This window comes from Mycolicibacterium sp. TUM20985, assembly GCF_030295745.1.
Lineage (GTDB): Bacteria > Actinomycetota > Actinomycetes > Mycobacteriales > Mycobacteriaceae > Mycobacterium.
Map to the genome: position 1 here is coordinate 3,694,671 of NZ_AP027291.1, position 56,013 is coordinate 3,750,683.

Annotated in this window: 58 protein-coding genes (2 of these 58 running past the window's edge); 17 read left to right on the forward strand and 41 right to left on the reverse strand. The window is 67.2% G+C overall.

What is annotated here, in order from left to right; genetic code table 11:
- The 5 genes from QUE68_RS18135 to QUE68_RS18155 all read right to left on the reverse strand — a co-directional run.
- A protein-coding gene (locus tag QUE68_RS18135; protein ID WP_284227512.1) for a DEAD/DEAH box helicase crosses the window boundary here: on the reverse strand, positions 1-1,151 show its beginning. 2,194 nt of this gene lie to the left of the window's left edge; the window shows 1,151 of its 3,345 coding nt (coding positions 1-1,151); it begins with the start codon at positions 1,149-1,151; its stop codon lies beyond the left edge, outside the window.
- A gap of 54 nt (positions 1,152-1,205) precedes the next feature.
- Positions 1,206-1,769: an alpha/beta fold hydrolase gene (locus QUE68_RS18140; RefSeq protein WP_284227513.1), complete on the reverse strand. Its 564-nt coding sequence runs from the start codon at positions 1,767-1,769 to the stop codon at positions 1,206-1,208.
- A gap of 145 nt (positions 1,770-1,914) precedes the next feature.
- Positions 1,915-3,366, reverse strand: a complete 1,452-nt coding sequence (locus QUE68_RS18145) for a cobyric acid synthase (protein ID WP_286275862.1) — start codon at positions 3,364-3,366, stop codon at positions 1,915-1,917.
- Between the two features lie 52 nt (positions 3,367-3,418).
- Positions 3,419-4,279 (reverse strand): type I methionyl aminopeptidase, encoded by an 861-nt coding sequence (gene map, locus QUE68_RS18150; RefSeq protein WP_284227516.1) that lies wholly within the window; start codon positions 4,277-4,279, stop codon positions 3,419-3,421.
- A gap of 28 nt (positions 4,280-4,307) precedes the next feature.
- The gene (locus tag QUE68_RS18155) at positions 4,308-4,892 is read right to left on the reverse strand and encodes an acyl-CoA-like ligand-binding transcription factor (protein WP_284227518.1); all 585 of its coding nucleotides are present in this window, start codon (positions 4,890-4,892) and stop codon (positions 4,308-4,310) included.
- A 42-nt stretch (positions 4,893-4,934) separates the two neighbouring features.
- On the opposite strand from QUE68_RS18155, the gene QUE68_RS18160 reads away from it, so the two are divergent.
- From QUE68_RS18160 to QUE68_RS18170, 3 genes are all read left to right on the forward strand, one after another.
- Positions 4,935-6,008 (forward strand): DUF1214 domain-containing protein, encoded by a 1,074-nt coding sequence (locus QUE68_RS18160; protein ID WP_286274223.1) that lies wholly within the window; start codon positions 4,935-4,937, stop codon positions 6,006-6,008.
- Positions 6,005-7,177 carry a sulfotransferase family protein gene (locus QUE68_RS18165; protein ID WP_284227521.1) on the forward strand — a complete coding sequence of 391 codons (1,173 nt, stop codon included), beginning with the start codon at positions 6,005-6,007 and terminating at the stop codon, positions 7,175-7,177. The genes QUE68_RS18160 and QUE68_RS18165 overlap by 4 nt, the downstream gene beginning before the upstream one ends.
- Positions 7,178-7,263: 86 nt before the next feature.
- The gene (locus QUE68_RS18170) at positions 7,264-7,611 is read left to right on the forward strand and encodes a PaaI family thioesterase (protein ID WP_286275863.1); all 348 of its coding nucleotides are present in this window, start codon (positions 7,264-7,266) and stop codon (positions 7,609-7,611) included.
- 89 nt (positions 7,612-7,700) lie between these two features.
- Here the strand turns inward: QUE68_RS18170 and QUE68_RS18175 are convergent, their stop codons facing one another.
- The 6 genes from QUE68_RS18175 to dxr form a co-directional block, all read right to left on the reverse strand.
- Positions 7,701-8,300, reverse strand: a complete 600-nt coding sequence (locus QUE68_RS18175) for a DUF1707 SHOCT-like domain-containing protein (protein WP_284227524.1) — start codon at positions 8,298-8,300, stop codon at positions 7,701-7,703.
- Positions 8,301-8,328: 28 nt separating this feature from the next.
- Positions 8,329-10,152 (reverse strand): penicillin-binding transpeptidase domain-containing protein, encoded by a 1,824-nt coding sequence (locus tag QUE68_RS18180; RefSeq protein WP_284227526.1) that lies wholly within the window; start codon positions 10,150-10,152, stop codon positions 8,329-8,331.
- 74 nt (positions 10,153-10,226) lie between these two features.
- On the reverse strand, positions 10,227-11,081 hold the full coding sequence (locus QUE68_RS18185; RefSeq protein WP_284231059.1) for a GNAT family N-acetyltransferase: 855 nt from the start codon (positions 11,079-11,081) through the stop codon (positions 10,227-10,229).
- A gap of 64 nt (positions 11,082-11,145) precedes the next feature.
- Positions 11,146-12,312: a flavodoxin-dependent (E)-4-hydroxy-3-methylbut-2-enyl-diphosphate synthase gene (gene ispG / locus QUE68_RS18190; RefSeq protein WP_284231060.1), complete on the reverse strand. Its 1,167-nt coding sequence runs from the start codon at positions 12,310-12,312 to the stop codon at positions 11,146-11,148.
- Between the two features lie 16 nt (positions 12,313-12,328).
- Positions 12,329-13,558: a M50 family metallopeptidase gene (locus tag QUE68_RS18195; RefSeq protein WP_284227528.1), complete on the reverse strand. Its 1,230-nt coding sequence runs from the start codon at positions 13,556-13,558 to the stop codon at positions 12,329-12,331.
- Entirely contained in the window at positions 13,555-14,754 is a 1,200-nt protein-coding gene (gene dxr / locus QUE68_RS18200; protein WP_284227529.1) for a 1-deoxy-D-xylulose-5-phosphate reductoisomerase, read from the reverse strand. The genes QUE68_RS18195 and dxr overlap by 4 nt, the downstream gene beginning before the upstream one ends.
- Positions 14,755-14,926: 172 nt before the next feature.
- Between dxr and QUE68_RS18205 the strand changes: the two genes are divergently transcribed.
- Together QUE68_RS18205 and QUE68_RS18210 are read left to right on the forward strand one after the other, a co-directional pair.
- A complete protein-coding gene (locus QUE68_RS18205) occupies positions 14,927-15,607 on the forward strand; it encodes a fasciclin domain-containing protein (protein ID WP_284227530.1) in 681 nt (226 codons plus the stop codon).
- A gap of 46 nt (positions 15,608-15,653) precedes the next feature.
- Complete coding sequence (locus tag QUE68_RS18210; protein ID WP_284227531.1) at positions 15,654-16,262, forward strand: fasciclin domain-containing protein; 609 nt, start codon at positions 15,654-15,656, stop codon at positions 16,260-16,262.
- Between the two features lie 63 nt (positions 16,263-16,325).
- Here QUE68_RS18210 and sigI read toward each other — a convergent pair whose 3' ends face one another.
- Entirely contained in the window at positions 16,326-17,174 is an 849-nt protein-coding gene (gene sigI, locus QUE68_RS18215; protein WP_284227533.1) for an RNA polymerase sigma factor SigI, read from the reverse strand.
- Positions 17,175-17,267: 93 nt separating this feature from the next.
- Here sigI and QUE68_RS18220 point away from each other — a divergent pair, with 93 nt between their 5' ends.
- Both QUE68_RS18220 and QUE68_RS18225 read left to right on the forward strand, forming a co-directional pair.
- Positions 17,268-18,113 carry an NAD(P)H-binding protein gene (locus QUE68_RS18220; RefSeq protein WP_286274224.1) on the forward strand — a complete coding sequence of 282 codons (846 nt, stop codon included), beginning with the start codon at positions 17,268-17,270 and terminating at the stop codon, positions 18,111-18,113.
- A 15-nt stretch (positions 18,114-18,128) separates the two neighbouring features.
- Entirely contained in the window at positions 18,129-18,569 is a 441-nt protein-coding gene (locus QUE68_RS18225; protein WP_284227537.1) for a nitroreductase family deazaflavin-dependent oxidoreductase, read from the forward strand.
- Between the two features lie 99 nt (positions 18,570-18,668).
- On the opposite strand, the gene QUE68_RS18230 is transcribed toward QUE68_RS18225, so the two are convergent.
- The 3 genes from QUE68_RS18230 to puuE form a co-directional block, all read right to left on the reverse strand.
- Positions 18,669-20,117: an HNH endonuclease signature motif containing protein gene (locus QUE68_RS18230; RefSeq protein WP_284227539.1), complete on the reverse strand. Its 1,449-nt coding sequence runs from the start codon at positions 20,115-20,117 to the stop codon at positions 18,669-18,671.
- A 94-nt stretch (positions 20,118-20,211) separates the two neighbouring features.
- The gene (locus QUE68_RS18235) at positions 20,212-20,934 is read right to left on the reverse strand and encodes an Rv3717 family N-acetylmuramoyl-L-alanine amidase (RefSeq protein ID WP_286274225.1); all 723 of its coding nucleotides are present in this window, start codon (positions 20,932-20,934) and stop codon (positions 20,212-20,214) included.
- A gap of 24 nt (positions 20,935-20,958) precedes the next feature.
- A complete protein-coding gene (gene puuE, locus QUE68_RS18240; RefSeq protein ID WP_284235687.1) occupies positions 20,959-21,879 on the reverse strand; it encodes an allantoinase PuuE in 921 nt (306 codons plus the stop codon).
- 90 nt (positions 21,880-21,969) lie between these two features.
- Between puuE and QUE68_RS18245 the strand changes: the two genes are divergently transcribed.
- Together QUE68_RS18245 and QUE68_RS18250 are read left to right on the forward strand one after the other, a co-directional pair.
- Positions 21,970-23,262 carry a cryptochrome/photolyase family protein gene (locus tag QUE68_RS18245; protein ID WP_284227541.1) on the forward strand — a complete coding sequence of 431 codons (1,293 nt, stop codon included), beginning with the start codon at positions 21,970-21,972 and terminating at the stop codon, positions 23,260-23,262.
- Between the two features lie 69 nt (positions 23,263-23,331).
- Complete coding sequence (locus QUE68_RS18250) at positions 23,332-23,586, forward strand: DUF2631 domain-containing protein (protein WP_284227542.1); 255 nt, start codon at positions 23,332-23,334, stop codon at positions 23,584-23,586.
- 7 nt (positions 23,587-23,593) lie between these two features.
- Here QUE68_RS18250 and QUE68_RS18255 read toward each other — a convergent pair whose 3' ends face one another.
- On the reverse strand, positions 23,594-25,027 hold the full coding sequence (locus QUE68_RS18255; protein WP_284227543.1) for a WS/DGAT/MGAT family O-acyltransferase: 1,434 nt from the start codon (positions 25,025-25,027) through the stop codon (positions 23,594-23,596).
- Positions 25,028-25,125: 98 nt separating this feature from the next.
- Here QUE68_RS18255 and QUE68_RS18260 point away from each other — a divergent pair, with 98 nt between their 5' ends.
- On the forward strand, positions 25,126-25,803 hold the full coding sequence (locus QUE68_RS18260; RefSeq protein ID WP_286274226.1) for a DUF427 domain-containing protein: 678 nt from the start codon (positions 25,126-25,128) through the stop codon (positions 25,801-25,803).
- A gap of 24 nt (positions 25,804-25,827) precedes the next feature.
- On the opposite strand, the gene QUE68_RS18265 is transcribed toward QUE68_RS18260, so the two are convergent.
- The 3 genes from QUE68_RS18265 to QUE68_RS18275 are packed head-to-tail and all read right to left on the reverse strand — an operon-like array spanning position 25,828 to position 28,461.
- A complete protein-coding gene (locus QUE68_RS18265; RefSeq protein WP_284227546.1) occupies positions 25,828-26,748 on the reverse strand; it encodes an LLM class F420-dependent oxidoreductase in 921 nt (306 codons plus the stop codon).
- 31 nt (positions 26,749-26,779) lie between these two features.
- Positions 26,780-27,295: a nuclear transport factor 2 family protein gene (locus tag QUE68_RS18270; RefSeq protein WP_454786275.1), complete on the reverse strand. Its 516-nt coding sequence runs from the start codon at positions 27,293-27,295 to the stop codon at positions 26,780-26,782.
- Positions 27,292-28,461 (reverse strand): phosphotransferase family protein, encoded by a 1,170-nt coding sequence (locus tag QUE68_RS18275; RefSeq protein WP_454786276.1) that lies wholly within the window; start codon positions 28,459-28,461, stop codon positions 27,292-27,294. The genes QUE68_RS18270 and QUE68_RS18275 overlap by 4 nt, the downstream gene beginning before the upstream one ends.
- Before the next feature lie 79 nt (positions 28,462-28,540).
- Here QUE68_RS18275 and QUE68_RS18280 point away from each other — a divergent pair, with 79 nt between their 5' ends.
- On the forward strand, positions 28,541-29,023 hold the full coding sequence (locus tag QUE68_RS18280) for an SRPBCC family protein (protein WP_284227548.1): 483 nt from the start codon (positions 28,541-28,543) through the stop codon (positions 29,021-29,023).
- Here the strand turns inward: QUE68_RS18280 and QUE68_RS18285 are convergent.
- The 6 genes from QUE68_RS18285 to QUE68_RS18310 are packed head-to-tail and all read right to left on the reverse strand — an operon-like array spanning position 29,020 to position 35,113.
- On the reverse strand, positions 29,020-29,946 hold the full coding sequence (locus QUE68_RS18285; protein ID WP_284227550.1) for an alpha/beta hydrolase: 927 nt from the start codon (positions 29,944-29,946) through the stop codon (positions 29,020-29,022). The genes QUE68_RS18280 and QUE68_RS18285 overlap by 4 nt on opposite strands.
- A complete protein-coding gene (locus QUE68_RS18290; RefSeq protein ID WP_284231068.1) occupies positions 29,943-31,475 on the reverse strand; it encodes a flavin-containing monooxygenase in 1,533 nt (510 codons plus the stop codon). Before QUE68_RS18290 ends, QUE68_RS18285 begins: the two co-directional genes overlap by 4 nt.
- The gene (locus QUE68_RS18295; RefSeq protein WP_284227551.1) at positions 31,457-32,164 is read right to left on the reverse strand and encodes an SDR family NAD(P)-dependent oxidoreductase; all 708 of its coding nucleotides are present in this window, start codon (positions 32,162-32,164) and stop codon (positions 31,457-31,459) included. The genes QUE68_RS18290 and QUE68_RS18295 overlap by 19 nt, the downstream gene beginning before the upstream one ends.
- Before the next feature lie 20 nt (positions 32,165-32,184).
- A complete protein-coding gene (locus QUE68_RS18300) occupies positions 32,185-32,964 on the reverse strand; it encodes an HpcH/HpaI aldolase family protein (RefSeq protein WP_284227553.1) in 780 nt (259 codons plus the stop codon).
- On the reverse strand, positions 32,961-33,929 hold the full coding sequence (locus QUE68_RS18305; RefSeq protein ID WP_286275865.1) for a zinc-binding dehydrogenase: 969 nt from the start codon (positions 33,927-33,929) through the stop codon (positions 32,961-32,963). The genes QUE68_RS18300 and QUE68_RS18305 overlap by 4 nt, the downstream gene beginning before the upstream one ends.
- A 2-nt stretch (positions 33,930-33,931) precedes the next feature.
- The gene (locus QUE68_RS18310) at positions 33,932-35,113 is read right to left on the reverse strand and encodes a cytochrome P450 (RefSeq protein ID WP_284231074.1); all 1,182 of its coding nucleotides are present in this window, start codon (positions 35,111-35,113) and stop codon (positions 33,932-33,934) included.
- Between the two features lie 126 nt (positions 35,114-35,239).
- On the opposite strand from QUE68_RS18310, the gene QUE68_RS18315 reads away from it, so the two are divergent.
- On the forward strand, positions 35,240-36,178 hold the full coding sequence (locus tag QUE68_RS18315) for an SMP-30/gluconolactonase/LRE family protein (RefSeq protein WP_286274227.1): 939 nt from the start codon (positions 35,240-35,242) through the stop codon (positions 36,176-36,178).
- A gap of 7 nt (positions 36,179-36,185) precedes the next feature.
- The gene (locus QUE68_RS18320; RefSeq protein ID WP_284227555.1) at positions 36,186-36,998 is read left to right on the forward strand and encodes a thioesterase family protein; all 813 of its coding nucleotides are present in this window, start codon (positions 36,186-36,188) and stop codon (positions 36,996-36,998) included.
- Between the two features lie 9 nt (positions 36,999-37,007).
- Here QUE68_RS18320 and QUE68_RS18325 read toward each other — a convergent pair whose 3' ends face one another.
- Both QUE68_RS18325 and QUE68_RS18330 read right to left on the reverse strand, forming a co-directional pair.
- A complete protein-coding gene (locus QUE68_RS18325) occupies positions 37,008-37,199 on the reverse strand; it encodes a ferredoxin (RefSeq protein ID WP_284227556.1) in 192 nt (63 codons plus the stop codon).
- Positions 37,196-38,452, reverse strand: a complete 1,257-nt coding sequence (locus QUE68_RS18330) for a cytochrome P450 (RefSeq protein WP_284227558.1) — start codon at positions 38,450-38,452, stop codon at positions 37,196-37,198. The genes QUE68_RS18325 and QUE68_RS18330 overlap by 4 nt, the downstream gene beginning before the upstream one ends.
- A 72-nt stretch (positions 38,453-38,524) precedes the next feature.
- Between QUE68_RS18330 and QUE68_RS18335 the strand changes: the two genes are divergently transcribed.
- Complete coding sequence (locus QUE68_RS18335) at positions 38,525-39,085, forward strand: TetR/AcrR family transcriptional regulator (RefSeq protein WP_284227560.1); 561 nt, start codon at positions 38,525-38,527, stop codon at positions 39,083-39,085.
- Here the strand turns inward: QUE68_RS18335 and QUE68_RS18340 are convergent.
- Positions 39,082-40,257, reverse strand: coding sequence for a CaiB/BaiF CoA transferase family protein (locus tag QUE68_RS18340; protein WP_284227562.1), 1,176 nt, complete (start codon positions 40,255-40,257; stop codon positions 39,082-39,084). The genes QUE68_RS18335 and QUE68_RS18340 overlap by 4 nt on opposite strands.
- A 124-nt stretch (positions 40,258-40,381) precedes the next feature.
- Here QUE68_RS18340 and QUE68_RS18345 point away from each other — a divergent pair, with 124 nt between their 5' ends.
- Both QUE68_RS18345 and QUE68_RS18350 read left to right on the forward strand, forming a co-directional pair.
- Positions 40,382-40,927, forward strand: a complete 546-nt coding sequence (locus QUE68_RS18345) for a TetR/AcrR family transcriptional regulator (protein ID WP_284227563.1) — start codon at positions 40,382-40,384, stop codon at positions 40,925-40,927.
- 63 nt (positions 40,928-40,990) lie between these two features.
- Positions 40,991-42,475, forward strand: coding sequence for an aldehyde dehydrogenase family protein (locus QUE68_RS18350; protein WP_284227564.1), 1,485 nt, complete (start codon positions 40,991-40,993; stop codon positions 42,473-42,475).
- 1 nt (position 42,476) lies between these two features.
- Here the strand turns inward: QUE68_RS18350 and rlmN are convergent, their stop codons facing one another.
- The 5 genes from rlmN to QUE68_RS18375 all read right to left on the reverse strand — a co-directional run bounded on the left by rlmN (position 42,477) and on the right by QUE68_RS18375 (position 46,644).
- Positions 42,477-43,568, reverse strand: a complete 1,092-nt coding sequence (gene rlmN / locus QUE68_RS18355) for a 23S rRNA (adenine(2503)-C(2))-methyltransferase RlmN (RefSeq protein WP_284227565.1) — start codon at positions 43,566-43,568, stop codon at positions 42,477-42,479.
- A 61-nt stretch (positions 43,569-43,629) separates the two neighbouring features.
- Positions 43,630-44,508, reverse strand: a complete 879-nt coding sequence (locus tag QUE68_RS18360; RefSeq protein WP_284227566.1) for a phosphatidate cytidylyltransferase — start codon at positions 44,506-44,508, stop codon at positions 43,630-43,632.
- A gap of 33 nt (positions 44,509-44,541) precedes the next feature.
- Positions 44,542-45,099 (reverse strand): ribosome recycling factor, encoded by a 558-nt coding sequence (gene frr, locus QUE68_RS18365; RefSeq protein WP_284227568.1) that lies wholly within the window; start codon positions 45,097-45,099, stop codon positions 44,542-44,544.
- 45 nt (positions 45,100-45,144) lie between these two features.
- Positions 45,145-45,876: a UMP kinase gene (gene pyrH, locus QUE68_RS18370; RefSeq protein ID WP_284227570.1), complete on the reverse strand. Its 732-nt coding sequence runs from the start codon at positions 45,874-45,876 to the stop codon at positions 45,145-45,147.
- Positions 45,877-45,960: 84 nt separating this feature from the next.
- Entirely contained in the window at positions 45,961-46,644 is a 684-nt protein-coding gene (locus QUE68_RS18375; RefSeq protein ID WP_284227571.1) for a class I SAM-dependent methyltransferase, read from the reverse strand.
- A 46-nt stretch (positions 46,645-46,690) separates the two neighbouring features.
- Between QUE68_RS18375 and QUE68_RS18380 the strand changes: the two genes are divergently transcribed.
- Positions 46,691-47,107, forward strand: a complete 417-nt coding sequence (locus QUE68_RS18380; protein ID WP_284227572.1) for a MarR family winged helix-turn-helix transcriptional regulator — start codon at positions 46,691-46,693, stop codon at positions 47,105-47,107.
- 15 nt (positions 47,108-47,122) lie between these two features.
- Here the strand turns inward: QUE68_RS18380 and QUE68_RS18385 are convergent, their stop codons facing one another.
- The 8 genes from QUE68_RS18385 to rpsB form a co-directional block, all read right to left on the reverse strand.
- On the reverse strand, positions 47,123-49,138 hold the full coding sequence (locus QUE68_RS18385; RefSeq protein WP_284227573.1) for a primary-amine oxidase: 2,016 nt from the start codon (positions 49,136-49,138) through the stop codon (positions 47,123-47,125).
- 31 nt (positions 49,139-49,169) lie between these two features.
- Positions 49,170-50,672 carry an APC family permease gene (locus QUE68_RS18390; protein WP_286274228.1) on the reverse strand — a complete coding sequence of 501 codons (1,503 nt, stop codon included), beginning with the start codon at positions 50,670-50,672 and terminating at the stop codon, positions 49,170-49,172.
- Positions 50,673-50,712: 40 nt separating this feature from the next.
- A complete protein-coding gene (locus QUE68_RS18395; protein ID WP_284231077.1) occupies positions 50,713-51,435 on the reverse strand; it encodes an ABC transporter ATP-binding protein in 723 nt (240 codons plus the stop codon).
- A gap of 33 nt (positions 51,436-51,468) precedes the next feature.
- Positions 51,469-52,035 (reverse strand): ABC transporter permease, encoded by a 567-nt coding sequence (locus tag QUE68_RS18400; protein ID WP_284227576.1) that lies wholly within the window; start codon positions 52,033-52,035, stop codon positions 51,469-51,471.
- Positions 52,035-53,198: an ABC transporter permease gene (locus QUE68_RS18405; RefSeq protein WP_286274229.1), complete on the reverse strand. Its 1,164-nt coding sequence runs from the start codon at positions 53,196-53,198 to the stop codon at positions 52,035-52,037. Before QUE68_RS18405 ends, QUE68_RS18400 begins: the two co-directional genes overlap by 1 nt.
- A 149-nt stretch (positions 53,199-53,347) precedes the next feature.
- Positions 53,348-54,802: an amidase gene (locus tag QUE68_RS18410; RefSeq protein WP_284227579.1), complete on the reverse strand. Its 1,455-nt coding sequence runs from the start codon at positions 54,800-54,802 to the stop codon at positions 53,348-53,350.
- A 112-nt stretch (positions 54,803-54,914) separates the two neighbouring features.
- The gene (tsf, locus tag QUE68_RS18415) at positions 54,915-55,730 is read right to left on the reverse strand and encodes a translation elongation factor Ts (protein ID WP_284227581.1); all 816 of its coding nucleotides are present in this window, start codon (positions 55,728-55,730) and stop codon (positions 54,915-54,917) included.
- A protein-coding gene (gene rpsB, locus QUE68_RS18420) for a 30S ribosomal protein S2 (protein ID WP_284227583.1) crosses the window boundary here: on the reverse strand, positions 55,731-56,013 show its end. Its footprint extends 554 nt past the window's final position; 283 of the gene's 837 nt are visible here — the last part of the coding sequence; the start codon falls outside the window, past its right edge; it ends in the stop codon at positions 55,731-55,733.

Genomic DNA, 56,013 nt, shown 5'->3' on the forward strand with positions numbered 1-56,013 from the left:
TTGACGTGGTAGCGCACGCTCCAGTGCGTGCGCACGCGGTCCGCACCGACCGTCACCGTCAGCACCGGAGTCGGCCCGGTGATGGTCGGCGGGGTGAACAGGCCTTCCTCGACGTCCACCGGGGTGGCCCCGACCAGGCGCGGCAGCACCGCGACCGAGAACTCCCCCACCGTCTCGACGGGAATGTGCAGGACCTCGTCGCGGGCGAGGAGGTCCAGCGTCGTACGCGGCGGCACGGGATCGAACCGACCCAGCCGCAGCACTCCATCGACGATCGCGTAGATCCCGTGGGGCGGTGATCCGATGAGTCCCACGCCCGTGCCGAGCCAACGCTCCCCGTCCACGATCAGGGCCGCCGCCATCGTCGCGCCGCCCGCATCGTCGGAGGCGAAGTCCAGCCGCACCTGCACGCTCTTGATGAAGTCGACCGCATTCAGCCCGCTACCGCCATCGGCGACGAGCGCGACGCCGGACTCGATCACCTCATCCAGTCGTGACCAAAAGGTCGGTGGGACATAGCCAATCGACATCACGTCGTTGACGGGCGCTATTCCCGACCGTTGGACGTCGGCGACGAGGGCCCGCAACGCCTCGTACTGTCCGCGATCGAACTCGGTGGCGGCGGCATGGTAGGCAAGCCGTTGCCAGTTCAGCCCGGTCCTGATCCACGTTCCGCGCTTGCCGACGGTGACGGGACGCAGCGCGATTTGGGGACCGGGACGGTAGCGGTTGGGTGGCGCGACGGTGAATTGCAGTCCGATCGGCGACGTACGTTCGGTGTCGAGGGGTGCTAGTTCGTCCAGCAGTTTGGCGAGCACGGTGCGCCAGCGGTCCGGGTCGGCCGGCCTGGCGCTCTTCGCCACTGTGCTCAGGATCAGCGCGACGGCGTGTTTGCAATATGCGCCCACCGGACACGAACAGCTGGCCCAGGACAGGCGGAGGCCGTCGCCGAAGCGCTGGAAGCCGACGTCGACCAGATACACCTGCTCGCCCGACCCCGAACACCGACCCATGAGCTCGAGGTCACCGCGCCAGGCGCTGTCGTGGACACGACCCAGGTTGGCGTATCGCGTGCCACGCGCGACGGTCGGCGCGTCGAACTCGGCGAGCACGTCATCGACGTCGAGTTCGGAGCCATCGGGCGACACCATGTGCGAAGGATAGGGAAGCACGGGGACAACCTCGCGCCGACGTCGGTGACCAGGTCACCAGGTGCTGGTGCGCAGGACGATCTCGGCGGCGAGTTGCGCGGTGGATTCGTGCGCGTTGCGCCGCCCGAGCAGCTCGACCAACCGGTAGTCGCCGTACACGTAGCGCTGGCTGGCCTTGGCGACGTTGCGTGCGGCCGGCGTGCTGACCAGTGCCGTCGTGTTCACCTCGACGGGCGGGCAGTGCGCGTCACGGATCACGCCCGCCTGATCCGGCACACGCGGGTGACCGCGGTCGACCACGACCAACCCGATGAACCGGTCCAGCCGGGTGGCGGCCAGCTCCCAGGCCAGCTCACCGCCGACGCGATCCCCCACCAGGAGCGCCCAGCGGACGCCCACCGAGTCGAGGATCCCGACGATGGACTTCGGCCGCAACCGCGAATCGGGCGCGATGACCACGGTGCGCAGGGAGGCGGTGTGCAGCCGCTCGCAGACCGCGTCGTACGCCGCCGGCCCTTGATGCGCGGCTCCGAGCAGTACGACGACCGAGCCCTTCTCGGGACCCGATACGTCGATGGTGGCAGGGAAACCGTCGACGGTGAGGACGGTCGAAGGCATTGCGCCACGCTACAGGGGCCATCCGTCTCCAGTGCCGTTTTTAATCGCCTTGCAATACAACGTTCAGCCGCCTGGCAGCGGTGGCGACCACCGTCTGAAACGTTTGCGGGACGGGCCCTTTGACCGAGGTCCTCGCCGTCCTCGGCTACCGCTGCGTGACGGTCGAGGCGATGACGGGCCGCGGCGGGGCGCCGTGCGAAAGCAGCTCCATCACCGCCGCGACGTCGAGATGCGCCGTCAAGAGGTCTGCCATGACGTCGAGTTGGGCGTCGCGGCGTGCGGTCACGTCGACGTCGTCGGCAACCACGAAACCCCGTCGTCCCGCCAACGTCGCCGCGTCGGTGAGCCAACCGCGCCGCACCTCGTCGTTGTCGAGGAGCCCGTGCCAGTGCGTCCCGTAGACCCCGCCGCGCCGGATGCCGACGTCCAGCCAATTGTCCTCCGAGGTCCGCGCCACCCGACCGTGGTGGATCTCGTATCCCCGAAGGGGGACGGGCCCGTCGCCGCCCCAGAGTTTCAACGTCTTGGCGGGCTCGAAGACGACGTCGGCGTCCAGCAGTCCCAGACCCTCGATTCCGCGTAGGCCCGATTCGACGGGATCGTCGATGGTTCGGCACAGCATTTGGAACCCGCCGCAGATACCGAGCACGGCCCGTCCGGATGCGGCGTGCGCGCGCACGCCATCGGCGAGCCCACGCTCGCGCAGCCAGGCCAGATCCGACACCGTCGCCTTGCTGCCCGGTAGCACCACGACGTCGGCGTCGGCGAGGTCCGCGGCGTCGGCGACCCACCGGACCAGCACACCCGGCTCGCAGGCCAGCGCCTCCACGTCGGTCGAGTTGGAGATGCGGGGCAGGCGGATCGCCGCCACGCGTAGGGCATCTGCGCCCCTGGGCTCCGCGGGGATTCCCACGATCCGGTGGCCCTGGACCGACAGCGAGTCCTCCGCGTCGAGCCACAGTCCGTCGTCGTGCGGAATGACGCCGTAGGTCGGCCGACCGCTGAGCCGTTCGAGCTGATCGAGGCCTGGCGCCAGCAACGCCGGATCACCGCGGAACTTGTTGACCACGAAACCCGCGATCAGCCGCTGGTCCTCGGGCTCGAGGACGGCCACGGTCCCGAACAGGTGTGCCAGTAGACCGCCGCGGTCGATGTCACCGATCACGATCACGGGCAGGTCCGCCGCGCGTGCCAGGCCCATGTTCGCCAGATCGGTTGCCCGCAGGTTGATCTCGGCGGGTGAGCCAGCGCCCTCACAGATGACGACGTCGAATTCGCTTCTCAGCGAAGCGAGTTCAGCGTTGACCACCTCGGCGAGCATGGCGCGATGGTGGAAGTAGTCACCTGCGGCGACGGTGCCCGTGACCTGACCCATGACCACCAGTTGCGACGTCCGGTCACCGCCGGGTTTGAGCAGGACCGGGTTGAATCGCACACTCGGCTCTAGACCCGCAGCCCGGGCCTGCATGGCTTGGGCGCGACCGATCTCCCCGCCTTCGATGGTGACGGCCGAGTTGTTGGACATGTTCTGCGCCTTGAACGGCGCGACCCGGATACCCTTGCGCGCCAACAGCCGACAGAGTCCGGCCACCATCATCGACTTGCCCGCGTCGGACGTGGTGCCCGCGACGAGTAGCGCGCCCTTCACGTCACTGGGCGAGCGTCAGGATCTCGGCGCCGTCGTCGGTGATCACCAGCGTGTGTTCGAACTGCGCGGTCCACTTCTTGTCGATGGTGGCGACGGTCCAGTCGTCGTCCCAGATCTCGTAGTCCAGTGCCCCGAGGTTGATCATCGGCTCGATCGTGAACGTCATCCCCGGCTCCAGCACGGTGTCGACGGCCGGCTGGTCGTAGTGCAGGACCACCAGGCCGTTGTGGAACGTCGTGCCGATGCCGTGGCCGGTGAAGTCGCGAACGACGTTGTAGCCGAACCGGTTTGCGTAGGCTTCGATGACACGGCCGACGATCGAGAGTTGGCGGCCGGGCTTGCAGGCCTTGATCGCGCGCATCGTCGCCTCGTGGGTTCGCTCGACCAGCAGACGGTGCTCCTCGGAGACGTCACCGGCCAGGAAGGTGGCGTTCGTATCGCCGTGCACGCCGTCGATGAAGGCGGTCACGTCGATGTTGACGATGTCACCGTCCTGCACGACCGTCGAATCCGGGATGCCGTGACAGATGATCTCGTTGAGCGACGTGCAGCACGACTTCGGATAGCCCTTGTAACCCAGGGTCGACGGGTAGGCGCCGTGGTCGACCATGTAGTCGTGGGCGATGCGGTCCAGCTGGTCGGTGGTGACACCCGGCGCGACGGCCTTGCCCGCTTCAGCGAGCGCATTGGCCGCGATCCGACCTGCGACCCGCATCTTCTCGATGACCTCGGGTGTCTGCACCCAGGGTTCGGAGCCCTCCCGGACGCCTGCCTTCCAGGCGTATTCGGGGCGCGGGATTGACTTGGGCACCGGCAGCGTCGGGGATACCTCGCCGGGTCTCAGTGCGGTGCGAACGGACATTCCCCCAGGATAATCACCTTCGGCTGCGCTACCGCACGACCATCGACGACAGCGCCGTCCCCACCCGTTCGGGCAGCGATCCGCCGTGGTGTAGCCAGTCGTCCAAGGCGATGCGGATCGACGCCATCGTGAGTGCACCGATCAACCGCGGCCGCGGGTCGTCGGGCACCGGGTCGGACAGCCGCGGGGCCACCAGGTCGGCGATGGCCCTCTCGTATCCGACGTAGATCTGCAGGGTCCACGCGCTCAGCGTGGGCGACGACCGGGTCAGCGTGGCCAGGTCGCGGACCTGGGCGCTGATGTCGTCGAAACCGGCGCCGAGGTCATCGAATGCGGCGACGACGGCGTCGTGCGCGGAGAGCTCCGGCGGTTGCGCCGCGAGCTGGGTGGTGATGGCGTCGAGCCAGTACCGCGTCATGCCGTCGGCGACGGCGTCCTCCTTCGCGGCGAAGTAGCGGAAGAAGGTGGCTCGCCCCACGTTGGCCTCTGCGGCGATCCGCTCGACGGTGGTGCCCGCCAGCCCGTCGTCGATCACCAGACGCGCAGCACAGCTCGCGATCCGGTCACGCGTGGCGCGGCGCTTGCGCACGTTGAGGGCGATGGTTTCGGTCATTTCCCGTATGAGACTACGTCTCGACTGAGACTATGTCTCGCTATGACCCCTGATCTCGCGCCGAAGACCCTAGAGGCGTGGCGGTTCGTGCAGAAGATGCTCCACGACGTGACCTCGATGGTGCTGGACGACGCCCGCGACGAACGCGAGGTACTGGATGGGCTTCGGGTGGTCTCGCGGGTCACCGCGCTGTGCTCGGAGTTGTCCATCGAGGCAGATCCGGAACTGCCGTGGTTCTTCGACATGTGCTCCCCCACCCGCATGGTCGGCGGTCCGAATCCGGACGGCCGGTACCTCCTCGCAATGATTCGAGGCGACCGTCGCTACCGGATCACCGGAACCCGAGGCAGCACCGCCTATCTCGGTATGCAGGTGCTGGCCGGCACCGGGATGACTCCGCGCCGCATGGCCGCCTACCTCAGCGACACCGAGCTCACCCTCGACGCGGGCGGGTTCACCGTGGTGGTGTCGGCCGACCAGCCGCCGGCCGCCGAACTCGTCAACGCACAGTGGCTGAGGATTCCCGACGACGCCGCCTCGATGGTGGTGCGGGAGTACGTCGGCGACGCCGACACCGAGGTACCCGCCACCCTGCGGATCGAGACGCTCGATGCCGTCGTGCCGCAACCGCCGACCGATGCCGCAGTCGCCGAACAGTTCACCGCGATGGCGTGGACGTTGATGAAGTTGACGAGTTTGCACCGCACCGTCAAGCCCGAACTGCTCACTCGCCCCAACGTTCTGCTGACCGCGGAGGCCGCCGACCTCGGCGCCGCGGACACCACCCCGGACAACCTCTACATGATCGGCACCTTCGGCCTGCAAGACGGCGAGACTCTGCTTCTGGAATTCCATCCACCCGATACCCGGTACTGGAACGTGACGCTGGAGAACATCTGGCACGAGTGCATCGAGCCTCGGCGCAGACACAGTTCGGTCACCAACCGGGGTGTCAGCGCCGACGCCGATGGCAAGGTCCGAATAGCGATCGGCGCCAGGGACTTCGGGCACGGGCACTGGTTGGACACCGGCGGCCACCGCCGTGGCTTCATCGTGCTGCGCTGGCTCGACAATCCCGCTGCGCCCGATGTCACGGTCAGCGTGATTCAGGCGTGAGTACCGACCGCTTCGACGTCGACGTGCTCGTCGAGCAGGCGTGCGATCTCGCGGGCCTCGACGACTTCGGCGAACCCGACGGCTGGCGCGACGGCCTGGCGCTGCTGACCGACGGTCTGGCGGCCGAAGCCAGACTTTCGCCGCTCGGCGTCGAGATCGCCGTGATGGACATCGTCGGTCCGCTCGCCAGCCGACTGCGAATCATGCAGTGCCGCAAGGATGATGCCGCGATCGCGGCCGCCCCCATCGAACGGCCCATCTTCATCGTGGGCCAACCGCGCACCGGCACGACCATCCTGTTCGACCTACTGGCCCAGGACCCCGAGCTGCGCCCACCGCTGACGTGGGAGGTCGATTCACCATGGCCGCTTGCCCGACCCGACACCTATGACACCGATCCACGGATCGCGCAGGCACAGGCCAACCTCGAGATGTCCGAGCAGATCGTGCCGGGACTCCTGGCCTTTCACCCGATGGGTGCACGCGTCGGGCAGGAGTGCGTCAAGGTCTGGGCCGCGCAATTCTGCAGCATGTTGTTCTCTGTGCAGTACCGGTTGCCGACCTACTACCGTTGGCTGCTGTACGACGCCGACCACGAAGGCGCCTATCGCTATCACCGAATCTTCCTGCAGCACTTGCAGTCCGGTGTTGGTGGGCAGTGGCTGTTGAAGTCGCCCGCCCACCTGTGGCAGCTCGACCGTCTGGTCGCGGAGTATCCGGACGCGGTGATCGTGCAGACCCACCGCGATCCGCTCAACGTCATCTCGTCGATCACCGCGCTGACCCACCACCTGCGCCGACTGGCCTCCGACGAGAGCGACATCCGCGAATGCGCGCAGCAGTCGTGCGAGGAGATCGTCGTCGGGCTGGAACGGTCGATGAAGGTGCGCGACTCGGGCACCTTGGCCCCGGGCCAACTCATCGACGTCCAGTTCGCCGACTTCATCGCCGACCCGTTGGCCACCATCGGCAGGCTGTACGACGCGCTGGGCCGGGAACTGACCCCGGTCGCCGAGACGCGCATGCGCCAGTTCCTCGCCGAGCACCCCGGCGACGGTGGCGGTGGTCGCTACACCTGGTCCGACACCGGACTGGACGCCGCCGTGGTGCGCGATCGGGTCCGTGCCTACCAGGACAGGCTCGAGGTGCCCACCGAGGCGCTGAAGTAGTGGACGTCGAGCGGTGCCTGGAACTGCGGTAACGATGTTACCGTCGGGCGGTGAACGAAGAGCGCCACCTCCTGCGTCAGTTGGGCATGCGGGACGTCGAGGAGTCCGATGAGCGCCTGGTCATCGAGATGGACAACCGGCCGAACCTGGTGAACATCCGCGGTGCGCTGCAGGGCGGGTTGGTGGCCACTCTGATCGACATCGCGGCGGGCCGACTGGCCAGCAACGTCGTCGGCCCGGACCGGGACGTCACCACGGCGGACATGAACGTCCACTTCCTGGCGCCGATCATCGAGGGCCCGGCGCGGGCGGAGGCCACCATCGTGCGGGCGGGCCGGCGCCTCATCGTGACGTCCGTCGACGTCACCGACGTCGGCCGGGACCGCCTGGCGTGCCGGGCGACGCTGAGCTTCGCCGTGCTTGAGCCCCGATGAGCGCTTGCGCGAAGAGCAAGAGCCCCGATGAGCGCTTGCGCGAAGAGCAAGAGCCCCGATGAGCGCTTGCGCGAAGAGAATGAGCCCCGCTAACCCCGCCGGAACTTGCCCAGTGCCGCACGGCGCGGGCCCCGGATGTCGACCGACCCACAGACGCTGCGCCCGGTCAGGATGACGTGCGGACGGCCCTCGGCGGGCGCGTCCTTGCGATGATCGCGGGCGCTGCCGACCAGCACCTCGACGTCGTCGATCGACGCGCTGGCACCGTCGGGCAGCCGGATGTCCACCGACCCGAACTTCACGTCCAGTTCGATCACCACGATCGGGCCGGCGAACCGCGCCTTGGTCAGGTCTAGGTCGATCGATCCCATCCGGCGCACCAGCGACAGTCGGGTGGGCACGATCCACTCCCCTTGGCGCTTCAGCGAGCCCAGCACGCCCTTGAGTTCGACCCGGTCGGTCGCCGACGTGACGATGGCGCCGGGACCCGGTAGATCCTCGACGAGCGCGGCGAGATCGGAGTGCAGGCGGGCTTGGGACACCGCGGCCGAGCGTTCCTCGAACTCGTCGATGTCGATGAGGCCCAGCGCCACCGCGTTGTGCAGGCGGCGCAGCGTCCCGTTGCGATCGGCATCCGAGATGCGGAGGACGAGGGCGTCCCCGCCCACGTCAGAGTTGATGCTGGTCATTGCTGTCCTCCTACGACCACCAGGCTACTCAGGCCAGATAGTCCGGGGGCAGTCCGTTCAGCATGTCCTTGCACATCCGCACGGCGTACTCCGAGCTGCCGCCGCCGACGATGAGAGCCGCGAAGGCCAGGTCGCCGCGGTAGCCGGCGAACCAGGCGTGTGAACCGCCGTCGAACTCCGCCTCACCGGTCTTGCCGCGGACGTCACCGTTGCCATTGAGATCCTTGGCGGTGCCGTTGGTCACCACCAGCTGCATCATCGGCCGCAGGCCGTCGATCATCTTCGGCGTGATGGTCGGCGTGTCACCCGACACCTCGGTGTGCCTGCCCTCGATCAGCTGCGGTACCGGGGTCTTGCCCGCGGCGACGGTCGCCGCGGCCAGCGCCATGCCGAACGGGCTGACCAGCACCCGGCCCTGGCCGAAACCGTCCTCCGTGCGCTCGGTCAGGTTCACCGTCGGGGGAACCGATCCGGTGACGGTGGTGATGCCGTCGACGACGTAGTCCGTGCCGATGCCGTACTGCGCGGCGGCGGTGGTCAGGCCGCGCGGTGGCATGCGGCTCGCCAGCTCGGCGAACGTCGTGTTGCACGAATTCGCGAAGGCGCGCGACATGGGCACCGTGCCGAGGTCGAACCCGCCGTAGTTGGGGATCGTTCGCTGCCCGATGTCGATCTGGCCGGGGCAGCCGAGAAGCGTGTTGGGCGTCGCCATGTCGCGATCGATCGCTGCACCCGCCGTCACGATCTTGAACGTCGAGCCCGGCGGGTAGAGGCCGGTGGTGGCGGCAGGCCCGTCCTCGTTGGCGGCAGCGTTCTGGGCCACGGCCAGGATCTCGCCGGTGGACGGCTTGATCGCCACGATCATCGCCTTGCGGCCGACCATGTCGACTGCATCCTGTGCGGCATCCTGCACGGCACGGTCGAGGCTTATGGTCACCGAAGGTGCTGGCGCACCAGGCGTTTCGTCGAGGACGTCGACGTCGACACCGTTCTGGTTGACGCTGACCACCCGCCAGCCGGCCTGGCCGTCGAGCTCGTCGACGACCGACTTCTTGACCTGGTTGATGATGTCGGGGGCGAAGCGATCGTCGGTGGGCAGCAACTCGGCATGCGGGGTGATGACGACACCGGGCAGGTTGCCGATGGCGGGCGCCACCGCGTCGCGGTCCGCCTGACGCAACGTGACGAGGTCCAGCGGCGTCGCCGACGAACTGGCCGTCTCGGCGAGCCGCTGGGCGTCCAGGGTCGGATCGAAGCGCCGCAGGGTGTCCGCCACGACGGTGGCCGTCGGCATCAGGTCCCCGCCCGCGGCCTTCGCGTCGAGTGCATAGTTGTACAGAAAGCCTGGCCGCAGCACGTCACTGCCACCGCGTTCGTTGACCGATGCCCGCGGCGGAGCGTCCGCGCGCAAGGCGAGGGTCTGGTTCTCGCCGAGGTTCGGATGCAAACCCGTTGCGCTCCAACGGACTTCCCACCGACCCTCCTCACGGACCATGTTGAGCCGACCGTCGTAGGTCCACGTGCGGTCCCTGGGTAGGTGCCACGTGTAGCGGTAGGCGATGCTGCCGGTGTCCTCGGCGTACTTGGAACCGAGGATCTGCGCGTCGAGCGTGGTCGCCTGCAGACCCGCCCACGCTTCGTTGAGGGCGGCCCTCGCGAGCGCAGGCTTGTCGCTGAGATCGGCGGCGACCCCGGTGTCCCCCTTGGCGAGCGCGGTGAAGAACGCCGTCGCCACCGGTTCGGGACCGTTGGGCTTGGGTGTGCAGGCGCTGACTCCGCCGACGGTCGCCACCACGGCGAGCACCGTGAGAAGTCCAGTGACTCGTGATGCGGATGAGGTTGTTGTGACCATTGAGGCTGATGTTAGAAGCGCGTCGGTCGCATGACGGGGAGGCGCACCGAGATCTCGTCGAGATCAGACCGTGATCAGTCGAGCAGCACGGTCGCGAAGGTGCCGACCTCGGTGAACCCGATCCGCGCGTAGGTGGCCCGCGCCACCGTGTTGTAGGCGTTCACGTACAGACTCGCGACGCGGCCGCTGCGGACCACCGCACCCGCAAGCGCGGCAGTTCCCGCCGCACCGAGCCCCCTGCCCCGCCAATCGGGGTGCACCCAGACGCCCTGGATCTGGCCGACTGCGGGCGACTGCGACCCGACCTCCGCCTTGAACACCACCTGACCGTGCTCGAAGCGCGCCCACGCCCGCCCCGCGGTGATGAGGCTCGCGACCCGTCGCCGATAGCCACGGCCACCGTCTCCGACGCGGGGGTCCACGCCGACCTCGCCGATGAACATGTCCACCGCGGCCACCAGGTAGGCGTCCAGCTGCTCGATCCGCACCGGACGGACATGCGGGTCGATCGGACACTGCGGCGCCGTCGCGAGCGCCATCAACGGTTGCTGATCCCGGACGTCGCGGGCCGGACCCCAGGCCTTCTCCAGGCGGTGCCACATGGGCAGCACCAGTTCGGCGCGGCCGACCAACGACGAACACCGCCGAACGGTGCTCATCGCCTTGTCCGCGAAGGCCACCAGGTCGGCGGGCTCACCGCGCAACGGGATCAGGTTGGCGCCGGCGAAGCACAGCGAGTCGCTGGGGCGGCGTCGGGTCCACATCTCCCCCCCGATCGCGGGCGGATCGACCCCGTGGTCGGCCACGCGCGACGCAACCATGCAGGAACCGACGGGATCTTCGTCGAGGACGCGGCGCACCATTGCCGCATCGCGCACCACCGTCACGCGTCGCTCATCGGCGAGACGAAACAGCGGAGGAGCGGACATCGGGTCCTTCTGGGGCGCGGTTCTCTTCGACCCGTACGCGGTGCGACCGCTCACGGGGACATGCTCAGCTTACGGTCACAACCGGTGCGCCGCTAACATCCTTCGAACCACGTTCGTCATTGATTTGGGCCGCGATCCGCATCGCCTCTTCGATGAGGGTCTCGACGATCATCTGCTCGGGCACCGTCTTGATCACTTCGCCTCGAACGAAGATCTGGCCCTTGCCGTTGCCCGAGGCGACGCCGAGGTCGGCCTCGCGAGCCTCACCCGGGCCGTTGACGACACAACCCATCACCGCGACGCGTAGCGGAACGTCCAGACCCTCGAGTCCGGCGGACACTTCGTTGGCCAGCTTGTAGACGTCGACCTGAGCGCGCCCGCAGGACGGGCACGACACGATCTCCAAACCGCGCGGACGCAGGTTGAGCGACTCCAGGATCTGATTGCCGACCTTGATCTCCTCGACCGGCGGAGCAGACAACGACACTCGGATGGTGTCGCCGATGCCCTTCGACAGCAGCGCCCCGAAGGCGACCGCCGACTTGATGGTGCCCTGGAACGCCGGACCGGCCTCGGTCACGCCGAGGTGCAGCGGGTAATCGCACTGGGCCGCGAGCTGCTCGTAGGCGGCGACCATGATCACCGGATCGTTGTGCTTGACGCTGATCTTGATGTCACCGAAGCCGTGCTCCTCGAACAGCGAGGCCTCCCACAGCGCCGACTCCACCAACGCCTCGGGCGTAGCCTTGCCGTACTTCTGCATCATCCGCGCGTCGAGCGAGCCGGCGTTGACACCGATGCGGATCGGGATGCCCGCGTCGCCGGCCGCCTTCGCGACCTCCTTGACCCGGCCGTCGAACTCCTTGATGTTGCCGGGGTTGACACGCACGGCGGCGCAGCCCGCATCGATCGCGGCGAAGATGTACTTCGGCTGGAAGTGGATGTCGGCGATCACCGGGATCTGACTCTTCTTGGCGATCACCGCCAGCGCGTCGGCGTCCTCCTGACGGGGACAGGCCACCCGGACGATGTCGCAGCCGGAAGCGGTCAGTTCGGCGATCTGCTGCAGCGTCGAGTTGATGTCGTGCGTCTTGGTGGTGCACATCGACTGCACGGCGATCGGATAGTCGCTCCCGACGCCGACGTCGCGGACCATCAGCTGGCGCGTCTTGCGGCGCGGGGCCAGCGTCGGCGGAGGCGGTGCCGGCATACCCAACCCGACGGACATGATGACTTCTTTCTGAGGCTTATTGGAACAATCTGATCGGGTTGACCAGATCAGCGGTCACGGTCAGCAGCATGTAGCCGCCTACGACGACGAGCACGACGTAGGTCGCGGGCATCAGCTTGAGATAGTTCACCGGAGCACCGGCGACCTTGCCGCGCGCCGCCCGAATCATATTGCGGATCTTCTCGTACACCGCGATGGCGATGTGGCCACCGTCGAACGGCAGCAGTGGCAGCAGGTTCACCGCGCCAAGCACGAAGTTCAGCTGGGCGAGGAAGAACCAGAACGCCACCCACAGCCCGGCATCGACCGTGTCACCGCCGATGATGCTGGCGCCGACGACGCTGATCGGCGTCTCCGGGTCGCGTTCACCGCCGCCGATGGAGGTCCACAGGGCGCCGATCTTCGTCGGGATCTTCGCCAGCGACTTACCTAGCTCGACCACCAGGTCACCGGTGAACGCGAAGGTGGCAGGCACCGCGGACAGCGGGTTGTACTGCGTCGGCCCGAACTGCGCGGCCGCGATGCCAACGGCGCCGACCTCGCTGGGGGCGCCGTTGCCGTCCTTGGTCCACCGCTGGGTCTTCGTGACGTCGACGGTCGTGGTGACGTCGGTGGTCCTGCCGTTCTCGGTGCGCTGGACGACGAACGGTGTCGGCGCGTTCAGCTTGCGTACGGCGGCGACCATCTCGTCGAAGTTCTTCACGTCGGTGTCCCCGACCTTGACGACCGTGTCACCCGCCCGGATGCCCGCCAGCGCGGCGGGGCCTGGTCCGGTGCATTCGCCGAGGTTTCCCTTGGTGACTTCCGGTGATACACAGGAGGTTTCGCCGACGATCGCCGTGGTAGGCGGGTGCAGGTTGGGCAGACCCCAAACGACCGCGATGCCGTAGAGGAGCACCAGACCGATGATGAAGTTCATGCCGGGGCCCGCGAAGAGCACCGCGACGCGCTTCCACACCTTCTGGCGGTACATGGCGTAGGGACGGTCCTCGGGGGTGAGCTCCTCGACCGACGTCATGCCGGCGATATCGCAGAAACCGCCGAGGGGTACGGCCTTGACGCCGTACTCGGTGTACCCCAGCCGGTTGCGGCGCATCGTCGACCACACCGTCGGTCCGAATCCGACGAAGTAGCGCCGCACCTTCATCCCCGTGGCGCGCGCGATCCACATGTGCCCGCATTCATGCAGGGCCACCGAGACCAGAATGGCGAGTGCGAACAGCACAATGCCCAATACGAACATCATCTAGTGGGTACGACCTCCCGTGCGACTGCTCTCCGCGCCTGGTCTCTGGCCCAGTCCTGCGCGTCGAGTACCTCATCCACGGTAGCGGGTTCTCCCGCCCACTGGTCCGCACCGCGCAAGACCTCGCCGACGATCCGGACGATCGCGGGGAAACGGATGCGGCCGTCGAGGAACGCCTCGGCCGCCTCTTCGTTGGCGGCGTTGTAGACCGCGGTGAGACAGCCGCCCCGGCTACCGGCCTCCCGGGCCAGCGCCACGGCGGGGAAGACGTCGTCGTCGAGGGGCTCGAAAGTCCAGCTCGAGGCGGTCGTGAAGTCGCACGGTAGCGCCGCGCCGGCGATCCGCGCCGGCCAACCCAGCGCCAGCGCGATCGGGAGCCGCATGTCGGGCGGGCTGGCCTGGGCGATCGTGGAACCGTCGAAGAACGTGACCATGGAGTGCACGATCGACTGCGGGTGCACGACGACGTCGATTCGGTCATAGGGGACCCCGAAGAGCAGATGCGTCTCGATCAACTCGAGGCCCTTGTTGACCAGCGAGGCCGAGTTCAGCGTGTTCATCGGGCCCATCGACCACGTCGGGTGGGCGCCGGCCTGTTTGGGCGTGACGTCCTCGAGCGCTGCGGTCGTCCACCCGCGAAAGGGCCCACCCGATGCCGTCAGCACCAGCCGGGCGACTTCGTCGGACGTCCCGCCACGCAGGCATTGCGCCAAGGCAGAGTGCTCGGAGTCGACCGGCACGATCTGACCGGGTGCGGCCGCCTTGAGCACCAGCGGACCGCCGGCGATCAGCGATTCCTTGTTGGCCAGGGCCAGCCGGGCACCGGATTGCAGGGCAGCCAGGGTGGGGCGCAGCCCCCGGGCGCCGACCAATGCATTGAGTACGACGTCGGCCTCGGTGTCCTCGACCAGTTGGGTAGCGGCCTCGGGGCCGACGTAGGCGACGTCGCCGATTTGCTCGGCGGCGGCGGGCGATGCGACGGCGACGTGGCGAGCCCCGGTCTGGGCCCGTTGGCGCGCCAGCAGGTCGGGGTTGGCGCCACCGGCGGCCAGTCCGACGACCTCGAATCTGTCGGGGTTGGCCGCGATGACTTCCAACGCCTGGGTGCCGATGGAACCGGTGCTGCCCAGCACTAACACGCGCAGACGACCCGACTCGGATCTCCGGTCGCGTCGCTCTTGCCCTCCGGATGTCACCGGACCATTGTGCCCGCAGCCGGGAGCACGGCCTACTCCCAGGAAATTCCCAGTCGGTTGTGACGCGAATGTGACATACGGGCCACGATGCCATCCGTGACTGCGATCACCGCGAATGCCCCCATGAGGACGGCGGCACGCGTCGTCTCAGACACATTGGAGTGATGACGTCATGAAATCAGCTCACCGCAAAGCTTTCACGGCGGCCGGCCTGACCGCAGTCGCCATTCTCGGCACTTCCGCGTGTTCGAGCGAGACCGCCAGCGAAGCCACCAGCAGCGCCAGCAGTGTCTCTTCGAGCGTCGTGAGTAGCACCTCCTCGAGCGCGCCGGCGATGACCGCTGCCGCCGACCCCGCCGCCGATCTGGTTGGCACGGGTTGCGCCGGCTACGCCGAGCAGGTGCCCGAAGGCCCCGGATCCGTGGCTGGCATGGCCACGGCACCGGTCGTCACCGCAGCCGCGAGCAACCCGATCCTGACCACCTTGGCCTCCGCGGTCTCCGGCAAGCTCAACCCCGGCGTCAACCTCGTCGACACGCTCAACGGCGGCGAATTCACCGTGATCGCGCCGACCGACGATGCATTCGCCAAGATCGACGCGGCGACGCTCGAGAAGCTGAAGACCGACGCCCCGCTGCTGACCAGCATCCTGACCTACCACGTGATCCCCGGGCAGCTCACCCCGGCAGAGGTCGCCGGAACGCACAAGACGGTCCAGGGCGCCGATGTCACCGTCACCGGTGCCGGCGAAGCGCTGAAGTTCGATGAGTCCGGCCTGGTCTGCGGTGGCGTCAAGACCGCCAACGCGACTGTCTACATGGTCGACACCGTCATGATGCCGCCCGCCGCCTAACAACTGCCACACCACGATTCGAAATCCAGAAGGAAAGTTGACACCAATGATTCTGAACAAGACCAAGAAGGCCGTCACCGGCGCCTCGATCGCCGCGATGGCGGTCGCCGGACTGCTCGCCTCGACCGGAACCGCGCAGGCGGATCCCGCTGCGGGTCTCGTCGGCCCCGCCTGCTCCGCGTACGCGGAGCAGGTACCCACCGGACCGGGTTCGGTCCAGGGCATGTCCGTGGCGCCGGTCGCCACGGCCGCGTCCAGCAACCCGCTGCTGACCACCCTCACCGCTGCGGTGTCGGGGAAGCTCAATCCTCAGGTGAACCTCGTGGACACCCTCAACGGTGGCGAGTTCACGGTCTTCGCGCCGACCGATGATGCCTTCAAGAAGATCGACCCGGCGACCATCGAGACGCTCAAGACCGACGCCCCGCTGCTGACCAGCATCCTGACCTACCACGTCGTCCCGGGCCGGGTCAGCCCCGCGGATCTGAACGGAGTGCACAAGACGGTCCAGGGTGCCGACCTGAACGTCACGGGCATGGGTAACGAGCTCAAGGTGAACGATTCGTCCGTCGTCTGCGGAAACGTGCAGACCGCCAACGCGACCGTCTACCTGATCGACACCGTGCTGATGCCGCCTGCTCCTCCCGCGATGTAATCGAGGGATTCGATCGTCCACGGGGCGGTCCGGCATCACGCCGGGCCGCCCCGTTTCGTCGACTTAGGACCGACGGGCCGACGGGTCCGCCGTGGCCACGATCTTCACCACCAGGCCATCGTGGATCGTCAAGACGATCACTGCGAACAACCGACCTCGGGCGAACGCCAGCAGCACCGGCTGGCCGGGCGGCCCGGAGACGACCGTCGCCCCCGTCCCGAGGTAGCGCACGAGGTTGACGGCGACGTCGTCAGGCCCACGATTGACCCGGGGCGGTGGCGCGGGATGCGCGAGCACCGTGGCGCTGCCCCACACATCGGGATCCAAAAGACCTGTCAAAGCCGATATGTCACCTTTGGCGCACGCAGAGATGAACGCCTCGGTGACGCGAAGGTGCTCGGCGCCGGCGACCTCGACGTGGCCGGGCGCGTTGGCGGAGAACTTGGCGCGCGCCCGTCGCGCTAGCTGGCGGCACGTCCCAGCCGGTCTGCCGACCGTCTCGGCGATCTCGTCGAAGGGCACGGCGAACACGTCGTGTAGCACGAAGGCGACGCGCTCCCCCGGGCTCAGCTGAGACAACACCTCGAACAACGCGATGCCGACCTCGTCGTCGAGGGTCACGCGGTCGGCGGGGTCGGTGTCGATCCGAACGTCGACGAGGGCGGATTCCTGCTCGGGCGCAAGCTTCGTCTCGAGTCGCACGCGCGCCGACTTGAGGTGATCCAGGCACAACCGCCCCGCCACCACGGTCAGCCAGCCGCGCAGGTCATCGATGTCGTCGAGGACGGTGCGGGACAGCCGCAGGAATGCCTCCTGCGCGATGTCCTCGGCCTCCCCGACGTCGCCAACCATTTGATAGGCCAGGTTGACCAGGTAGGGCCGGTGGTCGCGCCATGCGGCAGTGATCGTCATGAGGGTACGACGAATCGGGGTGCGGAAAAGTTACGACCGGTCGCCAACGCGCGCCGGTGTAACTTCTGCCCGCGATGAGTCGTCCTTGATTGCATGGCCCCACTCAACACCGTCGTCGTCACCGGAGCGACCGGCAACGTCGGCGGACCGCTGGTCGTCGAACTCGCCGACGCCGGCATCGACGTCCGCGCGGTCACCCGTCAGCGCGTCGTCGAGTTTCCGCCTGGCGTCACTGCATTCGAGTCGGCGTTGGACGCCCTGCCCGGGGCGGACGCCGTCTTCCTCAACTCCAGAGCGCTCGGCTGCGACCTGCAGGCGACGATGGCCGCCGCCCGCGAGGTGGGTGTGCGGCGCCTGGTCGCCCTGTCGGCGATCAACGTCGACGACGACTTCTCTCGGCAGCCGTCACGTTTCCGTGGCGACCGCAACAGGGAATGTGAACGGCTGGCCGTCGATTCGGGTCTGGAATGGGTGAGTTTGCGGCCCAGTGTCTTTGCGTCGAATTTCGCAGGCATGTGGGCACCTCAGATCCGCCGTGGCGACGTGGTGGGCGGTCCGTACGCGTCCGCGTCGAGTGCGCCGATCGCCGACGCCGACGTCTCGGCCGTCGCCGCACGGGCCCTGCTCACCGACGATCTGGTGGGTGGGCGGCTGGCACTGACCGGACCGCAGTCGCTCACCTATTCCGAGCTCGTCGGCGTCATGGGCACGATCCTCGGTCGTGGACTCACCTACCTCGAGGTTCCGGAAGACGCTGTTCGACAGCACTTCTCGAGCATCGGTTTCGCGGCCGACTTCACCGACGCGTACTTGGCCCTCCTGGCGGAGACCGTGGATCGAACTGCAGTGGTGACCCGCGACGTCGAGGAGATCCTCGGACGCCCGGCCCGCACCTTCGCGCAATGGGTGTCCGAGCACCGCGACCGCTTCACCGAATGAGAAGGAGGACATGGCATGTCGAATATCCGTCCACCGGGGTGGCTCAAGCCCATGAACAGGATCGTGGTCGCCGCGCAGAGACTCGGCATACCCGCGGGGCCGTCGATGGTGTTGACCGTTCCCGGTCGCAAGTCTGGCCAACCTCGCAGCACACCCATGACGCCGTTCGACCTCGACGGTGGGCTCTACACCGTCGCGGGCTATCCGGGCGCGGACTGGGCGGCCAATGCACGCGCCGCCGGGGTGGGGACGCTCGCACGCGGTCGTCGGACCCGAACCGTCAGGATCGTCGAACTATCCCCCGCCGAGTCGAAGCCCGTACTCCGCGCGTTCGCCGTCAAGGTTCCCGTCGGCGTCGGCTTCGCCAAGCGCAGTGGACTGGTCACCCACGGCACACCCGACGAATTCGAGTCACTCGCCGGGCAATTGGCGGTATTCCGCTTCGACCCGGCATAGCAGGCTTCCTTCAGCTCGCTCACGCCGTCATCCTAAAACCCGCCGTGAGCGCGTCGAACGGAGGAGTCGTATTTGAGTCTCCCCGCCATCGACCCACAGTCAGGCGGCGACTGGCGGATCCGGTCCGACGGGTGGCTCGCCCCGTTGGGCCGCTGCATCGTTGGCGGCCTTGGGAGTCCAGGCGTCGTCGGCGGGTGTGCGGAATCGTTCGGGGTGGTGGTAGTGGTTGACCCGGTTTTGTCCGGTGTCCAACTGCGGCGGCGGATGCCATTCGGTGTCGTGGTGTTCGTTCATGAGTGTCGTCCAGCCGTCTGGGCCGACCATCCGGTTGTCGGGTCCACAGGCCAGGCTCATCTCGTTGACGTTGGTGTTGCCGCCGTCGTTCCAGTCGGCGACGGTGTGGTGTACCTGGGTGCCGTAGGCGGGGACGGGGCAGCTGGGCTTGGTGCAGCCGCCGTCTCGCAGGATGATCGCCAGCCTTTGCGCCACGGAGGCGGTGCGGCGTGCCCTGAAGAAGTCCAGCACCTGGCCGGTGGCGTCGTCGAACACCCCCAGGTAGTTGGTCGCATTGTGTTCGGCGGCCATCTGCACGACGTCGGTGACGGGCATGAACGTGCCGCCGCCGGTGGTGGCGGTGCCGGTCATCGACATCAGATCGGCCAAGGTGGTGCGGATCAGGATGGCGGTCGGCACCCCGTTGAGGTGGCCCAGTTCCCCCTTGCTCAGGGCGTGCCGGGCGATGAACTCCATCGCGTCGTGCTGGCGTTGGGCCAGGGTGCGGTCATCGGCGTCGATCTGGGCTTGGCTGGGGATTCCCGAGAAGCAGGGCTGTTCGTCGGCGGGGTTGCACATGCCGGGGGCGGCGAATTTGGCGAACAGCACTTCCCACACCGCGCGGTGAGCCGGGGTCATCGTCGCGGTGAACTCGGTCATGGTGTCGTGGCGTTGGGGCCCGAGGCGGGCGCCGCGTCGGCGTTGGCGTTCCTCGTCATTGGGGGGCTGACCATCCTGATCCAAGAGGAACAAGGTTTGGTTGATCTGATCCTGCAGGGCCTTGGGTCCGTCCCCGACGCCGTGGCGTACCCAGTCCACCTCGATCTGCTCGCGTTCCGACGGCTGCACCCAGCCCGGGATCTTGGCCATGCCCTTGCAGAGGATGTCCACGTGCTCGTGGGTCAAGAACCCCATCCGTTGGGCCACCGCGACCGCGTCGAGGGTCGGCGCCAGAGGTTCACCGGTGATCGAGCGGCGGGGGCCGAGTTGGGCGGCGTGGGTGAGACGCCGCCCGGCTTCGCTGCCCGACAGGCGCCACCGGATCGCCAGCACGTCGCGCCAGGACTTCGCGCCCATCTCCGTGGGCGTGCTCTGCTGCTGCAGCTGGGCCAGCGCCCGGTGGCGATGCGCCGCGGTGCGGCACTCGGATTCCTCCAGGGCGTCGAGCAGCGTCACCGTCTCGCGCGCACTCAACGCATCGAAGTCGAGTGCGTCGAGTTCATCGTGGACCGCGCGCAGCGCCGCCACGACGGCGAGCACGCGGTCCGTGGACATGACTCGAACACTAGTTCGACCCACCGACAAGTCCACCCGCCGATGTGACCAGTGAAACCCAAGTGACAGAAGAGTTTTCGGGAAACTCGAGCCCTCAGCCGCCGAGGAACGCCGCGATCCCCGCGACAACGGCGTTCGCGTAGGCCGCGCGACCCGACTCACTGGTCATCCGAGCCGCATCGTCGGCATTCCGCATGTTCCCGAGTTCGACGAGCACCGCGGGATATTCGGCGAGGTTCAGCCCCGCGAGGTCAGCGCGTCCGAGCAGTCCCCGTGAGCCCAGGTAGGTCGATTCGCTCAGCCCCGACGCCGACAGCGCATCGCGCATGTCCGTTGCGAGCCGGATCGACGGCTCGCCCTGCGACGGAAACAGCGGCGGGCTCGAGTAGTTCACGTGAAAGCCGTGCCCGGACGCCGGCCCGCCGTCGGCGTGCAAGCTGACGATCGCGTCCGGGTGTCGCGCATTCGCGGCCGCGGCCCGCGCGTCGACACAGGGCGCCGCGCCACTGTCGTCGATCCGCGACAAGACCGTGGTCGCGCCCATCCCCTCCAGAGCGCTCTGCACGAGCCGGGCGACCTCCCAGTCGAACGTGTGCTCCGGGAACCCGGCCTCGGTCGCAGTCCCGGTGGTCTGGCAGTCCTTAATTCCCCCGCGGCCATTGGGCACCTGGCGGCTCAGCGGACCGTCGGCCGCGGCGCCGTGTCCGGGATCCAGCACGATCATCTTGCCCGCGAGGTCCGCGGCGTGGGCGGCCGGCGAGGACCAGAACGACGTCGCCACGACGACGGAGGCCATCAGCAGTGCCAGTGCTCGCATCGCCCCACGCTAACAAGCCGCGGATCAGCCTCCCGGCGGGAAGTTCTGCACCCAGTGCCTGGCGATGTCGACTCTGCGCGCGATCCAGACCGCGTCGTGCGACTGCACGTGATCGAGAAACCTCGTCAGCGCGGCGGTCCGCGCCGGGCGGCCGACGAGCCGGCAGTGCAGTCCGATGGACAGCATCTTCGGCGCGCCCGCGGCGCCTTCGGCGTACAACACGTCGAACGCGTCACGCAAATAGGTGAAGAACTCGTCGCCGCTGGGAAAGCCGCTGGTGGACACGAACTTCATGTCGTTGGTGTCCAACGTGTAGGGCACGACCAGGTGGTCCTGTCCCGACACCCGGGTCCAGTACGGCAGGTCGTCGGCGTAGGAGTCGGCGTCGTAGAGGAAGCCGCCATGCTCGACGACGAGTTCGCGGGTTTGGGGCGAGTCCCGGCCCGTGTACCAGCCCAGCGGTGCTTCACCCGTCAGTTCGGTGATGAGGCGAACTGCGTCCGCCATGTCGGTGCGTTCGGTCTGCGCGTCGACCAGCTGATAGCTGCGCCACTTCAAGCCGTGACAGGCGATCTCGTCGCCGCGCGCCGCGAAGGCGGCGACGGCCTCCGGGTTGCGTGCCAGCGCCGTGGCGACGCCGAAGATGGTCAGCGGGAGCCCGCGCTGGTCGAACAACCGCAGCACCCGCCACAGCCCTGCGCGCGAGCCATACTCGTAGAGCGACTCGATGCTCATGTGCCGATTCGGAAAGGGTTGCGCGCCAACTACTTCGGACAAAAACGTCTCCGAGGACTCGTCACCGTGCAGGACGTTGTCCTCCCCACCCTCCTCGTAGTTGAGCACGAACTGCAGCGCGATGTTCGCGCCGCCGGGCCACCGCGGATCGGGCGGATGCTGGCCGTACCCCACCATGTCGCGCGGGTAGTCGTCGATGGGCGGCGTCATGGTGGGATTGTCGCAGCGGATCGGCCTGCTTTCGCGGCGACCGTCGCACCTTGGAGTTTTCTCTTGGCGAATTCGGGCAAGATCGAAGTCATGCCAACGTTGCTGTGGTTCCGCCGCGACCTTCGCCTCCACGATCTGCCCGCATTGCTGGATGCCGCCAAGGACGATCAGGAAGTGCTCGCCTGCTACGTGCTCGATCCGCGGCTCAGGGCGACGTCTGGCCCACGGCGGCTGCAGTACCTCTACGACGCCCTGCGCGAACTACGCGACGGGCTCGACGGCCGACTGCTGGTCGTCGACGGTCGCCCGGAGACCGAGATCCCGGCTCTGGCCACCAAGGTCGGCGCCACGTCCGTCCACGTCTCGGGTGACTACCTGACGTTCGGGATGCGCAGGGACAAGGCGGTTCGCGACGCACTCGGCGACGTACCAATGGAGGATTCGGGTTCGCCGTACCTCGTCTCGCCCGGCCGGGTCACCAAGGGCGACGGCACGCCGTACAAGGTCTTCACCCCGTACTTCACGGCGTGGAAGGAGCACGGCTGGCGCGGCCCCGCGCTGACGACTGCGAAGTCGGCCCGCTGGATCGACCCAGCCGACGTCGGCGGTGGCGTCGACATTCCGCCCGGTGACGCCGAGCTGGACCATCCGGCCGGCGAGGCCGCGGCGAAAACGGGGTGGAAGAAGTTCCTCGATTCCGCGGTCGCCGACTACGCCGACGATCGGAACCGGCCCGATCACGACGGCACCAGCCGCATGTCGGCACACCTCAAGTTCGGCACCATCCACCCGCGCACGATGGCGGCCGACCTCGGTACGGGCCAGGGGCCGCAGGCCTACCTCCGCGAGCTCGCGTTCCGCGATTTCTACGCCAGCGTCGTGTACGCCTGGCCCGACAGCACCTGGTGGAACTGGAACAAGAACTTCGACCGGATCGAGGTCGACGAGGACGCCGACGCCACCAAGCGGTTCGAGGCGTGGAAGGCCGGCAAGACGGGCTTTCCCATCGTCGACGCCGGAATGCGCCAGCTCGCCGACACCGGTTTCATGCACAACCGGGTTCGGATGATCACTGCGTCATTCCTCGTGAAGGATCTGCATCTGCCGTGGCAGTGGGGTGCGCGGTGGTTCCTCGAGCAGCTCACCGACGGCGACATGGCCAGCAATCAGCACGGCTGGCAGTGGGCGGCGGGCAGCGGCACCGATGCTTCGCCCTATTTCCGGGTGTTCAACCCGACGACCCAGGGCAACAAGTTCGATCCCGACGGCGCCTACGTCGAGCGGTGGGTGCCCGAGTCACGTGGGGACGACTATCCCGAACCGATGGTCGACCATGCCGCCGAGCGCCTCGAAGCGCTACGGCGCTACGAGGCCGTCCGCTGAACTCCCTGACTACGACGTCCTGTCGTATGCCAGAATGAGGCCAGTAGACCGGACCCCTGAGGAGCAACCGTGGCGAGCACCGAGGTCGAACGACACACCGGCGTAGACGTCGAGGACGTGCCGTCGGCGAACTGGGGTTGGTCGAAGCAGAATCACCGCGCCATCCAGATCGGCGGCATTCTCGCCGGGTTCTTCATGCTCGCAATGCTGCGCGGCAACCACGTCGGTCACGTCGAGGACATCTTCCTCGTCGGCTTCGCCCTGGTCATCTGGGGAATCGTGTTCCGCGACTGGTGGCTCCGCCGCCGCGGCTGGAACCGCTAGCCCTGGGTCAGCGAGCTGCGCCCGCCGTCGGCATGGCGTCCGCCACGTCCGTCAGCGCGCTCGACAGGCCGGCTACGCCGCGAAGTTCGACGAACGCGCGGACCATCGCCTCCGTCATTTCGTGCGGATCGTCGGTGGTCAGGTCGTCGGTGAGGACGGAGACGTTCAGCTGATCGACGTAGCTCCACACCGTCACGTTCATGCCGCTGCCCGCGACGAGCGGGCCGACGGAGTAGATCTCGCTGATCACCGCGCCACCGAACGATCCCCGCTCCCGCGGTCCCGGCACGTTGGACACGGTGAGGTTCATGATCAGGCTCGACTCCACCCGCTTCGACTGCCACCGGAAGGCCGGCGGCGTCATCGAGGGCGGTAGGTAGTTCAACCAGGTGGCGATCAGGTCCGGGCCGAGCAGCTGGTGGTTCTCCTTGGCGATCCTGGTGGCCGCCGCGGTCAGACGAACCCGCTGAAGCGGATCGGCGACGTGCACCGCCAGGGAGGGCGTCATGTAGCTGAACTCGTTGCCCGCCAAGCGGTCCGGGTCGCCGTAGCTGACCGGTACACCGGCGATCAGGGGCGCGTCCGCCACACCGTCGTACCGCAGCGACAGTTCTCGGAGCGCACCCGCAACGGACGCGAGGACGACGTCGTTGAGGGTCACGCCGAGCGCCTTCGCCGCCTCCTTGACGTCGGGGAGTGCCAGTGGCACGGTGGCGAACCGGCGCGTCGGGGACACCACGTGGTTGAGGAACGTCGGGGGCGGGGCGAAGTTGGGGGCGAGCTCGGGATTGCGGCCGCGCTCCTTCGCACGGCGGCGAACCCGCGACACTCCGCGGGCGGTGTCGGCGACGAGGCTCGGCAGCCGCCGAAGCTGGCCGGCGTGATCGCGTCCGGCGGCGGTGAGCAGTCCGATCCTCGTCCGCTCGGCGTCCGCCGTGCGGATGGCCTTCGCCGGGAACTCAGGCGGATCCGGCTGGATGGCCCAGCCCATCTGGTTGGCCGACGCGACGCCGTCGGCAAGCACGTGGTGCACCTTGTGGATGATCGCCACCCGGTCGCCGGCCAGGCCCTCGGCGACGTACATCTCCCAGAGCGGTCGACTGCGGTCCAGCGGCGTGCTCGCGATCTCCCCGATGAGGTCGTCGAGTTCGCGTCGCCCACCCGGCGCCCGCACCGCGACCCGGCGGACGTGATAATCGAAGTCGATGCCGGCGTTCTCCACCCACATCGGATGGTGCAGCTTCATCGGGATGTCCACCAGTTGGTAGCGCAGCGGTTTCAGAGCGAGCAGTCGGGGTTCGGCGACTCGGCGAAAGAGATCGAAGGTGAACCGCCCGTCGAGACCGGACACGTCGAGGACGCCGATCTTCAGGGTGTGCATGTGGATCTCGGGCGCCTCGCTGTACAACATCAGGGCATCCACCCCGTTGAGCCGCCGCATTGCCCACCCCTGCCTCGTTTGGAGCCTCCATTGAACGCCGTCGACGCCGATTACACCGCGGACGTGACAATCGATTCGATCTTTGTAAACCTGTGCTGATGAGTCTGGTTGCGGGCCGCGGGCCCCTGAGCGCCGATCCCGCGGGCTGGTTCTCCGCTCCCCTGCCCGCCGAGGTCGTGTTCGTCGAACCGCATCCCCGCCGCATCCAAGCCATCCGGAACGGCCGCACCGTCCTCGACACCGAGCACGCGCTGCTGGTGCACCGTCGCGGCCATCCGTTGAGCTACGCCTTTCCCGCCGAAGAAGTGGCCGCTCTGCCCGGGCACGCGGTCGCCGAGGCGCCCGGTTACGCGACCGTGCCCTGGGATGCCGTCGACTCCTGGATCGAGGAGGGCCGCCCACTGGTCCACTACCCACCCAATCCCTACCACCGGGTGGACTGCAGGCCGGCGAAGCGGCGACTGCGGGCATCGGTCGCCGGGACAGTACTCGTGGATACCGCAGATACCGTGGTGGTGTTCGAGACCTCGCTGGCACCAAGACTTTACGTCGACCCCGGCGTGGTCCGGACCGACCTGCTCCGCCGGTCCGACAGCACCAGCTATTGCAACTACAAGGGCCAAGCCACCTATTGGTCGATGGCGGTCGACGGCACCGTGCACGACGACATCGCCTGGAGCTACGCGGACACCCCGCCCGAGACGCTTCCGATTCGCGGATACCTCAGCTACGACGAGACCCGAGCCGACGTGATCGCCGAGTTGCCCGTCGGCTGAACCGCATTCGCGCCGCCTGACGTCTCAGCCGGCACCGACGACCCGCTGGCCGAATCGGTCGATGGTCTCGAGGGCATGGGCCAGGCTGTCACCGGGGAGGTGCACCTGCGTCCAGGTGACGCCGAGCGCCTCGAGTTTCTCGATACCCGAGAGGAATTCGTCGGCGTTGAAGTCCGCGTCCGCGGGACTTCCGCCCTCTCCGTTGGTGAACGTGACGTCCATTGCCGACGGATCCCGGCCCGCCGCGTCACATCTGCGCCGGAGATCGTCGAGGCCCGCCGCGAGGTCGTCGAGCGACTCCATGGCGGCCGTGCGCGCCGTCTGGGCCAGCACCGCCGGCGCCGGGAACGGGCACCAGCCGTCACCGTGTTCGACCACCCTGCGCCGTGCGGCGGCGGTGTTGCCGCCGATCCATATCGGCGGGTGTGGCCGGCTCACCGGTCTGGGGTGTGCGGTGATCCCGGTGGCGGTGAAGTGCCTGCCCTCGAAGAAGACGTCATCGTTGGTCCACACCGCGCGGATCACCTGCAGCGCCTCCTCGAAGAGGGCGCCCCGTTCCTCGAAATTTACACCCAAAGCCGCGAATTCACGCTTCAGATACCCCACACCCACCGCGAGGGTGAAGCGTCCGTCGGACAGCAGGTCCAGCGTCGCCCCCGCCTTGGCCACCACGAACGGATTTCGGTACGGGAGCACCACCACGTTGGGGATCAAGCGCAGCGTGCTCGTGCGGGCGGCCGCGAACCCCATCGCGACGAAGGGATCCAGAGCGTCGTGGCCGCCGGATTCCAACCACCGCTGGGTCGGCGCGGGATGATCGGTGAAGCCGAATCCGTGGATGCCCGCCGCCTCCGCCGCCGCGGCGACCGCGCCGATCCCGCTGCCGCTGACCAGTTCCGGGTTGTAGGGGTGGGTGTGCATCGGATGGGTGATCGTGAACTTCACGGGGCGACGACTCCTCTGCCAGCGGGCGCGATCATTTCGCGAGCCTCCGCGCCAACCCCGCGCCCACCTTCTTCATCGTCGCGGAGACGTAGACGGTGAGGAACGCGTTGAAGACGTCCTCCCGCAACCGGGTCAGGGTGGATGTCTTGATGCGCCATTGACCATCGACCTTTTCGTACGTCTCGTGATAATGCCCGTAGCCGCGCAGGGTGATTCCGGGCGCCAGCCTGACGACGTCTTCGAGCGCCCAGATCCCCCGCGCGGTGGTTGGCGAGGTGAGCTCGAGTTCCGGGGAGTGCACCTGGTGGGCCGTCACCTGCGACGGCTTCTTCAAGTTGGCCCGCGTGAACGCGACGAAGTCGTCGGCGCCGCGAATCGACTTCCCGCCCGCCTTGGAGGTATCGCTGACGAAGTCGTCGGTGAAGAGGAGGCGCCAGGCCTCCCAGTCCTTGCCGTCGAGGAGTCTGCAGTAGCGCGCCTTCAGCTGCTTCAGCGACTCGATTTCCACCAGATCGGTTAGTTCCACCAGATGCCCTCCCTCGTTCACATCGACTTCGCCAGCGCTGCAACGGTTTCGAGATCCTCGATAGCGGCGACCGCGCGCGCCAGCCCCTCCAGGGAGATGGCTTCACTCTGCATGCCGCCAAGCCCAGCGGTGGTCAGCGGTGAGACGAAGGCATAGGTGACGGCCTGACGGTAGCGGGTCCACAGCTCGTCGCCGTCGAGCTCCGGCCCGCCGGACGCCGCCAGCGCGGCGCGATAGACGTCGAGCAGCTCGCGCTCGGCGCTCTGCCGCTCGGTGGTCGGCAGGCCCAGTACGAGCGTGTAGGTCAGATCGCGGGACGGATGTCCTCGCCTGACCACCTGCCAGTCGAGCAGGCCGGCACGGCCGTCCCGGAAATAGGTGTTGCCGGGGTGGGAGTCTCCATGCAGCACGGTGTGCGTGCCCGAATCGACGATCTCCGTGGCCACCTGGTAGTTCTCCCAGAGGAAGCGACCGGACTCGATCGGAATCGTGGTCCGGTCGGCGAGCTTGCCGGCCGACATCTTCATCAGTGAGGGTGTCAGCAGGTTCGCCGGATCCGTCGAGGGAGCCATCAGCCAACCGAATCGCCCTGCACCGTCGCCCTTCTCGGGAAGCTTTCCCCAGAATGCACCGTGCAGGCCGGCGAACACCTCCATCAGCGACGCCATCTGATCAACCGACAACGGGTTCAGCGTGTCGGCGAACTGACACGGCGTCGTAGCCATGTCCTCGAGGATCACGACGTAGCGTCCGGTCACCGAATCGAACGCCGAGCCGTGCGACCTCGGGATCCCCGCCCCGAGAAGGGGTGCCAGCTCACCGTAGAACCGGGATTCGGTCTCACCGAGTCGGGCGAGTTCGCCGAGCATCCTGGTGGCCGCCGTCGCCGCCGACAGCTTGACGAAGACCGAAGCGGGCACGTCCCTTCCGGCAAGAGCGAGCCGGGCTCTCGATGACGTCCCCGCCTCACCGTCGATGACCGACACCGAGTCGACCCGCAACCCCGTCAAACCCGACAACACCTCGGCGGTGAGATCCTCAACGCGACGGGGAAAGCGTCGCCTCCGCCCGAGCGCCGAGTCGGTCGCGAGGCGCTGCACACCGTGCCCGAGGTGCGCACCGAGGCGAGCTGTGGGCACGACGGACCCGAGCAGGCGCCGAACCGTCGACGGGCCACGATCAGTCACAGGTGGACTTTACACTTTCAATTGAATCTGTAATTCAATGTGTAGACTCTGACCGCATCGGCGACCGAAGGGCACTACGTTGGGCATCGTCACCACCAGCTCGGAGACCGCGTTCTCGCACTCCCCCGAGACCCTCTACGACTTCGTCACCAACCCGTCGAACTGGACGAAGACCTATCCCGGGAGCGCACACGTCGGCAGCAGCTCGAACGACCTGCCGTTGAAGGTCGGCGACACCTGGACCGAGGCGGGTCCGGATGGCGAACGGATCTTTACCTGGCACCTCGCCATCGCCGTGCGCCCGACGATGTGGGTCTTCACCTCCGTCGGCAAGCTCGGTCACGACCGAGAGGGCAACGGGGGGATGCCGGGACGGATCACGGTGCAGTACCACTTCACGCAGCCCGGCGAGGGCATCACCCTGTTCGCGCGAACCATGACGGTCGAGGCCTATCGGGACTCACCCATGCCCGACGGCTTCTTCCGAATGGTCAACCCGGCCAACATCGACAAGTATCACGCGGCGATCGCCCGCGAGCTGGCGGCCACGCCCGCCATCTAGCCGGCCCCGTGCAGCGCGCGACGAAGTGCCGCGCCCTGGAGCGCGAACAGCTGTTGGCTGACTTCCCATTCCGGCATCAGAGAATCGAACCCGTGACAGGTACCCGGGAACACGTGCAGTTCGGTCGAGACACCCGACCGCATCAGCCGAAGGGCGTACTGGACCGCCTCGTCGCGCAGCGGATCGAGTTCCGAACAGGTGATGAGCGCAGCTGCCAGGCCGCTCAGGTCATCGGCGCGGGCAGGTACCGCATCCGGCGGTACGAACTCGGCACCGGCGACGTGCCGCCACATCTGCCGGGTGGCGGGACCGTCGAAGCCCGGGGTGGTGAGGAACTCCTCCTTCGATGGGGTCGGCGCATCATCGAGCACCGGTTGGTGCAGCAGCTGGAATGCGATCGGTGGCGCGGTCCCGGCTGCCGCCCGTTGCGCGAGCCGGGCGGCGATCGCGCCGCCGGCGCTGCTCCCCGACACCGCGAGCCGGTCGGTGTCGACGTCCAACGGATTGCCCTTCGCCGCAATCCATTCGAGTACCGCCAACGCGTCGTCGAGACCGGCGGGATGTGGGTGTTCGGGGGCTAGGCGATAGTCGACGGACACCACCGTGCAACTCGCTCGCCGCGCCCACTCCAGGCACTGCCGGTGATCGGTGTCGAGATTCCCCAGGACGAACGCACCGGAATGGCAGAACAGCACGGCGGGCGCACCCGACGATCCGCCGCGGTAGACGCGGATCGGAACCTCGGGTCCATCGTCGCCAGCGACCCACTCGTCGACCACGTCGACATCTGACCACTCGAGCGCCGAGGCGCTCTCCCGACGTCGAGCATTCAGGGAATCCCGCAGGGCAGGAAGGCCCGCGGCCGAGAGGTCGGTCCGAAACTCGGCGAGGTGCCGCAGCTCCTGGGCGAGCCGCAGCGTCACGAACCGGTCCGTCGGTGTGCTTCGACGTGGATGTCGGGCGGCGCCGACGGCGGACCGAACGTGTAGTCACCGGCTCGGAACCGTCGTGTCATGCGCCAGAAGTCGCGCGCGCTGCGGGGCCACTGCGTGACCACGCGCCCGTTGGACGCACGAAAGTAGTTGTTGCAGCGGGTAGTCCACACGGTGCCGTCCATCCACTCATCGATGCGGGCGATGAAGTCGGCCATCGTCTGCGCCCGCACCGCGAGGTAGGACCGATCGTGGCGACGCAGATACTTCAGCGCCCGCACCACGTATCGGGCCTGGGCCTCCAACATGAAGATAACGCTGTTGGAACCCACGTTCGTGTTGGGCCCGTACAACATGAAGAAGTTCGGGAAGCCCGGCACCGTCATGCCGAGATAGGCGTAGGCGCCGTCACGCCAGCACTCCCCCAGCGAGACACCGTCCTCGCCCGTCACCTCGAGCTGGCCGAGATAGTCGGCGGCGGCATAGCCCGTGGCACAGATGACGACGTCCACGTCGAGCTGTCGACCATCCTCGGTGACCAGGGACCGGGCCCGCAGGGCCCGGGCCGGACTGGCCACCACTTCGACGTGCGAAGCGGTGAGAGCCGGGATGAAGTCCGAGGAGAAGACCAGTCGCTTGCAGCCGATCGGGGTCTCGGGCGTCAACCGTCGGCGCAGCTCGGGATCCGCGACGGTGGTCTCGAGCAGGGTGGAGGCGATCGTGCGGAATTCGGCCGTCTTGTCACTGCCGTGTTCGATCACCGAGATGTTGGCCTCGCTGCGCAACCACATCCGGGTCCGGTGGACCTTCATGGCGAACGGCACGTGGGCGAACATCCACCGCTCCCTTGCGGTGTACGCGCGGTCCGGCTTCGGGAAGACCCACGTCGGGGAACGCTGAATCGAGTAGACCTTCCGTGCGACCTTCACCACCTCCGGCACCAGTTGCGCTGCGGTCGAACCGGTTCCCAGCACGGCGACGGACTTGTCAACCAGATCCAGGGTGTGATCCCAGCGTGCCGTGTGGATGAGTGCGCCGGCGAACGGCTCCTCCTCGTCCAACGTTGGCATCGTGGGCCGGGTGAACAGACCCACCGCGGACACCACGACGTCGAAGGTGTGCACGGCGCCGGTCGTCGTCTCGAGGCGCCAGGTTCGATCCTCGGGGTTCCATCGCGCCGAGGAGATCTCGGTGCCGAGTTCGAGATGCGTTCCGAGACCGTACTTCTCGGCGCACCGTTCGAAGTAGGACAAGATCTCGGCCTGGCCGGACCACAGTCGGGACCACGTGGCGTTTCGGTCGAACGAGAAGGAGTACAGGTGTGACTTCACGTCGCAGGCCAACCCCGGGTAGGTATTGATCCGCCATGTCCCGCCGACACCATCCTCCCGATCGAAGACGGTGAAGTTCTGAAAACCAGCCTTCTGCAGAAGGATTCCCAATGCCATGCCGCCGGGGCCCGCGCCGATGATGCCGATCGAAGGATTCCTGGCCATCGGCGTCATCCGATCTGCAGGGATTGACCGCCGTCGACGACGAGCTCGGCGCCGGTGATGAAGGAGGCGTGCTCAGACACCAGGAATGCCACGGCGTCGGCAATCTCCATCGGCTTGCCCAGGCGGCCCGCGGCGGCGAGGCGAGTCTGCGTCACGGGGTCGAGCATCGGGGTTTCGACGGGTCCGGGGAGGACGGCATTGACCCTGATCCCGGACGGGGCCAGCTCCGCGGCCGCGATTTGCGTCAGCCCACGTAGCGCCCACTTGGCAGACCCGTAGGCGACGTGGTTCGGAAACGGTCGGACCGCGCCCGTGCTACAGGTGTTGACGATCGAAGCGCCGTCCGCCCGGCGGAGGTGTTCGAGCACGGCCTGGATCCCGTTGAACGGACCGAGACAATTCACCCGCCAACTCGTCTCGAAGCCCGCGGTGGTCTCGTCGGCGATCGACGCCCGGTGCAGCACACCGGCGTTGTTGACCAGGGTGGTCAACCCGCCGAAGCGCTCCACCGCGATGGCGACGGCATCGCCCCACCGCTCCGGCGAGGTGACGTCCAAGGCGATGGCGACGACGTTCTCATTGCCCAACGCCGCAGTGCTGACGTTCAATTCGTCGACGCGTACGTCGCAGGCAGCCACCCGGAACCCGTCGGCGAGCAACCGTTCGACGATGGCGGCACCCTGACCGCGGGCGGCGCCCGTCACCAGTGCCACGCGGTCCGAGCCGTTGGCGTTCAGTGGTATCTCCCGTCTCCGGTGGGCCGTTCGTCGTTCTCTGCCTTCGCGGCGGCCAGGTGAGCGGCCGCACCCCGGCGTAGGGCCTGCGACTCCGATGCGAGGGTGATCATCCGAAAACCCAGCTGCACCGCCGTGCGTCCGATCACCCCGTCTCCGGCGTGGACACCGGCGATCAGGCCCGCCGCGTTGGCTGCGTCGACGATCCGTGCCATCGCGTCCAGTACCTCGGGATGGGTCCACGCCTCCGATACCGCGTAGCCCATCGAAATGGCAAGATCCGCTGGCCCGACGTAGATTCCGGCGAGCCCGGGCACGGCACAAATCTCGTCCACCGCCCTGAATCCCCTGACCGTCTCCACCATCGCCAGGACGTTCACCCGAGCTTCCAGCGCGGCCACGTCGGTTCCCAGACTCGCCCGCAGCGGCCCGAAACTTCGCACGCCCCGAGGAGCGAATCGCGTCGCCGCCACGGCCTGCGCCGCCTGCTCGGCCGTCTCGATCATGGCCACGATGATCACGTCGGCGCCCGCGTCCAGGACGCGGCCGATGGGCGACGGCGCGGTGGAGGCAAATCGCACGGCGGTGAGGATCGCGACGTGTTCGAGCCGATTCAACATCCATGCCACGTCGGCATCGTCGAGATAGCCGTGTTGACAATCGAATCCGACGTAGTCGTAGCCGCTGTGGGCGAATGCCTCGGGGCCGAGAGCCGTAGGACCGACCACCCAGCCTCCGAAGATCTGCGGCTCCTCGGCTAGGACTCGCGAAAGGCTCATGCCACGATCGCGATCTTGACGCGCCCGGGGGTGGGGCGGCACGCCACCTCGAAAGCCGTCTGGACGTCGTCCGTGCCGAAGGTGTGCGTCAGATACCGGGGCAGCAGGTCGGGGTGTTCTCGAACGAATGCACCGGCCTCGTCCAACATCCGGCGCCGCTCCAGAGTCACGCTAGATTTCAGCGTCAGGTTGTTGCGCAGCATGGTGCGGATGCTGATGGGATAGGTGTCATCGTCGGTCACCCCGAAGTAGAAGACGGTGCCCCCGAAGGCCGCGGCCTCGATCGCGTGGCCGAGGGTTGCCACCTGATGACCGACCGCCTCGATCACGACGTCGGCCCGGTCCTCGGGCGCAAGGTGGCGGATCCATCGATCGCTGGTGGCCCGCACCACGGTGTCGACGCCGAATTCCGTGCCGGTGGCGGCGCGATCGACGGGGTCGACCCCGGTCACGTGGGCGGCACCGAACGCCTTGGCCACGTAGGAGAACAGCAGTCCGATCGAGCCCTGTCCGATGACGGCGACACGTCGCCCCGCGAGGTGGGGAAGCTGTTCGACGGCGTAGAGCACACATGCGAGAGGTTGCAATCCGATGGCGAGTCCCGGTGTCAATGCCGAACCGTAGGAGACCAGGCCGTCGCCATCGGCGACCACGAAACCCGTCAGGCCGTCGAACCCCGACGCCCAGCCGACCACGTGGTCGCCCGGTCGGTGGTCGGGGTGACGGCTCGCCACCACCTCCCCGGCGATCTCGTGAACCGGAAAGCCGATCATCTCGGCGGCGCAGGCACCGGTGTCACCCGGCAGCTTGCCCTGCACCCCCCGGAACGCGGGCAGATCGCTTCCGCATACCCCCGCGGCCAGGAAGCGCAGCAGCACCTGACCATTGGATAGGGAGTCCGGTGAGGGCTCGGGGAGTTCCAACCGCTCGAAGGTGTACGGCGCCACCAGCCGATAGCCCCACATCATCACACCCGAACCTCGACCGGGATGCTGTTCCAGCCCCACTGGAAGCTCGACGGGGGTCGCGAGGCGGACTCCTCCACGATCTGGAAGTCGGGCACGCGCTTCAGCCATTCGGTCAGCATCACGCTGATCTCGAGACGTGCGAGGTGCACGCCCAGGCAGAAGTGCTGCCCCCGCCCGAAGGCCAGCAGTCGCTCGATGGGCCGGTTCCAGATGAAGTCATCCGGGTCGGCATACTCGCGTTCGTCGCGGGATGCCGATGCCAGCAGCGCGATGATCCGTTGACCGGGCTCGATCGTCGTGTCGTGAATCGTGAAGGGGCGACGCAGAGTACGGGCGAACCACTGGGCGGGCGCGCAGTAGCGGATCATCTCTTCGCGCGCGATCGCCACGTTGGTCTCCAGATCGGCCCGTACGGCGGCCAACTGGTCGGGTCGCCTGCTGAGTTCCCACAGGCCGTGGGCGACGATCTTCGGTACGGTCTCGGTGCCCCCGATGAAGATGCCGAGCATCTGGACGGCGACCTCGACGTCGCTCAACGCGGAACCGTCGGGCAAGCGGTAGCCGATCAGGCCGTCGACGATCGGCAGTTCGCCGTCGCGGGCCTCCGCCCGCGTGCGCTCGACGATGGGAACCAGGTATTCGAGATAGCCCGGTCGGGCGTTGGCGGTGTTCACGCCGTCACCCGGCTGCGCCAAGCTGCCCGCATTGACGGTTGCCAACACGTCGGACGCGAGTTCTGTTGGCAGGCCAACCAATTCGCACACCATGGACGCAGCCACGATGCCACCGAAATCCTGGGTGAGGTCGAACCTGCCCAGCGGCAGCAGAACGTCGAGTCGCTGGTTGACCAACTCGCGGACCCGGTCGGCCAGCCTTCCGACGTTCCTGGGGCGCAGTGGCCCGGAGTGCGAGCGGCGGACGTCCTCGTAGATTGGGCTGTCGAAGTTGGCGTGAAACGGCATGGGGTGCCACGGCGGATCCGGCACGGGTCCGTCGTTGTGGCGGGCCAGCACCGACGCCGCGGGCAAGGTGCCCTCGGATGCCACGAACGTGCCGTCGTTGATCTCCAACACCCGCCAGATGTCCTCGAACCGTGACACCGCGTAGGTGTCCCACGTCGGCAGATAGTAGACGGGGTGCTCGTCGCGCAGGATGCGGTAGTACGGCAGCGGGTCGGCCATCACCGCTGGGTCGAACGGGTCGTAGGAAAATCCTTGCACGACAACCGATTTCGAGACGCCGTTCACAGCGACGCCGATGAAATCGGCTCCTGCAGAGGCAGAAGCGTGTGGCCGTCGTGCCTTCGCATGACCACTCACCACCCTCCGTTGGCGCTCACGGCGACCGTTGAGCGGTTGACACCGACACCGTGCGAGCGTGACACTTGTGACGTGTTTTGTAAAGCTACTGCATTCGCGTCGCCGTTGGCGGGCGGATTTTGCTTCGGCGAGGGGCCGCGCTGGTTCGAGGGACTTCTGTGGTTCTCCGACATGTTGGGCGAAGCGGTTCACACCGTCGATCTTCACGGGTCGGTGACCACTCTGCCACTACCCGGCAGGGCTCCGTCCGGCCTGGGTTTTCGACCCGACGGCACGCTGTTGATCGTGTCGACCGAGGACCGGCAGGTGCTGCGCTACGACGGGGACACCGTCGAGGTCGTCGCCGATCTGAGCGGACTGGTGCCTGCGAACCTCGGGGACATGATCGTCGACGATGCTGGGCGCGCGTTCATCGGCTCGCAGGCCCGCAGCGGCGGCGTCATCGTGCGTGTCGACACCGATGGACTCCCGCCCACCGTGGTGGCCCGGGACCTCGACTTTCCCAACGGGATGGTCATCACGCCCGATCAGGGGACACTCATCGTCGCCGAATCGACCGGCCGCCGATTGACCGCGTTCACCATCGCCGCCGGCGGCGACCTCACGGACCGGCGAATCTTCGCCGACGGTCTCGACGGACCACCCGACGGCATCGCCCTCGACGCCGCTGGCGGAGTCTGGACGGCGTTGACGCTGGCCCACGAGTTTCAGCGGATCGTCGAGGGCGGCACGGTCACCGACCGCATCGACCTCGACGGCCGGACCGCGATCGCCTGCGCGCTGGGCGGCCCGGAGAACCGGACGCTGTTCCTGCTCTCCAGCGCCGATGCCTATCCCGAACGTCTGGTTGGCACCAAGCTGTCCCGCGTCGATGCGTTCCTCGTCGACATCCCCGGCATCGGGCCGATCCCGGCCCCCCATCACTGAGGCGGAGATGTCCGACTGCTATTACGAACTGACCGACGCCGACGAGCATCACGAGACGTTCCGCGCCACCGACCTGGTCCGCGGTACGTGGACCGCGGCGATCCAGCACGCCGCACCGGTGTCGGCGCTGCTGGTGCGTTCCCTCGAACGATGCGCACCACGCGATGACGCCCGGCTGAGCCGCGTCATGATCGACCTTCTCGGGGGCGTTCCCGCCGACGGCGACCTGTGGGTCCGCGCGCGCGTCGAGCGGCCCGGCAGGCAGATCGAGCTGCTGAGCGCCGAGATGCTTGCGCCGGGCCCCGACGGGTCACTCCGAGCCGTGGCACGGGCGAGCGGTTGGCGGATGGCGACGATGGACACCACTGCCGTCGTCCACCAGCCCGCGCGACCGCTGCGCCCGCTGTCCGAGGCCGCCAGCCGCGACATGGCGAAGGACTGGGACCCCAACTACGTGCACAGCATCGATTGGCGATGGCTGACGACCCCCCTGGCCGACGGTCCCGGTGAATCATGGCTGCGCCCCACCGTCGACCTGGTCAAGGGCGAGGGGATGACGCCGCTGCAGCGGCTCTTCGCCGTGGCGGACGACGCCAATGGCATTGGCACCAAATTGGACATCCGCAGGTGGACGTTCATGAACACCGATGTGGTCGTGCACGTGCACCGCGTCCCGCAAGGTGAGTGGATCGGCATCCGCGCCGAGACCAGCTACGGGCCGGACGGGATCGGCACCACGTACGGCACGCTGTTCGACGAGAGCGGACCGGTGGGCGGCATTCAGCAGTCGATATTGGTCCGTCCGCGCCCGGACCGCTAGACCAAACCCTCAGTCCACCAACCGGAGTGCGGCGGCCGGACACTGGGTCACCGCTTGCCGCATCCGGACCTCGTCACCGTCGGGCCGCGTCGCGTCGTGAATCAGCACGCTCCCGTCGTCCTGCACCTCGAAGACGTCCTCGGCGATCGATTCGCAGATCCCGTGACCGGTGCACCTGGCGAGGTCTACCTCCACCCTCATCGGATGACGGCCGGCAGTCGCTTGACCCCGTGGACGAAGGTGCTGTGGAGGAGATCGGGCTGACCGAGCTCGATGTGCTTCAGGCGAGTGAGCAACTCATAGAACAGGTTTCGCAGCTCACTCTTGGTCAACTGGTTGCCGAGACAGAAGTGCGGGCCGCCGCCGCCGAAGCCGAGGTGGGGATTGGGCGACCGGGAGAGGTCGAACTCGGCCGGTGCGTCGAATACGCTCTCGTCGCGGTTGGCCGAACAGTAGAACAGCCCGACCTTGTCCCCCGCCTCGATGGGTTGGCCCGCGACCTCGGTGTCCTCGACGGCGAAACGGGCGAACTGCAGCACGGGCGACGACCAGCGCACGAATTCTTCGATCGCAGTACCGATTCGCCCGTCGAAGTCCTCCATCAGCCAAGCGCGCTGGGCCGGGTTCTCGACCAGTGCCATGATGGCGTGCGTGGTGGCCTGTTTGGTGGTGTCATTGCCCGCCGAGGCCAGCAGGATGAGGAACGAGCCGATTTCCTCGTCGGTGAGTCGATGCCCGTCGACCTCGGCGTCGACGATGCTCGTCATCAGATCGTCTCCGGGGTGGTGGCGCCGATACTTTGCCAGCTCGGCGCCGGTGCTCGACAGCAGCATGATCTCGTTGATCGTGTCGGCGGCGCGTTCCTCGATCGTGCTGTACTCGTCATCGCTCATGCCGAAGAGCTTCTCGGCCGCCTTCGCCACGCCCGGCTGCTCGGATGGCGGAACGCCCAGCATGTCCATGATGGTCAACATCGGCAGCCGCGCGGAACAGCTTGCGACGAAGTCGATCTCACCCACGCCGATCAGATCGTCGACGACCTTGACCGCCGTGGCATGAATCTGCTCGTCGATCCGACGGACGTTGCGCGGAGTGAACGCCGAGCTGATCAGCCGTCGATAGACGGTGTGCTGCGGTGGATCCATCGTCAGGAAGAACGAGGCGAACCGCTGCACGTCGGCGGGCATGGGATCGAGGGCCACCCCCTGCGCCGAGGTGAACAATTCGGGATGGGTGCTGACGAAGGCGATGTCGGCTCGACGCGCGAGCGCCCAGAACCCCGGCTCCTCCAGCTCGAACAGCGAAGGCAGGGGCCGGTGCCAGGTGAGCCCTTCAGAGGCGCGCAACGCGGCGAACGTGCGGTCGCGTTCGTCGAACGGCTGAGCCCAAAAGCGGTGTGAGGTGATGTCATGGTCGCTGAAGTCGCGTGCCGCGGACGCCGTAGGAGCCGTCACCGAGAGCCTCCCTTCACCGAGCCTTGACGCCGATAGCGTGACACTTGGGTAATAATTTGTAAAGCTATTGCGATGACGCGACCGTTGCCGGGCGACGAGGCGGTGCGGCCGGTCGAGGCCGACACCTCGACCCGAGAGCGGATCCTCGCCGCGACGGCCGAGGTATTGGGCAGCAACGGGATCAACAAGCTCAGCCTGTCCGACGTTGCGACGCAGGCGGGTGTCTCACGGCCCACGTTGTACCGCTGGTTCGGGTCCAAGCAGGACCTGCTGGACGCCTTCGTGGTGTGGGAGCGCTCCTTCTACGAGCAGGCGGTGGCACGGGCCTACGTCGGATTACCCAGGGCACAGCGCCTGGAGGCTGCGCTGCGAGTGATCGTCGAATACCAGCACTCCTACCCGGGCCTGCGCATGGTCGACGTCGAACCCGAGCACGTCATCCCCCGGCTAGCGCGCGTAATTCCGCTCATGCGTCGGCAGTTCGAGCGGTTGATCCCAGGGCCCGACGCCGACATCGCGGCAGCGGCCGTGGTCCGAGTGGCGATATCGCACTACCTGGTGCGCAGCGACGATGACGACGAGTTCCTCGCCCAGCTCAAATACGCTGCAGGACATAGGCATTCGCGCAGTTAGCCACCACCACGCCGCCGGGTGGCGAGCTCTGCGAGGATCTCCTCGGTGTGTTGTCCGAGGCCGGGCGCCGCTGCCGTCGGCTTCCACGGCGTGCCGTGAAAGTCCGCGGGCGTGGCCACCATCGGCTGCGTCGTGTCGCCGTCGGGCACGTAGACCACCCCACCGGCGGCGTGAAACTGCTCGTCGGCCAGCACGTCGGAGATCGAGTTCACGGGTGACCAGAAGAAGTCCGGTTCGGTCGCGAAGATCTGGGCCCACGCGTCCAACGGCTTGGTGGCGAAGATCGCGTCGAGTTCGGCGATCAGCTCCGTGCCGTTACCCGCCCGCGCCCGCGCGGTGGCGAATCGGTCGTCGTCGAGCCACGCGGTCCGGTCCACCGCGCGACAGAGGGCGGGCCAGTGGCGGTCACCCTGGAGTCCGACGATCCAGAACCGTCGTCCGTCGCCGGCGGCGTAGTTGTTCATGCACGGGTTGCCCATCGACTCCCGCTGCCCGATCGCGACCTGCTGACCTGTCAGCAGCAGCGTGTTGAGATCGAAGCTGACCGTGTAGGCGCCCTGGCGGTAGAGCGAGGTCGTCACCAATTGGCCCAGCCCGGTGCGCTGGCGGGAGACCAGCGCGGCGCAGACCGCGCCCGCCAACGTCATGGCGACCGTGTGGTCACCCATGCCGCCGCGCTGGAACGGAGGCGTATCCCCGGGCCGGGTGAGCAGGTCGGCCAACCCGGCCCGCGCCCAGAACGCGGCGACGTCATACGCCGCCCGGTCCGCGTCGGGACCTGCCATGCCGTAGCCGGTGATGAGTCCGTACACCAGGCGTGGATTGCGATCGGCGACCGCGGCGAAGTCCAGACCGAGGCGTTGCAGCGCCGCAGGTCGCACGTTGGTGACGAAGACGTCGGCGTCGGTCAGCAGGTCGAACGCCACCGACAGCCCGGCCTCGGTGGCCAGGTCCAGCACGATGCTGCGCTTGGACCGGTTGTCCATCTCGAAGGGCGGGTTCTCTCCCGACGCGATCTGCAGCATGCGGCCGAACGAGCGGGCGGGATCACCGGCGGGCGGTTCGATCTTGACGACGTCGGCGCCCCAGTCGGCCAGGATGCCTCCGGCCGCGGGCGCCGCCACCCACACCCCGAGCTCGACGACCTTGATGCCATCCAGCGGTCCGGTCACGGTGAACCTCTCCTCGGCGAGCTCGGGTTGTCCGGTTGGTCGCTTTCGCGGCTCCTGGGTACCTTACGATCGGCGGAGCATCTGCAACGTTCGGAACTGACAGAGCTGGGAAGTGGATGAACCGATGACTGCGGAGCGCGCCGCCGGTGAAGCCGGCGAGGACACCTCGACCAGGACCCGGATTCTCGCCGCCACCAGGGAGGTGCTGGGCAGCAGCGGTCAGACCAAGCTGAGCCTCTCCGAGGTCGCCTTGCAGGCAGGCGTGTCGCGGCCGACGCTCTACCGCTGGTTCGCGTCCAAGGAAGAGCTCCTCACTGCCTTCGGGGTCTACGAACGCGACCTCTTCGACTCGGGGATCAACACGGCGACGGCAGGACTTCGGGGCAACGAGAAGCTCGATGCCGCATTGCGGTTCATCGTCGACTACCAACAGTCCTACTCCGGGGTCCGGCTCGTCGACATCGAACCCGAGGTGGTGATCGCCGAGCTGTCACGCATCATCCCCCTCATGCGCACCCGTCTGGTGAAGCTGCTCTCGGGGCCGAATGCCGCCGTCAAGGCTGCGACCGCGGTCCGCGTCGCGGTCTGCCACTACATCGTCCGCAGCGATGACGACGACCAGTTCCTGGCCCAGCTCCGCCACGCCGTCGGGATCAAGACTCCCGACTGAACGACCCGTCGTCGGATCGGCCAACGGCCTGACAAATGGGCGCTGATTTGTAAGGCTCGCTCCATGACGAGCGTGCAGCACGAATCGGGTGTCCTCGCCGGCGACGAGCGGATGTTGATCGATGGCGAGTTGCGCCATGCGGCCGGTGGGGCGTCGTTCGACGTCATCGATCCGGCGACCGAGCAGGTGGCCGGTCAGGCGACCGATGGCACGATCGACGACATGGCGGCCGCGGTCGGGGCGGCCCGCCGTGCGTTCGACGAGACGGACTGGTCGCGGGATCTGGAGTTCCGGTACCACTGTCTGACGCAACTGGCTGCGGCCCTGGACCGCAACAAGGAACACCTGCGGCGGGTGTTGATCACCGAAGTCGGTTGTCCAGTCACCGTGTCGGGCAGCCAGATCGAGAGCCCGATCGCCGAGGTCACCCACTGGGCCGAGCACGGCAGGAACTTCGACTACCTCGTCGACACCGGCGTGCATGACACGCCGATGGGTCCGGCGCGTCGCAAGATCGCCTACGAACCGATCGGCGTGGTGGGCGCCATCACGCCGTGGAACGTGCCGTTCTACCTCAACGTCGCCGAGACAGTGCCTGCACTGATGGCGGGCAACACCGTCGTCCTCAAGCCGGCACAGCTGACGCCATGGTCGGGTAGCGAGTACGGCCGCATCGTTGCCGAGGAGACCGACATTCCGCCCGGTGTGTTCAACGTCGTGCTGTCGAACGCCAACGAGGTGGGCGCCGCCCTGTCGGCCGATCCGCGGGTGGACATGATCACGTTCACGGGATCGACGGCTACCGGCCGGGCCATCCTGGCGGCGGGCGCCGCGACGGTGAAGAAGACGCTGCTCGAATTGGGCGGCAAGTCCGCACACATCGTCCTCGACGATGCCGACTTCAACGCTGCGCTCCCGCTGGCGGCGATGATGGCATGCGTCATGTCGGGGCAGTCCTGCATCCTGCCCAGCCGAATCCTGTTGCCGCGCAGCCGCTACGAAGAGGGCATCGAACTGTTGAAGACCAGTATGGAGAACTTCCCGGTCGGTGATCCGTGGACGCCGGGCAACATGCAGGGGCCCCAGATCAGCGAGGGCCAACGTGAGAAGGTGCTGCGGCTCGTCACGGCGGGCATCGACTCCGGAGCCCGCCTCGTGACCGGCGGTGGGATCCCCCCGAATCTCCCCGTGGGGTACTACGTGCAGCCCACCCTGCTGGCGGACGTCGACCCGGACTGGCAGATCTCACAGGAGGAGATCTTCGGTCCGGTACTGACCGTCACGCCGTACGACACCGACGACGACGCGATCGCCATCGCCAACAACTCCATCTACGGCCTGTCCGGGGAGGTGTCCTCCGGCGACGTGGACCGGGCGATGGCCGTGGCCCGGCGGATGCGCACCGGAAACGTCACCATCAACGGCAAGTCGCACTTCGGCATCAGCAGCCCCTTCGGCGGCACCAAGCAGAGCGGGCTGGGCCGCCGCAACGGTGACGAAGGCTACCGGGAGTACCTGGAGGGCAAGACGATCGGGCTGCCTGCGTGAGTTAGCCCTCGGCGGCGAGTTGACCGCAGGCTGCCGCGATCTCGCGACCGCGGGTGTCGCGCACCGTGCAGGACACCCCGCGCTCGCGGACCCGCTTGACGAACTCGCGCTCGGCCGGTTTGGGACTTGCGTCCCACTTGCTCCCCGGTGTCGGGTTCAATGGGATGACGTTGACGTGCACCAGCGGCCCCAGTGCGCCATGCAACTTCTTGCCGAGGAGGTCCGCCCGCCAGGGTTGGTCGTTCACGTCGCGGATCAGCGCGTACTCGATCGACACGCGACGCCCGGTCACGTCCGCGTAATACCGTGCGGCGTCGAGGGCTTCGCCCACGTTCCACCTGTTGTTGACCGGCACCAGCGTGTCGCGCAACTCGTCGTCGGGGGCGTGCAGTGACAACGCCAGCGTGACGCCGAGGCGTTCGTCGGCGAGCTTGCGGATCGCGGGCGCCAACCCGACCGTCGAGACCGTGACCGACCGCGCCGAAATACCGAACCCGTCGGGCGGGGGTGCGATGATCCGCTTCACCGAAGCGAGGACCCGGTTGTAGTTGGCCAACGGCTCGCCCATGCCCATGAAGACGATGTTCGACAGCCGGCCGTCATGCTCGTCGCGCATGGCGGCCGACGCCGCCCGTACCTGCTCGAGAATCTCGGCGGTGGAGAGGTTCCTGGTGAGGCCGCCCTGCCCGGTGGCGCAGAACGGGCATGCCATCCCGCAGCCCGCCTGTGACGAGATGCACACCGTGTTGCGCTGCGGGTACCGCATCAGCACCGACTCGAAGGTGGTGCCGTCGACCGCCCGCCACAACGTCTTTCGCGTCTCGGCGCCATCACACTCGATCGACCGCACGACGTTCAGCAGGTCCGGGAACAACGTGTCCGCGACGCGTTCGCGCATGGCCGCCGGCAGATCGGTCATGGCGCGCGGGTCGGCGATCAGCCTGCCGAAGTACTGATTCGCCAACTGCTTCCCGCGAAATGCGGGCAAGCCCAGCTCGGCGACCGCGGCGGCGCGGGCGTCGTCATCGAGGTCGGCGAAGTGCCGCGGCGGCGTGCCGCGGCGCGGGGCCTCGAAGACCAGGGGAAGTTTCATGATGTCGCTCAAAGGTACTCCGATCGGTGAGAACGCCAGCCGCTCGACGACCGGCGGGCTCTCAGGCAAGAAGCGTCAGGACGACCCACGTCGCGACGGCCGAGGGCAGCACCGAGTCGAGACGGTCCATCAGACCTCCGTGTCCTGGCAACAAGGTGCCCATGTCCTTGATTCCCAGATCGCGCTTCACCTGAGATTCGATGAGATCGCCGAGCGTGCCGGTCACGACGAGCATCAGCCCCAGTGGGAGACCCACCCAGGCGGGCTTGTCGAGCAGGAAGACCACGGCGAACACCGAGGCGGCCGTGCCGAAGATCAGCGAGCCCGCGAACCCCTCCCAAGACTTCTTCGGGCTGATCGCCGGCACCATCGGGTGCTTGCCGAACAGCACGCCTGCGGCATAGCCACCGATGTCGGAGAAGACGACGCCCAGCATCAGACACAGCACCCGCCAGCGTCCGTCCTCGGGATAGACCAGCAGCACCCCGAAGGCGCCAAACAGCGGGATCCAGGCCGTCAGGAAGATGGTCGCCGTGACGTCGCGCAGGTAGTTCACCGGCGGGTCCTTGAGCCCACCCGAGAGCAGGCGCCAGATCATGCACACGACGACAGTCGCGCCGAACGCGCCAAGGGCGCCCGTAGGCCCGAAGGGCCATGTCAACCAGACGATGGCCTGACCACCGAGAAGCAGCGGGATGATCGGGATCGCGTATCCGGCGGTCCGCAGTCGCCGGACCACCTCGTGGGTGGCCACGGCCATGGCGACCGCGACGACCGGCACCCAGCCCAACGGCGCGAACACCAGGATGGCGATGACGCCGAACCCGAGGAACGCCCCGACCCCGATCGCGGCGGGCAGGTTGCGCCCGGCCCGGCCCGCCTTCTTCGTGGGCTCGGACGAGTCGGCTCCACCGACGGGAGCCGTATCGGTGTCTGCCACCGTGCTGTTGCTGAAGGTCTGGTCTCCGGTGACCTAGACCTCCAGCAGCTCGCCTTCTTTGTGCTTCACCAGGTCATCGATCTGGCCGGTGTAGGTCTGGGTGCTCTTGTCCAGGTCCTTCTCGGCACGGCCCACCTCGTCTTCGCCTGCCTCGCCGTCCTTCTTGATGCGCTCGAGCTCCTCCATCGCCTTGCGACGGATGTTGCGCACCGTGACCTTGGCGTCCTCACCCTTTGACTTGGCCTGCTTGACGAGGTCGCGGCGGCGCTCCTCGGTCAGCTGGGGAATCGAGATGCGGATGACGTTGCCGTCGTTGCCGGGGTTGACCCCGAGATCCGAATTGCGGATGGCGTCCTCGATGGCGCGCAGCTGGTTGGCCTCGTAGGGCTTGATGACGACGAGCCGGGCCTCTGGCACGTTGATGCTGGAGAGCTGGGTGATGGGCGTCGGAGAGCCGTAGTACTCGACCTTCACCCGATTGAACATGCCGGGGTTGGCGCGGCCGGTGCGAATGGACGACAGGTCGTCGCGGGCCACCGACACCGCCTTCTCCATCTTCTCCTCGGCATCGAAGAGGGTTTCGTCGATCACGTGTTTCTTCTCCCGTCCGCAAGCGCTCGCCCGGTCGTCCGCCGCCTAGGTGGTGACCAGTGTGCCAATCCTCTCACCTGCCACCGCGCGCGCGATATTTCCGTCGGTGAGCAGGTTGAACACGAGGATGGGCATGCGGTTGTCCATGCAGAGGCTGAACGCGGTGGCGTCGGCGACCTGAAGGCCACGGTCGATGACCTCGCGATGGGTGATGGTCTTGAGGAGCTCGGCATCCGGGTTCTTCCGCGGGTCGTCGGTGAAGACGCCGTCGACCGCCTTGGCCATCAAGACCACGTCGGCGCCGATCTCGAGCGCGCGTTGCGCGGCCGTGGTGTCGGTCGAGAAGTAGGGCAGGCCCATGCCTGCGCCGAAGATGACGACGCGCCCCTTCTCCAGATGCCGACGGGCGCGACCTGGGATGTAGGGCTCGGCGACCTGGCCCATCGTGATGGCGGTCTGCACGCGGGTGTCGATGCCTTCCTTCTCCAGGAAGTCTTGTAGCGCAAGGCTGTTCATGACGGTGCCGAGCATGCCCATGTAATCCGACCGGCTGCGCTCCATACCGCGCTGCTGTAGCTGCGCCCCTCGGAAGAAATTGCCTCCGCCGATGACCACGGCGACCTGCACACCGCCGCGGACGACCTCGGCGATCTGCCGGGCGACGAGAGCCACCACGTCGGGATCAAGACCGACGTGGCCACCGCCGAACATCTCCCCGCCCAGTTTCAGCAGCACACGGGAGTAACCCGACTGGCCGGCGAGGACCGATTCCGCCATCCTGACTCCTTCGGCTCCGCGACGACGCCCCCAATCCTGCCAAACGGCTGGACCGTGGGCGCCGACGGGTAGCGCCGACGCGCGTCAGGCCAGGTGCGCGGACAGCAACCAGGCACCCATCGACATCCGACCGTTGGCCTCCTCCCGGATGCCGGAACCGGCGAAGTCCTCGAGATGGGCGCCGGGGACGAAGTTTCCGTGGATGCGGGCCGGCCGTACGTCGTCGATGACCCAGTACGCCGACACCACGTCGCGGAGCTCCTGCTCGGTGACCGCGTTGACGGGGCCCACGGCGGGCATGGAGGTGCTGTCGAAGACCAGCACGAAGTACGACGCCCCCGGTGCGGCCGCCCGCACGATGGAACGTTGGTAGCCCTCGCGGAGCTCGACCGGCATCGAGTGGAAGAGCGTGGAGTCGACGATGGTGCCGAAGCGGCCGTCATACCCGGTGAAGTCGCTGATGTCGGCGACGTCGAAGGTGGCGTTGGTCAGACCTCGCCGAGCGGCCTCCTCGCGAGCCAGTGCGATCGCAGTGGCGGACTGATCGAGGCCGACGGTGGTGAAGCCCCGTTCGGCGAGCGCGAGCGCCGTCGCAGCCTCGCCGCAGCCGGCGTCCAGAACGTCGCCGTGGATCTTGCCCGCCGCGATCACTGCGGCGATGTCCGGCTGCGGTTCGCCGATGCTCCAGGGCGGCTTGGCGCCAAGGCCGATCTGCTCGGCCTCCCCGCGGTAGGCGGAATCGAACATGTCATCGGTGAGACGAGTCATACGTACCTGTTTATCAATCTAGTTGATATGTGTCAAGATCCTTGACATGAGCGATGCCGGGGACGACCCGCTGGGTTACCTCCTCCACCGATTGGCCACGTCGTTGCGCACCGAAGTGACGTCATCGGTCCTCGAGCCACTGGGAATCTCGTTCCCGCAGTACATCTGCATGCGCTTCCTGGCGAAGTCACCCGGCCTGTCCAACGCCGACCTGGCCCGTGAGGTCAGCGTCTCGCCGCAGGCGATGAACATGGTGGTACGCGGGCTGCAGGACCGTGGTCTGGTGACCCGGCCGGCCTCGGTGGCCTCCGGCCGCTCGCTGCCGGCCGAGCTCACCAGGGACGGCGTCGGCCTGCTGGCCCGTACCGACGCCGGGGTGCACGACGCAGAGACGAAGGTGCTGGCACCACTCAGCCCAGAGCAGCGAGCGGTCTTCAAGACACTGCTCGCCACCCTGGGCTGAGGGCACTACCCCGAGTTAGGACTCCATGGCCCGTTCAGCGACGGGCAATCCCGCGTGGTGGGCGCCATGGCACGCCTTCGGCGGCGTCGGCGGAATGTCCAGCGCCGGGTTGCCGTCGAAGAAACCAATCGGCTTCAGATGGAATCCCGTGTAGGCACACGGCATCACCGGCCAGTCCTCCGGCCGAACCACGTGATGTGCACCGAGGGTGTACCAGAGCACCACGTCGGTGTCCTCCAGCGGCGCATCGTCCGCGACGAACTCCGGCAGCCCCTGTGCTTCCGCCGACTGGTACATGTAGTCGCCCGCGGCGTACAACTCCGACTTGTCGTACTTGGTGACCCACAGGTTGTGCTGGACGAACCGCGCGCGGTCGTAGATGTAGGAACCCTCCTGCACCATCACCGGCACGATGTCCTTGGGGACCAACTTGTACGCCGTCGGGCTCCCCAGCTCGTTGATCTTCGACGGGTTGGCGACCTTCCAGTACCGGCCCGTCTTCCAATCCCAATCGCGAGCGCCCTCGCCCTCGGACGCCACCAGGGTGTCCTGGGTGATCCAGGCATTGTTGTGCGGGTTCAGCTCGGGATCGGGCTCCGGGATCGAATCCACCTCGTACACACTGTTTCCCGGCCCGTCGACGCTCATGTCGAGCCGGAAGTTGAAGAAGTGCTGATGGTTCGGGCCGTAGACGCCCGGGGCGACCAACTTGCCCCAACGCGGGACCTCACCCTCGGCGATCGAACCGGTGGTGAGCACGCCGGACAGCTTGACCTCGACCTCGATCGAGGCGTCGTTGTAGAAGTACCAGAAGAATCCGTACTCGTAGTTGCCCACCGTGCAGATCATCGAGACGACGAGCCGACGCGACCGCCGGACCTCGACCTCACCGGTACGGAAGTCCGTGTGCTTCCAGGAGATTCCGTAGTCCTCCTCGTGCATGCAGATGGCGTTGGGAATCGTCACCGGGTTGCCGTCGGAATCGTTGACCGTGCCGTCGAAGTAGTGGATCTCGCCGAGGCAGTCGCAACCGAGTGTCAACGGGTTGGCCGAGAAGCCCATCCCGACCTCGCCCATGTCGAAGACGTTCTTGTTCCAGTGCGTTGGCGACGTGTCGCCGTAGGGCACCACCATCTCCGACAGCGACCCTCGGTAGAGGATCGGTCGCGTCTCGCCGCGGTCGGCGTAGGTCACCTCGTGCAACGTGATTCCCTCGCGCGGATTGAAGCCGATGCGCATGGACCACTTCTGCCACGTCACGTGCCACCCATCGACGGTGAAGCTGGGCCCTTCGGGCTGGGTGATCTCGATGGGCTTGACGTCGGAGCGGAACTCGGTGAAGGCCGGGCGGTTGTTCGGATCGAACATGAACTTCGGGTCGTAGTTGCCCGCCGTCGGCGGCATCGGCACCACACCGTGGTCCTCGATGTCGATGATCTCCATGTTGTCGAGGTCGAAGGTGACGATTAGACCCTCGACCGGTCGCGCGTAGCCGTGCTCGGACGGCGCCGCGCGCATGAAGGTCAGCGGGCGGCAGATCAACGGCGAGTTGTCGTAGTGGTCGCCTTGGCCGTAGTAGCCAGCCGGCCACGGATCGATCATCGCCAGATCGAAGTCGGTGATGCCACGCTTGCGCATCGCCTCCTGCCACCGCGGATCCTCCCGAACCTTCTCCTCCACCCCGGTCATGTGCTCGACCAGGTAGGACGGGAATTTGCCGGGAACCGCCTTCCACGAGTCGATCATGCTGGCGCCGAGATCGACCACCGCCTCATAGATCATCTTCGCGGCGGCGTCGTACATCGTGGCGAACGCGCAGCGGGGCACGTCGACCCCGGCGAACGTCAACTCGGCGGTCTTCGCCGGCTCCGCCAACTGGATCATCACGAACTTCAACGTCGGCGAGGCATATTCGGACGCCATGACGATGGCGGCCGCGGCCTGGATCTCCTCACCCGACAGTGGGTCCAGCGGATAGTTGGTCTTGTCCTCGGTAGCGTCCGCGCGAAGCGTGGTGCTGTCCAGGGTCATTGGATTTCGACTCCCTCTTGGTTCGTGAACATCATTCTGTGGTTTCAGACTTCTTGAGATCGAAGACAGCCAGGTGAGCCAGCGAGTCCTCTTGGCTGGTCTTGTGCGCGGACCGGCGGCCGAAGACGTAGACGATCAGACCTAGGGCGAACATGCCCAGGCTGATACTGCCGACCCACGTCATCCAGGTGGCCTGCGGAACGTCGATCCACGGCGTGACGAACGAGTAGTAGATACCCCCGACGGTTCCGACCGAACCGATGACGACCACGATCCACACCCCGACCATGCCGCCCGGGATGCGCCAAAACTTCTCGCTCACATACCGATCGGCGTACTTCTTGCGGGCCACGACCACCGGGATCAGGAAGAAGAACCCGGACAGCAGCCAGACCGTGCTCAGCCCGCCCTGCAGGTAGATGGTCACGTTGGCCATGCTGCTCTGGGAGTACAGGCCCACCGGGATGAGCGACGAGATGACACCCTGGATGAGGATGGCAGACACCGGGTTCCGGGTACGCGGGTTCAGGTGGGTGAAGATCCGCGGCAGGTGACGTTCCAGGCCGGAGACGAAGATCAACCTCGAGTAGGCCACCTGGTAGGTCATCAGCGCCACGATGATGATGCCCGCCAGCACGACGGCGCAGATCTCCATCAACCCGGGGAAGCCGGCGACGTCCAGCATGCCGATGACACCGGTCACCGGGTCTATCTCGTCGCTGGGTAGAGCCATCATCGTGCCGACCGTGGTCAGCAGGTAGATGACCACCAATGCCGTTGAGCCCCAGAGGATCATCTTCGGTCCGCTCTTGCGCACCGACAGGAACTCCGCACCCATGTTGTACGGGGTCTCGACGCCGAGCAGGTACAGCAGGACGGTGCCGTACAGGAAGCCCGCGACCGCGAAGTTCGGAATCGTCGCCTCCGCCCAGCTGAACGGAGTGGCCGAGCCGTTCTCGACGGCGAAGAGCAGTCCGCAGATGAAGATCGTCAGCGTCAGGACGCCGTACACCACGAACACGACGTTCATGATCTTCTGGCTGGCCGAGAGTTTCGCCAACGCCAGCCCGACCACCACCCACAGGATCACCAACTGCAGGATGATGCTGGTGGTCAGTCCCAATTCGGTGTGGAACGCCAACAGCAGGAACTGAAGTACCACCGCGGGAGAGGACGCGGCGTTGAGGATAACCGGCACCCAGGAGAGGTAGCCGCCGATGAAACCCCAGGTTTCGCCCATCGTTCGCGTCGCCCAGATGTAGACACCACCCTGGCCGGGCCACAGGTTGCCCAGCTCTACGATGGCCATGCCGGCCGGCACCAGGAAGGTGAGGATGCCGAGCACCCACATCGGGATCGCCGTCCACCCGCCGGTAGCCATCACCGACGATCCGGTGATCCAGCAGATGATGAAGACGTAGGCAGCCGTAAGCCCGAAGGTCTTCATCACCTTGGGCAGAATCTGCTCCGGCACGAGCTCCGTCGTCATCAAGGCGTCGCGGTCGGACGGCCGCGCTTCCATCTCTTGTGTCATTGTTTCTCTCTTGATCGGATTGGATCCCAAGGGAACCGGGTCAGTTGACGATCTGTCCGTCTCTCATCCGGACGACGCGACTCGCCTCTTCGGCGACGATCGGGTCGTGGGTACTGGCGACAACGGTGACGCCCATGGTCGAACACAGGTCGCGCAGCATGCGCACGACCGTCTCCCCCGTCTTGTGGTCCAGGTTGGCCGTCGGCTCGTCGGCGAGGACGAGCGTCGGGTTGCTGATCAGCGATCGCGCGATAGCGGTGCGCTGCTGTTCACCGCCGGACATCTTGGTGGGCTGATGGTGCAGACGGTGACTGAGACCGACTAGCTCGAGTAGCTCGAGTGCTCTCTTGCGCAACGCCTTTCGATCGTAGGGCTCGAACATCAAGGGCAGCTCGACGTTCTCGACCGCGGACAGGAACGGAATCAGGTTGTAACTCTGGAAGATGAAACCGATGGTGTCGTGACGCAGCGCGGCGAACTGACTTTCGGTGAGTGCCCCGGTGTCCTTGCCCGCCACCGTCACCGAACCCTTCGTCGGCCGGTCCAGCCCGCCGATGATGTTGAGCAGGGTGGACTTTCCGCTACCGCTCGGACCCATCAGGCAGACGAACTCGCCAGGCATGACCGTCAGGTCCGCCGCGACGAGCGCCTTGACGACTTCGTCGCCGAGCTTGTGCAGCTTCCAGACGTCGGAGACCTCGATGACCGGCGACGCCGTCGCACCGGGGGTCGACACCGGTGCTTCGACATCGGCGACGTCCATGGATTCGTCGTTTTCGTTGATGACCGTCATGAATTAGCCTCCCGCGGAGAGCGAATGAATCGGTGGCCGCGACGCTGCGGTCCAGGTGGGCAAGATACTGGTCGCCAACGCAGCGACGATGCTGACGACGATCGCGATGCCGGCGCCGAGCACGAGACCGCCGACGGCGACCCCGGTGGGTACGAAACCCGTTGCCCCGAGTCCGAGTGCGACGACCGCGGCGAGCGCCGCGCCGACGATGGCTCCGACCACGGCGGAGATCACCGGCTCGACGAGCAGTGCCGCCACCACCGGCACTCGCGGCACTCCGTTGGCGCCGAGCACCCCGAGTTCCTTGGTGCGATGAGCGACCGTTCGGGTGGTTGCGACGGCAACCTCCACGACACCGACCAGCAGGACGGTCACCGCGATCAGGATCACGGCGCGGCCGATCTCGTCGGCGTGGCCGAGGGACGCCGACTGCGCCCGGATGCCGTCCTGCATGCCGAACACCAGCACCACCAGGAACGCGCCCGTCGCGGTGGTCACCACGGGGAGCAACATCTCACCGATGCGTCTACGCGCGGCGAGCCAACCGTAGGCCAGACCCTTGCTCAACATCAGCGGTCCCCCAAGAGGTCGACGGGCCTCTGTTGCAGCAACCGGTGCACCGGCACCAGCGCTCCGACGATGGCCATTGCGGGCAGGAACGCGGCCACCATCGCCGAGGCCTGCAACCACGCCGTCGGTGTCGCGATACCCGGAATCACCAGTGCCACTGCAACTCCCGCACCAGCGATGCCGATCAGGTAGGCGACCACGAACACGATCGCCGATTCGACGAGGAAGAAGTACAGGACCTCGTCGGCGAGGCCGATGCTCGACATGATGCCGAACTCACGCTTGCGCTCCTGTACGGCGGCCAAAAACGACGAGACCGCAATCACGAAGCCGAGCCCCAGGCCGATGGTCGAGATCAGTCCGAGCGTGGAACTGGTCACCTTGCCGGAGAACAGCGCCGAGAACTTCTGCTCGAAGGTCAGCGGTCCATTGCCGCCCACGGTGTCGTAGACGAGACCGGCGCCGCCTGGATCCGGCATCACCGCAGGGTCGGCAGTGAACGGCAGGCCCGTCGCGCTGCTGAAGGACTGCGCGAGGCGGCGGTCCTCCTCCTGCCCCTCCGGGGCGAACACCGTCCACCATCCCTTCTCGCCGGCGATCGACCGGGCGAGCTCGGTGGACACCACGGCGGACTGTCCCTCGCCCGCGACGTCGACGACCAGACTCTGGCCGCCGATCACCACTCGGTCGCCACTGCCGACACCCAGCCGCTCGGCCAGGGCCGAACTCAATCCCACTTGGCCGGAGGCCATTCCATCACCGCTGCGCAGTGAGACCTCGTTACCGTTGACGGTGGTGACGCCCGACAGGGTCAGGACGCCGGTCCAACCGGCGGGGAGCACTAGTTCCGGCGCGGCGCCGTCGGCCACCAGGGCCTGGGCGTCCGGGTCGAAGTGCACACCCGCAGCGGGCACAGCCCATAGCTGCGCTCCTCCCAATACTTCGGTCACCGAGTCGGCGCCAGTGATGGCGAAGCTCGACGAGATGGTGCGGACGATGGCGACACACGCAATCGCCAGCGCAATGCCAAGGACGGACAGCACAAACCGTTCGGGTCGACGACGGATGTTCGCCAATGCGAACCGGACCAGATACCCGAAGGTATTGCCGGAGGCAGTGGCGATCGCCGGTGATCGAAGGGCCGTGGGTGCAGGGGACTCCACAGCGATGATGTTCAGCTCGCCGTGTTTCTTCGGTTGCCACTAACGATGTCCGGCAGGTTAACGCGACCTAAGTCGCGTTACGCCCCTGTGTCACGTCCACGACGAAATCCGTCGCCTTGCGGCCATGGTGAAACCAATCAGGTTCGCGGTCAGCGTGATTGGGCTTCGGAATCCGCACCGCCGAGGGACCCGAGGCGTGCGAACGGCACCGCCTCCTCCAATTCGTAGGCCAGCTCCAATAGCGTGGCCTCGCGACCCAGTCGTGCGCTGAACATCATGCCGATGGGAAGACCGTCCACCGACTGGCCCAGCGGTAGCGAGATTGCCGGATCGCCGGTGACGTTCTGCAGCGGTGTGAAGGCCACCCAGTCCACCAGCCGGTCGATGATCTGTTCGTAGTCGGCCGTCGGGTCGAGATGCCCGACGGCGGGGGGAACGTCGGCCAGCGTCGGAGTGAGCAGTACGTCGTAGTCCCGCACGCGCGCGAGCGTTCGGCGCCGCAGCGTCGCCAGCCGGGCGATCGCCAACGGAAGCCGGTGCAGATTGCCCGCCGCGAACCGTTCCAGACCAAGGCTGAGGTTGTCGAGCTTGTCGCGGTCGAAGGTGTCACCGAACCGGGCCCGACCGCCTCTCACCAGGGCGAACGACAGCAGTGCCCAGTACAGCAGGAAGTCGTCGATGAACGACGGCGGTACCGGCGGGTCGTCGAGACGTTCGACGCGGTGTCCCAGGCTCTCGAGGAGGGCGGCGGTCCGCAGCGTCTGATCGCGCACCTCGGGACTGCACTCGCGCTTGACGGACTTGGTGAACACCGCGATCCGCAGTCGGTCGCGGCCCGGTCGCGTCACGTCGCCGATGGGATCGAGCTTCGAGTTGCGCCAGACGTTCTCGGCCTCGCGGTAGAACGCGGCGGTGTCACGGACCGAGCGGGTCACCACTCCATTGGCCACGATGCGGATCGGCATCTGGCGCATGTTCGCGTCAAGGGGCAGCCGGCCGCGCGAGGGCTTGAGTCCGACCAGCCCGTTGCACGACGCCGGAATCCGAATCGAACCTCCGCCGTCGTTGGCATGCGCGATCGGGACGACGCCCGCCGCGACGAACGCGCCGGATCCCGACGACGACGCACCGGCGGTGTGGTCGGTGTTCCAGGGGTTGCGCACGGCGCCAAGACGCGGGTGCTCGGCGACGGCACTGAAGCCGAATTCCGACATCTGCGTCTTGCCGAGCGCGATGAGACCCGTCGACAGGTAGGTGCGGGCGAATTCGCCGTTCGACGTCTCCGGGCGCGGGCGCCAGGCGTCGGTACCCTCCATCGTCGGCATGCCCTCCACCGCGACGTTGTCCTTGACGAAGGTCGGCACCCCGTCGAAGAACCCGCCGTAACGGGTCGGGGCCGCCGCGCGGGTGCGGGCCCGGTCGAAGGCCTCGTAGGCCAACCCGTTGAGCCGGGGGTTGACCAGCTGCGTGCGGGCGATCGCCGCGTCGACGACCTCCACCCTGGATACCGCGCCGGACCGGAGGGCCTCGGCCACCGCCGTGGCGTCGAGAGCACCGAGAGCGTCGTCGCCGAAGGCCGATACCCGCGCAGCGTTGGAGATCATCATTCGACGCTAGCAACCCGGATGCGGAGAAACCCCGCGCCCACCGGGATCACCGGTGGGGACGCGGGGTCTCCGTGATGAGCGATTTGGTGCGTCGCTCACGTCTTGGCGCCTAGGCGCGACCGACCTCGAAGCGGACGAACCGGGTGACGGTCAGTCCGGCCTCGTCGATCACGGCCTTGACGGTCTTCTTGTCGTCGGAGATGGCCTGCTGCTCCAGAAGGACGACGTCCTTGAAGAACCCGGTGAGGCGACCTTCGATGATCTTCTGCATGGCCTGCTCGGGCTTGCCCTCTTCGCGAGCCGTCTCCTCGGCGATGCGACGCTCGTTGGCGACGGCATCGGCGGGAACGTCGTCACGCGTGAGGTACTTCGCCTTCATCGACGCCACCTGCAGTGCGACGGCGTGCGCGACGTCAGTGTTGCCACCGGTGTACTCGACGAGCACACCGACGGCGGGCGGCAGGTCGGACGACCGCTTGTGCAGGTACGCCTCGACTGTGCCGTCGAAGTACGTGGCGCGACGCAGTTCCAGCTTCTCGCCGATCTTGGCCGACAGGTCGGCGATGACCTGCTCGACGGTCCTGTCACCGACGACTGCGGTCTTCAACTCCTCGACGCCGGTCGCCTTGAACTCGGCAGCCGCGGCCACGATCTGTGCGGCCACCGCCTGAAACTCCTCGTTCTTCGCAACGAAGTCCGTCTCCGAGTTCAGCTCTATCAGCGCGCCACCCTTGGCAGCGACCAGGCCTTCAGCCGTCGCCCGCTCGGCGCGCTTGCCGACGTCCTTGGCACCCTTGATGCGCAGGACCTCGACAGCCCGCTCGAAATCGCCGTCGGCTTCGACGAGGGCGTTCTTGCAGTCGAGCATGCCCGAGCCGGTGAGCTCCCGAAGTCGCTTGACGTCGGCAGCGGTGTAGTTCGCCATTTAGGCCTCCGTGGGTGTCGTTTCGGCGGCAACCGGCTCTGCCTCGGCAGGAACAGCAGCCGGTGCGGTCGCCGTGGCGAGCAGTTCCTGCTCCCATTCGGCCAGCGGCTCGGCGGCACCCTCGGCGGCACCCTTGTCGGCGCCGGCACCGGAACGGGCCTTGAGCCCCTCGGCGACCGCGGAGGCGATCACCTTGGTGAGCAGTGCGGCCGAACGGATGGCGTCGTCGTTACCCGGAATCGGGTAGTCGACGAGGTCCGGGTCGCAGTTGGTGTCGAGGATC

Excerpts from the sequence above, each read along its gene's own strand:
- QUE68_RS18140 (WP_284227513.1), bottom strand. The coding sequence starts at position 1,769 with ATGCCTTCGACCGTCCTCACCGTCGACGGTTTCCCTGCCACCATCGAC.
- QUE68_RS18145 (WP_286275862.1), bottom strand. The coding sequence starts at position 3,366 with ATGATGGTGGCCGGACTCTGTCGGCTGTTGGCGCGCAAGGGTATCCGG.
- map (WP_284227516.1), bottom strand. The coding sequence starts at position 4,279 with ATGTCCGTTCGCACCGCACTGAGACCCGGCGAGGTATCCCCGACGCTG.
- QUE68_RS18155 (WP_284227518.1), bottom strand. The coding sequence starts at position 4,892 with ATGACCGAAACCATCGCCCTCAACGTGCGCAAGCGCCGCGCCACGCGT.
- QUE68_RS18160 (WP_286274223.1), top strand. The coding sequence starts at position 4,935 with ATGACCCCTGATCTCGCGCCGAAGACCCTAGAGGCGTGGCGGTTCGTG.
- QUE68_RS18170 (WP_286275863.1), top strand. The coding sequence starts at position 7,264 with ATGCGGGACGTCGAGGAGTCCGATGAGCGCCTGGTCATCGAGATGGAC.
- QUE68_RS18175 (WP_284227524.1), bottom strand. The coding sequence starts at position 8,300 with ATGACCAGCATCAACTCTGACGTGGGCGGGGACGCCCTCGTCCTCCGC.
- QUE68_RS18180 (WP_284227526.1), bottom strand. The coding sequence starts at position 10,152 with ATGGTCACAACAACCTCATCCGCATCACGAGTCACTGGACTTCTCACG.
- QUE68_RS18185 (WP_284231059.1), bottom strand. The coding sequence starts at position 11,081 with ATGTCCGCTCCTCCGCTGTTTCGTCTCGCCGATGAGCGACGCGTGACG.
- QUE68_RS18195 (WP_284227528.1), bottom strand. The coding sequence starts at position 13,558 with ATGATGTTCGTATTGGGCATTGTGCTGTTCGCACTCGCCATTCTGGTC.
- QUE68_RS18205 (WP_284227530.1), top strand. The coding sequence starts at position 14,927 with ATGAAATCAGCTCACCGCAAAGCTTTCACGGCGGCCGGCCTGACCGCA.
- QUE68_RS18210 (WP_284227531.1), top strand. The coding sequence starts at position 15,654 with ATGATTCTGAACAAGACCAAGAAGGCCGTCACCGGCGCCTCGATCGCC.
- sigI (WP_284227533.1), bottom strand. The coding sequence starts at position 17,174 with ATGACGATCACTGCCGCATGGCGCGACCACCGGCCCTACCTGGTCAAC.
- QUE68_RS18220 (WP_286274224.1), top strand. The coding sequence starts at position 17,268 with ATGGCCCCACTCAACACCGTCGTCGTCACCGGAGCGACCGGCAACGTC.
- QUE68_RS18225 (WP_284227537.1), top strand. The coding sequence starts at position 18,129 with ATGTCGAATATCCGTCCACCGGGGTGGCTCAAGCCCATGAACAGGATC.
- QUE68_RS18230 (WP_284227539.1), bottom strand. The coding sequence starts at position 20,117 with ATGTCCACGGACCGCGTGCTCGCCGTCGTGGCGGCGCTGCGCGCGGTC.
- QUE68_RS18235 (WP_286274225.1), bottom strand. The coding sequence starts at position 20,934 with ATGCGAGCACTGGCACTGCTGATGGCCTCCGTCGTCGTGGCGACGTCG.
- puuE (WP_284235687.1), bottom strand. The coding sequence starts at position 21,879 with ATGACGCCGCCCATCGACGACTACCCGCGCGACATGGTGGGGTACGGC.
- QUE68_RS18245 (WP_284227541.1), top strand. The coding sequence starts at position 21,970 with ATGCCAACGTTGCTGTGGTTCCGCCGCGACCTTCGCCTCCACGATCTG.
- QUE68_RS18255 (WP_284227543.1), bottom strand. The coding sequence starts at position 25,027 with ATGCGGCGGCTCAACGGGGTGGATGCCCTGATGTTGTACAGCGAGGCG.
- QUE68_RS18260 (WP_286274226.1), top strand. The coding sequence starts at position 25,126 with ATGAGTCTGGTTGCGGGCCGCGGGCCCCTGAGCGCCGATCCCGCGGGC.
- QUE68_RS18300 (WP_284227553.1), bottom strand. The coding sequence starts at position 32,964 with ATGAGCCTTTCGCGAGTCCTAGCCGAGGAGCCGCAGATCTTCGGAGGC.
- QUE68_RS18305 (WP_286275865.1), bottom strand. The coding sequence starts at position 33,929 with ATGTGGGGCTATCGGCTGGTGGCGCCGTACACCTTCGAGCGGTTGGAA.
- QUE68_RS18310 (WP_284231074.1), bottom strand. The coding sequence starts at position 35,113 with ATGGCCGACCCGCTGCCGTACTACCGCATCCTGCGCGACGAGCACCCC.
- QUE68_RS18315 (WP_286274227.1), top strand. The coding sequence starts at position 35,240 with ATGACCACTCACCACCCTCCGTTGGCGCTCACGGCGACCGTTGAGCGG.
- QUE68_RS18320 (WP_284227555.1), top strand. The coding sequence starts at position 36,186 with ATGTCCGACTGCTATTACGAACTGACCGACGCCGACGAGCATCACGAG.
- QUE68_RS18325 (WP_284227556.1), bottom strand. The coding sequence starts at position 37,199 with ATGAGGGTGGAGGTAGACCTCGCCAGGTGCACCGGTCACGGGATCTGC.
- QUE68_RS18335 (WP_284227560.1), top strand. The coding sequence starts at position 38,525 with ATGACGCGACCGTTGCCGGGCGACGAGGCGGTGCGGCCGGTCGAGGCC.
- QUE68_RS18345 (WP_284227563.1), top strand. The coding sequence starts at position 40,382 with ATGACTGCGGAGCGCGCCGCCGGTGAAGCCGGCGAGGACACCTCGACC.
- QUE68_RS18350 (WP_284227564.1), top strand. The coding sequence starts at position 40,991 with ATGACGAGCGTGCAGCACGAATCGGGTGTCCTCGCCGGCGACGAGCGG.
- rlmN (WP_284227565.1), bottom strand. The coding sequence starts at position 43,568 with ATGAAACTTCCCCTGGTCTTCGAGGCCCCGCGCCGCGGCACGCCGCCG.
- pyrH (WP_284227570.1), bottom strand. The coding sequence starts at position 45,876 with ATGGCGGAATCGGTCCTCGCCGGCCAGTCGGGTTACTCCCGTGTGCTG.
- QUE68_RS18375 (WP_284227571.1), bottom strand. The coding sequence starts at position 46,644 with ATGACTCGTCTCACCGATGACATGTTCGATTCCGCCTACCGCGGGGAG.
- QUE68_RS18380 (WP_284227572.1), top strand. The coding sequence starts at position 46,691 with ATGAGCGATGCCGGGGACGACCCGCTGGGTTACCTCCTCCACCGATTG.
- QUE68_RS18385 (WP_284227573.1), bottom strand. The coding sequence starts at position 49,138 with ATGACCCTGGACAGCACCACGCTTCGCGCGGACGCTACCGAGGACAAG.
- QUE68_RS18390 (WP_286274228.1), bottom strand. The coding sequence starts at position 50,672 with ATGACACAAGAGATGGAAGCGCGGCCGTCCGACCGCGACGCCTTGATG.
- QUE68_RS18395 (WP_284231077.1), bottom strand. The coding sequence starts at position 51,435 with ATGGACGTCGCCGATGTCGAAGCACCGGTGTCGACCCCCGGTGCGACG.
- QUE68_RS18400 (WP_284227576.1), bottom strand. The coding sequence starts at position 52,035 with ATGTTGAGCAAGGGTCTGGCCTACGGTTGGCTCGCCGCGCGTAGACGC.
- QUE68_RS18410 (WP_284227579.1), bottom strand. The coding sequence starts at position 54,802 with ATGATCTCCAACGCTGCGCGGGTATCGGCCTTCGGCGACGACGCTCTC.
- tsf (WP_284227581.1), bottom strand. The coding sequence starts at position 55,730 with ATGGCGAACTACACCGCTGCCGACGTCAAGCGACTTCGGGAGCTCACC.